This window comes from Sphingomonas sp. M6A6_1c, from assembly GCF_053345135.1.
The window spans coordinates 57672-114578 of sequence record NZ_JBKEZO010000007.1; the positions used below are offsets into that span (position 1 = coordinate 57672).

Below are 56907 nucleotides of genomic sequence, written 5' to 3' on the forward strand. Positions count from 1 at the left end.
CGGAGAAATGGGAAAGCCGCGAGCTTCCCAAAGCAGCAAGTTTCGGGAAAGCGACGGGCACTGGGAACGGCCAAGATGGGCCGTGCGGCGGTCAGCCGCTCCGCGGCTGAGGAGACCCAATCGAAGACGATCGACGCGTGGTCGCCGACTCCACTTAGCTGCCGTTTGTTCAGGGTGCGATTGCCCGTGCCTCCAGCAAGTGCGACACTGGTGACGTGGATCACCAGAAGCGCCAATCACTGAAGCAGCTGGCCGCGGCGGCGATCGTCGGCACGTCGCACTCGACACCCGTCGCGTCTCAGTCGGTCTCGCACGCTGCCGCGGTTCGCATGTCGGCCTATGATCCGGTTTGGACGACGAGGAGCCGGCATGCAGGCGACTCTATGCCGTGCGGTGCAGGCGACATCGGCTTAAACGTCTGGGTCGAAGGCGACGACCTCCTATTCTACGTTGCTCGCAGTGGCGCTTTTGACGAGACCAATAGCTACCTCAAACTCGGGCGCGTTCGACTGCGGCTTGATCCCTCGCCCTTTGGCGCAGATGTTCCCTTCGAGCAGCGGCTGAACCTCATCGACGGTGAAATCGCCGTGACGTGCGGGAAGGTGACCATAACGATCTGGGCGGATGTCGATACGCCGCTCGTCAACATAATGGTGCAGAGCGGCACGCCTGTAGGTGTGATCGCGACGTGGGAGACGTGGCGGACACGGGACCGTGACTATCTGCCGGCCGAAGTGTCGATGCACCGCTCATACGACGGCGCGCCTGTTACGCCGCGCCAACACGCCGACGAAGTGACCTTTGCAGATGGCGGTGTCATCAGCATGCATCGCAACAGCACACCCACCGTATTCGACCTTTTGGTCGAGCAGCAGGGTTTGACGAGTGTCAAGGATAAGCTCTGGAACCCGCTGGCCGGGCTAGGATTTGGTGTGCTGCTGCACGGATACGGGTTTGTTCCGGCCGGCACAACGCAAGGCCGCTACGCGAGCACCGACTTCACCGGCTGGCGCCTGACGAGCCAACGCCCGCGGCAACGCCATGCCCTTCGCCTCCACTGCCACGTTGCCCAGACCGACACGCGGGACGATTGGATGCTCGGCCTGCGCCGCCTTGCCAAGAACGCGCCCGGTTCGGCAGCGTCCCGCACGCGGAGCAGGCGTTGGTGGCGCGCCTTTTGGGAACGCAGTTGGATCGTCCTTCGACCCGGCCCTGCCCGACCGGAGGATCTGGCCTGGCGGATCGGACGCAACTATCAGCTTTTTCGCCATCAGCTTGGCACTAATGCGCGCGCGCACTGGCCCACCAAATTCAATGGCGGCAATTTCACCGTCGACCCCGAATATACTGATCCCAAGCTGCGCCTGTCACCCGATTACCGCGCGTGGGGCGGCGGCGAGTTTACTGCCCAGAACCAGCGGCTGGTTCATTGGCCAATGCTGAAGAGTGGCGATGCCGATATGATGCGCCCGCAACTTGATTTCTACCGTCGCCTCCAACGGACGGCCGAGTTGCGGACCAAGAGTTATTGGGGTCACAAGGGAGCCTGCTTTGTCGAGCAAATCGAAAATTTCGGCCTCTGCTGCGGCCAAGAATGGGGTTGGCACCGTAGTTGGAACACTCCAGCGGCGCGCATGCCGGGCGTGGAGGATAGTGCGTTTGTCGATCATCTTTGGGATACGGTGCTCGAATTTTGCCTGATGATGCTGGAGGTCGGCCGCTTTAACGGTGCAGATACGTCCGGCGATCTTCCCTTCATCGACAGCTGCCTCGTGTTTTTTGACGAGCATTACCGGCGCGAGCATGCCCGTGTGTCCGGACGCGAGGTGGACGAAGACAGCAAGCTGGTGCTTTTCCCGGGAACGGCGTGCGAGACGTATAAGAACGCGACGAACTCGGCCGTGACCATCGCTGGGCTCGACGCGGTACTGGCGGCTCTGCTTGCGTTGCCGGATCGAATGATCGGTGCGCCTCTGCGCGATCGCTATCGCGCAATGCGCGCCACGCTGCCGCCCCTGCCCGTGCGCGTGATCGGCAACCGGCGAGTCCTTGCACCCGCCCAAGCATGGGACCGCATCCAGAATGTCGAGATCCCGCAGCTCTATCCTGTTTTCCCCTACAATCAATATGGCGTCGGCCTGCCAAATCTTCAGCTTGCCGTCGACACATGGCGTTACGGCGTCGATACGCCTGCTCAAAAAGACGTCAAAAGCTGGCATCAGGACGCAATCTTCTGCGCTCGCCTTGGGCTGACCGACGAGGCGGCGAGACTCACCGAGCGCAAGATGGAAGACAGCGGGCGGCGGTATCCAACTTTCTGGGGCCCCGGCCACGACTGGGCGCCGGACCACAATTGGGGTGGGTCTGGTATGATTGGGCTGCAGGAGATGCTGATGCAGACACCCGGCAACGCAATTCATCTCTTTCCGGCATGGCCCCGTGATTGGGATGTCGACTTCAGCCTCTGCGCGCCGCATTCAACACGGGTCAGTGCCGTCCTTCGCAACGGTAAACTTGTCGAGATGACGGTCGATCCCGCCTCCTCGATCAGTCGCATCGTACTGCCACCCTGGCTGGCGAAGGAGACGGTGATGACCAAGAACTAAAGACCCAATTGCAGACATTCGGCGCGACATTAACGCGTCCTGATTTCTGCCATTCGTTCACCTTGGGAAAGGTGCCTCTTCCACCGCAAAATTGAATGACCGAACGTTCGCCTTTTGTGGAGAGCGGAACAACCACTTAGGGGAACGCCGGTGGCAGTAGCCGACATAGCGCGGCACCGTCTGTCCCGAAAACAATCGAGAAAAGAGAAAACGTCAGCGTTCTCGCAACCCGCCCAGCCTCGTATTTCGAGAACTATAGCGCCTGCGCCTGTCCACCTCGATCACCCATTGACGTTGTCGGTGAAGCGGGGCTGATAGTCGTGTGAACATCGGTCCCATGTCCCTCATCCTCGGTCTGTTCGAGGCACAGATGCTGGTGCTGGCGGCCGCCATCATCGGGCGGGGCGGGATGGCGCGACGCTCTCTCGGAGCGTTGCTGATCGTCCTGTGTGGTGTGCTGACGCCGTTCACTATCGGCTATGCAGGTTTGTATGATCGATGGCCGTGGCTTTCGTTCGCGCCGTTCGCCGTTCCTCTGGCGATGGGGCCATTGCTCTATGCGCACCTGAACGCCCTGATCTTCGATCGCCCGATACCCCGTTGGCACGCCGCGTTGCCGGTGGCCCAGTTTGCCTATCAGGCCATCGCCTTCTGCCTGCCGCTCGATCTGCGGGGAGAGTTCGACCGAGAGGTTCAACGCCCCTGGCTCGACCCGATCCTGGCGGCGCTGCTAATCGCATCGATGATCGGATATGCTGCCGCTGGGCTCCGCGCCTTGCGCCGCCATCGAGGCTGGTTGCTGGCGCGCCGATCGGACCTCGCTGCGGCAAGGCGCGCGCAAGCCGTGCTGATCGCCTATGCCGCGATCGTGACGGTGCGGACGGGATACCTGATCGCGGATGCGTTGATTGCGCCGCTCTCTTACTTCGATATGTTCGGTTTCTACGTCGTGCTGGCGGTCGTCGGCAATTACCTGGCGATCGAGGGCTGGCGACAGGCGGACGCCCGACCGCAGCCGATCGTGGAGCCGATCGAGCGCGACTGGCGGCCGATCGCGGCCGGGTGGATGGACCGGATCGAAACGCATGGATGGTGGCGCGATCCGGCACTCGATCTCGCCGAGCTGGCTCGCAGGCTGGGGACCAACACCGCCTATCTGTCCCGCGGCCTCAATGACGGGCTGGGGCTGGGGTTCGCCGAGGCGATCAACGGGCTGCGCGTCGAGCATGTCGCCGCCCGCCTGCGGGACGGCGCCGATGGCGATATCCTGACGCTCGCGATCGATGCCGGCTTCGGATCGAAGGCGACCTTCAACCGCGTCTTCAAGGAGCGGTTCGGCGTCACGCCTTCGGTCTATCGTCGCGTCTCAACCGACAAGAATGATGCGGAACGCCCGGATTTGCAGCGCACCAACTGACCGGAATCGGCACCGGCTCTGGGCACATCCGCTCGGAGCAAGACCATGATACACCTTGATCGGCGGCACCTTCTGACGGGAGCGTCGGGCTTGGTCGCAACCGCCTTCCTGCCCGCTCCCGCCACGGCGAACGATACGCTGCTGTCACCCGCGGCGATGCGATCAGATATCGCCATCCTGTGCGACGCCTATGTCAGCCTGCATCCTGGCCTCTATCGCTATCTGATCCCGGCGAACTTCCAGCGCGAGCGCCAGCGCCTCGATCGCTTCGCCGCGACGCCTCATACGCTGGGAGACTTCTACTTGGCGCTGTCGGCGTTTACCGCAAGCGTCCGGTGCGGTCACAGCTTTCCCAATCCCGCCAACCAGACGCCGGCCGTCACATCGGCGCTGTTCGGCAAGCCCGACCGGCTACCTTTTGCCTTCGCATGGCTGGACCGACGCATGATCGTCACCGCCGATCTCGGCAGCGGACGTCATCTACCGATCGGAAGCGAGGTCGTCGCGATCGACGGTATCCGCGCACGCGATATGCTGGCGAAGATGCTCCCTTATGCCCGCACCGATGGCAGCAACGATGCGCGCAAGGTCGCCGACCTCGGCATACCCGGCGATTCCGATCAGCCGACCTTCGACGTGCTACGGACGCTGCTGTTCCCATCGTCCGATCCCTCAGCCCGTGTCGTGGTGCGGATCGCCGGCAGAGCCGAGACGATCGCTTGCCCCTTGATGACGGCCGCAGCGCGCGATGCGGCGTTGCGCCATCCCTCCAAGGATTCTCCCTATGGCTGGACGTTCGAGGTGCGCGGCCAAGTCGGCATCCTGACCATGCCGACCTGGGCTGTCTTCCATGAGAAATGGGATTGGCAGGGCTTCATCGACACCAGCCTGGACACCGCGGTCGATCGCCAGCTCTCGGGCATCGTCATCGACGTGCGCAACAACGGCGGAGGGCTCGATTGTGGGGCCGCGATCGTCGCCCGCCTGATCGAAGCGCCCCTGACCGCCGACAGCTATTCCCGCCATGTGTGTTATCGCAAGATACCCGACCGGCTGGCTCCCTACCTCAAGACCTGGGACCGCAGCTTCAAGGATTGGGGATCGTCGGCGATCGGCCCAGACGCGAGCGGCTTCTATACTCTGACCCGTCCCGGCGACGCTTCCGACACCGACACTATCCAACCCAACGGTCGCCGGTTCGCCGGCAGGGTCGCCGTTCTCGTCGGCCCGAAGAACGCTTCGGCCACGTTCGGCTTCGCAGGCCTCATGCAGCGTCAGCGGCTGGGAACGCTGGTTGGTGAGCAGACCGGCGGCAACCGCCGTGGCATCAACGGCGGTGCCTTCTTCTTCGTCGGGTTGCCGGCATCAGGCGTCGAGGTCGATCTGCCGCTGATCGCCTATTGGCCTGGGACACCGCAGCCGGATGCTGGAATCATGCCCGATATCACCGTGCCGGCCCGGATTGCCGATAATCAAGCCGAACGGGATACCGCGCTGATGCGGGCGGTCGTCGTGGTAAGTTGAACGATCAGCCTTCCCGATTGGGAAGGTTCAGGGGGACAGTACCGTCAGGCCCACGTTCCGGCTGCCTCCTAATACAGCCGTTTTCCCAAAACCTGTTTCCAATTGCATATTCCCGAAACTGCCCGCCGGACACGGAGAAACGGGACTGCCGCGAGTAGTTAGATTGGTGGTTTTGGGATGCCGCGTCGAATGCTAAATCGGCGAACAGCGATCGACTTTTGCTCGCTAGGCTGAGATGACCCAGCTTCGGACATTCTGCGCCCCCGGCGCGCTCCCCAACTTCGAACGGTCGTTCATGGCGATGAAGAGGTTGCTGGCATGATCGAAGTACAAGCACGGCGAGACGATCAGATGCGGTAGGGTAGAGTAGATCGCCAGACATTAAGGCCGTAGCTGGCGAAATAGGCTCCCTGCGTGGCGGCGTCGGAAATGCTCATCGTCGGACCAAGTCCAGCGCTGACGATCGCGCTCGATCCGTCTTCGTGGCTCAGCGGCAAGGCGATGTAGCGTGTTTCGCCATAAGCGCCGGTCCTCGTGCCGACCGGCAGTACCGGTGCTTTACCGCAATCGGTTCGATTTCCTCCGACATCTTCGAAGCTGCCGTCGCCTTGGCGGATCAGCATGCGCGCGATCCGGACCTCGCGTTCATCTGCAAAGCCGGGATGCTTGATGTTGAACAAATCGGCGACGAGGCGATGCGCAAAGTCCATCAGTTCGTTTAGGTCGCTGGGCGCTTCCTCAGCCTGAGCCTGCACGACCTCGAGAGCGGTGCGTAGCATCTTGTCGACTAGAGCTTCCTCATACAGCACCATGCGGATCGCGACGCCTGCTTCGTGCTCGAGATAACGGGCATCGATGCCGAGCACACAACCTGCACCGTTATTGGAATAGCTGCGCCACTGACCGAGATCGTCCCGCCGTGCCGTGAGAGATCCTAACATCAAACCGGTGTTTGCGGTGAGGCCCTCGAGTGCGAAAACGACACATGTGCGCGCAAGCGTTTCGACGTAAACTTCGCCATTTGTGAGCAGGGCGACGAGCCTATCGCGGGCGTACGCGAATTCCGAAGCATCGTTCATCGCGGTAAATTCGGACATCCAGATCGTGCGCGTCTCGACCATCGCCCTGGCCGCGGTGACCGAGGTATAATGATAAACGGTCGGCGTGTCGTCCGAGCTGAAGTGCCACGGCAGGTCCATGCTCGGTTGGTACGGCAGCCCGAACTGCTTGGAAAGCTGGCACAGCTACTCGTCACCTGCTTGAAGCGGCGTGCGAATCTCGTTGATGCAGTCAAAGGGACTGTTCAGGTCAGCGCTCGCAACTGAACGTGCTTTGGGAAGTCATTCAGGGCGACCTTAATCAGGCCCGCCATGTCAAGGTCGCCCCCACCGCCATTAGCAAGCAGTCGGAGCGCCTCGAACCACTGGCTGCGACCTGGCCTGCCGAGGGTCAGCTCCCAGACGTGTCCTCCCGCACGCTCCCATACGTCCCGGTCCGTAGGCCCGCCGGGGTAAAGTGTCGGCAATATGGCGTAGAGGAGGTCGCGTAGCTCTCCGGGGTCAGGGGAGCTGGACGGCGGCGACGATGCAAGCGCGAAGTTCGTCTCGAGCTTCGTACGGAGCAGCGGATGCTGGCGGCCACCTGTGAGGGAGGGCACGCGTTCCGCAACGTACTCGAAGAGGCTGAACAGCCTGATGGAGCCGCTTCGGCCTGTGTCGGCGGCCCCGCTGAGTCCTTCCAGCAGTGCGGTCGTGAAGGCGCTGTTCCGCGCGCCGGGCATGATCAGCGACTTTTCGTCTGGCCGGGAAGATGCGATAATCGCCCGTCCAGCGCCCGAAGCGAGCAATTCGATCGCGCTGCTGGACAGGGCAAGCTCGGCTGAAGATCCCTCGAACGGCTCCTTGAGCTCGCCCGCGCCACCGGCATGGCAAGCGTCTAGGATCACCACCAGTCGTCCTGCGTCGATCCTCGAAAGATGTTCGGAGAACAGCGAAGCCGCGATTCCGGTCCTTTCCATAGCCGCTCGCGAAGCCTCGACTGGCAGTAAGAAGCTGTTCTCGCTGTCCTTCGCCCGCCAGCCATGGCCTGAGAAGTAGATGCAAACCGTGTCACGGGCCCTCGCCACGGCCGCGATCTCGTCGAGCGCAGCAAGGATTGCTGTCCTAGTCGCTGCGCCATCAAGCAGCACATGGACCCGATCCGGATCATAGGCGCAACGCCGCGGGTCGCGCAGCAGCGCGACGAGATCTTCCGCATCGTTCAGCACTGCCGCCGACAGCGGGTTGGCGAATTGATAGTCAGAGATTCCCACGACGAGTGCATGCGCGTCAATGAAGGCGCCGTCGTTCATGAGGCTACCATCCGACGACATCCCGGTCGTGAGCTATGAACCGGAGGTCGGGATTGTTACGGAAGTCCTTCTGCATCTCGCCTATCAGTTTCGAGGAACGCGGCCCGTCTCCTCTCTGCACGAGGCGCAGGGCGTACCGCCAGGCATGAGCGCCCGTGGCGGAGACGAGGAGCTCGGAAGGACGTCCGCCAGCCCGTTCCCACACGTCGCGATCACCGGGACCGCTTGGATACAGGTCGGCAGCTACCGTGGCGAACCCCTCCCACTTCTCCTCCCGACTGAGATTGCTTATCCCCAGCCCCCAGCGGGTAAGTACCGAAAGCATCGCGCTGCAGGTTCGAAGTGTCGCACGAAGTTCCGCGTAGCGATGAACTTGTCCGACAACGCGGCCAAGTAGCAACGACCAGCGCCTGTCGAGTATGATGTTGCCCAGCCGAGCCGCCTGCTGCTGATCGAGCCGTCCAAGTCGTGGGAGCTGGCGGTCGAACCACCGCGTCACGCGATCTTCGTCAAGGCCGTTGAGCAGTGCGATCAAGTTGAGCGCGGTCGACCAGCTGTGCTCAAGCGACGCCTCGAGACTCGGCGAGGAGAGAACGGCGTTTTCGAGGAACCGATCGAGAGGGTAGCTCTTTCCCGCGGCAGCCAAGTCGATCCACGATCCGGCTGTCGCGTCGAGGAGGCCTGAAGGGCTCTTGGGATGGACCCAGACCTCGCTGCGGCGCTCGTAGGGGGACAAGTCTGCCAGCGGCGTGGCCGCGAGCGCCTGCAGCAGTGGCAGGAACACGTCTTCTTCATCGAGAAGCATGTCCAAGGCGGCATGCATGGCCGCCTGGGGGTTACCGGGCACGTGCCAGCTGTCTGGGTCTGCCGCAAGCGCCGCCGCCCACACGCGCTGAGTGGCGGGCACTGCGTAGTCGAGGTCACGGCCGAGCGCATGGTCTGCCGCCATGAGCGCTCCCCCTAGTCGGTCTAGCCTCTCGTCCGTCTGATGCAGCGCGAGTTGTATCACCTCTGTCGGCTTCGCTCGGCTAAGCGCGGCCATCAGGCCGTCTTCGAAGGTAGGATCGGTGTCTATGGCAAGCTGTTTGACCACCGCCGTGGCGGCGTCGGTATGTGCGCACAGGGTGGCACCGTGGAGCGTCAGCCAGCCGCGACGCGACCAAGCGGCGAGCAGGACGGGCGCCTCTGGGCCTATGCTGCGGGGCATGGCGCTTAGGAGAAGCGCTTCGGCTCGTTGAGCGGACATCGGCGCCAGCAACTGCTCGATGCTCGTTGCATCACCGTGCAGTCCGGTCCACACGGCCGCGGCGAAGGGTTTCGCGCGGCTTCTCGCAAGTTCGCGCGCGCCCGAGGCGACGGCGGCCCGCCACTGGGCAACCGCCTGCCGCTCGTCCTGGCTGGCGAGGATCATCTGTAGCAGGTCGGGTATCTCGCCTGCACGGAGTTCCCGTTTCGCCATCCAGCCAGTGATCGCCGTCCACACGGGCGTGAGATCCGCAAACCCGTCAAGCGAGAGGTTGCGGAACTGCATGATCCCGGCTGCGTCCGCGTCGGCGATGGCGGTGACCGTCGCTGCGACGATCCTACCTTTCGAGGAGCGGCCTTCGACCGGGTCGGAGGACAGTAGGTTCACGAGCCGCATAGCCGCGGCCAGCGCGTCGAGCCTCGCAGGTCCTGCTAGAAGCGTCTGCGCATGCACGAGATGCGCAAACGAGGCCAGATTGGCCGAGTGGTGCCCGATGTCGGTGGCAAGACGCATTACGGCCTCGCCTCCCTCCTCGCCGCTCAGGATGCGGGCGGCCGCGCTGGCCGGCGCTGCCGCCTGACCCAGGATGGGAAACCCGCGCCAGCGCGCCGTCAGCGAGGACGGCGTGTAGACGACAGTGGGGATCGGGCTCTCGAAAAGGTCTTCCGGGCCGAAGCTCAGGCGGAATGCGAAACCCCGTCGCATGGATGGCCAGAGCTTTTGCCATAGCGCAGCTACCAGACCCAATACGTCGCTGTCGTCGAGCAGAACGACCGGCTTCCGCCCTCTGTCCACCACCAGTGCTGCGAGCGCGGCGAGTTCGGTGGCGCTCACCTGCTCTTCACTGTCTTCGACTTCTAGCGAAGTGACCGCGGGGATTCGGTCGGCAGTCGCTGCCAAGCGGCCGATCAAGGTCGCCAAAGAACCGAAGTTCTGCATGTCGTCCAGTGAGCCGAACAGCGCGTGCGCGAGCACCATGTTCCCCCGCGGCGCCTTCGTGTCGAGGAACGTCCGCGCCAGGACATAGCGGCCGTGCGCCGGAAAGCCGCTGATCGCGGGCGACCATCTGACGCCACCGGGCGGCGTCGATGGCAGATCGAAACGTCCCGAGATGCTTCTGGCGAAGTCGATGTCCGCGCTGGCAGCGCGAAGCGCATGGCCGCTGTTCACCTCGCCGAAGATGGCGGTCTCGATTTTCATGTGCGGATCATGCGTCCGTCAGCAGCTGCAAAACGGGCAGAGTAATGTCGGGATCGATGGTGCCGTCCGGACGGACGACATAACCGAACGTCTCGGGCCCCTGGATGGCGTAGTCTTGATCCGACCGGTCCTCGCGCAGAGGGCGCTCGAGAGCGGAAAGCCCCATGACGGTCGGCTCCTTCCAGACGCCTTCGACGAAGTCGACGAACATGGGCAAAGCCGCCCGCAGGGCGTCTCTCGGCATCCCGCCCGCCGGTTCGACCTCGTCCCAGCAGCTGAGAAGGACCGTCAGCGACGGTCGGAGGATGGTATCGTCCCGGCTGGCAGGCGCGATATGCAGCAGCATCTGCAGCAGCTCTATAAGCCGAGCCTGGTCGGACGGCCTGTAGGCAGGTACCTCGCTCTGCGATCCCCCGAGGTCGGAAAGCGGTCTCGAGAAGATGTCGGCCTCCGCACTGAGTGTGTTCAGCCGGATCAGCAGGATCCAGTCGGTCGCGCTCAGCACACGATCCCGCCACGCGGCGGCGATCCGATGCTCTGCGATGAGTGTCTTAATCTGCTCTCCGCCATAGTCGGGCCAGACGAGCTCGGCATCCTGACCGCCGTCGCTGGCGACCGGCCATATGCTCTCGACGTACGTTTCGGATGGCGTATGTCCTGTCGCGCACCCGTCCGCGAGACTTTCCATCGCCTGCTCGAACGGACCGAGGTTCGTCGCCTGACCTCTCATCATCAGGGAGGAGCGCGCGACGATCAGTCGCTTTAAGAACTGCGCTCCGTAGTGCGTTTTGCCGACGTTCGACTCGCCGAGAAGCAGGATAGACCTTTCGTTCGCCATGAGGCTACCGCCGCCCGAAGAGGAAGAGGGGATCGCTTGCGGTGCCACGGTCGCGCCGTTCACTGCAGCCGGAGCGGCGCACCGCCAGCAGCCATGCGAAGAGCGCGGCGAAATCCGCGCCTGCGGTTTCCTCGCCGTCGGCTCCAGGCACAACGCTGGTGACGAACTCGGCCGACATGGGCATGTCGTCAAGCACCGCCGCCCGTATGACCTTCTCCATCGCTGTCGGCACCTCGATGTCGCCCTTCGTCCACACGAGCGCCACCGGTCGTCCACGCCGCTCGGACGCGATGCGCTTGGCGAGAAGCTGGAAGGCGTTGCGGGCGGTGCCGAGCTTGGCGCCGGACAACGCCTGACGATCGGCAACGATGAGAAGGACGTCGGCGTGGCGCGCGAGCCAGCGTGCGCCTTCCGCATCGCTGTCCTCTGCATTAACTGCCCACTTCTGGAACCAGGCGCCAGGCGCATCCGCGAAGAGCAGGTCGCGTGTCCGGACCGATGACGTGCGTAGGGCCATATGGAGCAGCCCCGGCGTCCGTGCGTCCCGGCTGCTGGTGTGAGGAGGGAAGGCCGGAGGCTGCCCAGGCTTCCAGCGCAGCGAAGCCGCGATCGCCTCCCAGCCTGCAAGGGTGTACGAGCCGTTGAAGCTGACGCCGGGTCCGAGCAGGCAGCCGCGCCCCATCAGCAGGTACCAGCTCGCCAGCAGCGTCGTCTTGCCAGCGCTCTCTGGTCCGGCGATGGCCACGACCATCGGCTTCTCGCGTCCGGCGACGAACGCCACATCGGCAAGGCCCAGAGCACTGCCGGTCCACGGCAGCAGGATATGCTCGTCACCCTGCGTCTGCCCTGTCGGCGAATGCTCGCCGGCGTTCCAGCGAGGACATCTCTGCCGCTCTAGATGACCGAGCGCGCAGGACGTCTCGGGTGGGAAGCAGTTCGGTTCCGGACATTCGTCCATGACTCAGCCCCTGCCCCGTGGCCGTCTGAGGACCGTAAGCGCGCGCGCCGCCTGAAGCTCGCGGAACAGGTGCGCACCCCACACGTCCGGGCGCATGACCACTGTCCCGTCCAACCCCGTCGCGCGTCGGAAATCCGTGGCGGCCAGCGGGTTGGCCACATGTCCGATCACGGCCAGCACGGGCACGCGACCTTCCGACGTCGGCTCGAGCTTGCGAGCCCGATCGCGCAGGCTGGCGGTCAGGGGATCCTTTACGAGCTGATCGACGATCTCGGCCGCGCTCGCCGGCTCAGCCTGAGCCGCCCTCGGGACCAGGAGGATGGCTTCGTTGAGGAAAGCGGACACGCTGGCAGGGGAGAACACTGGCACCTGATCGAGCAGGTCGAACGCCATGAGGGAGGCGGCGGTGAATGGCTCCATCGCGCGATAGCTTCTCCGACTGCTCGCGGAGTAGAGCGCCTCCTTCCACCAGAGCAGGTTCGTCCGGCGCTGAAGGCCTGCAGTGGCGCCGCTAAATGCGGCGAGAGCATCGGCGACATAGCCGCTGACCGTCGTCGCCAGAGCTTCGAGCGGCGGTGACAGATCGACCGGCGCGATCCGGTTCGCGGTCGCGACCGCGTCGATCGCGTCGGCGACGGCATCACCCATGCGGTCGGCGAACTCCCGCCCCCATTGCTGCACGTTGTTCGACGCATAGTAGGGATTTGTGTTCGTCTCGCCGGACTGCGGCCCGGTTGCAGCATATACCGACTTCACGAGCACCTTGCGGTTGGTCACCTTGTTGGGGCTGCTAATCGAGATGTCGCCAGGAGCCTCGTAGACCATCGGACCAATCTCGATCTGCTCAGGCGTCCGCCACTCCGCTTCGGCACGGACGTCCACCCTGTCCTCGACCTGTGCCACCGCATCTTCCCAGACCGGCGCCTCGTCGCCGAGCGGCATGTGAGGCAGCATGTTGCGCGCGCTGTTCGCGAACGCGACGGCGACCGTCTCGTCCTTCGCCGCGGTCTGCACCAGAGCATCGAGCAGCGCGGCTCGCAGCAACGCCACCGGCACCGACTGGTACGTGTTCGAGACCGTCGGCCAGTTCTTCCTTAGCGCTGTCCAAGCCTCGACGATTACCGGATCGTCCGCCGGCACTTCCGGATCGGTGGCGACGAGCGTCCATCGGACGGTCTGTGCCGGGACCTTGCGCAGCGCGTTCGCGAGATCGCCCGCGCTCGCGATCAGCTTCTCGAGCTTGCTGTCGTCCGAACCGACGTTCACTAGGCCAGCCTCAAGAAACTGCAGAATCATGCTATTGCTGCTCATCGTTGCCTTCGTCTCGTCGTTCTGATTGTGAGGGTCCGCAGAAGCGCCGGGGTAATGCCGCCGATCCTGATGCGGTTACGGCAAGGTAAGAAGGGTTCATCTTAGCGCTGCGGCAAGGGGACCGATAAGAGCAGCATCGTCGAGGTAGCCGGCTATGCTGTGGCCGTTGCGTGTATTGTTCTCGACAACTGTATCGACGATGCCTTTCGCAAACGATCCGCCGAGCGGACGACCGAGAGTGACGGGATCGCCCTTATCATAGAAGTTCATCCAGCGCATCACGTTCGCCGGAATCGCAAAGTCGCCGCCTAGCCAGCGCTGAACCTCCCCGATCGCAAGCGGCGATCCGAGCGTGACGAACAGGGGTACATGCAAGGCCGTTCCACTGGCAGCGAGTTCCCGGAGTATGCTGAACGCCACGACTGTTCCCAGGGAGTGGGATACGACGACCGTCTGATCCTCCGCTTCCAGCCTCGGTCGGACGACATCGTTGATGTCAGCCCGGACATGGCGGTCGGCCAGATAGGCATATGCCTGCCGGACCACCTTAGCGGCGAACCGTCCCCGCAGCGGCGAGATTCGCTCAAGCAGGCTCACGATCGCGACCGCTCGGCGGCCCGCCCAAGTGCTCTGCGAGATCGCGTTCGCGCCTTCCGCGATCGCCGCCTCCGTGGCGGCCGTCTCCACTTCGGCGTTGTCAATGCCGCAGGCGGCCGCGATCTGGTCGAGCGCGGCCGACACGAAGGCCGTCTCGTCGCCGCTCGTTTCCGGCCCCATCGCCACTGCGCCTTTCCTCCCGCCTTGGGTGAGCGCGTGCAGATGGTCGCCATAGTAGGCCATCTCCGGCCGTGCCCTCCGAAGAAGATCGGGGTCGAGGCCGTGGTCGAGAAGGTGATCGGTCCATATGCCGAGGAGCTGCTGCTCAGTGTAGTCCTGCTGCGCAATTCCATGCACCAGCAGAAGCCTCATTCCCATCGAGTCATCCCCCAGTGTTCGGTGATCATCCTTCCCCCCTTGCTGTTGAATGCGGTGAAGGTCGCAGGCAGCAGATGGCGTCGCACATCGGGAAGTCCGCGCGGTGCCGGCGCGTATCTGTCCGACGAGACGTCCACGAAGTCCCATCCCTGACGAAGCCAGGGACACAGACCACCGACGAAGCCGCTCGCTCCCCCAGTCGCTCTCGTGACGAAGCGAGGCGGATCCGGAACGTGGGCGTGCACCGAGTGCCTGCGCTCCTCGACCGCTGGCACTTCGGCGATAAGCCCTCCTTCCGTTGGCCGGGTGATGAGCTCCCCTACCATAGCGACGTCGTATGGGATGGGCTGCGCCCGCTCGGCGTAGAACCATGCCATGCGACGAATGCTCTCGAGGTCGCCTACGTAGTCGTACAGGTAGGAGCAGATGGCGCCCAGCGCAGGATTGCCGTGCTTGCTTCGCCGCAGGAGGGTCGCGACCTCATCCACCTGCCGGGGCGCAAGTTCGTTCGCCTGAGTGCGTATCAGGACCTCGACGGCGGCCGCGAGATCCAGCGCCTCCTCGTGGAAGGATCGGAAGAGCCATCCGCCAGGCAGATGCCGATCCCGGGACGCTATGGTGAGGAGGCCCGGACAAACGAGCAGCGGAACGAACATTCCGTCGGAATGCTCAACCACGAGCTGGCACGACGGCGCGTCAACCTCCACTTTCCACTCGCGAGGTCCACGTCGTTCGACCGGTACGCAGGACCATATCGCGGACGAAGTGCGACCTTTTCCGCCGAGCAGCAGATTGGAAGACGGATCGATCGGCGAGGCGTTCGTCACGAGTGTGGAGAACGTTTTCTCTGCTCTGTGCGACCGACGCTCCTCGGCCAGGCTTCGCTCCACCTCACCACGAGCCTTCGCCCGGACCCAGTCTATCTCGGTTTCCGATGGCGCATCGTCGAGGCCGAAGGCATCCTTCTGCTCGATCCCGGCCGGAGCGACGGACCTGCTGCCGACAGCGACGGGTGCCGGCCATTCCGGAGGCGGAGGGATAGAACCTGCGTCGACCGCGTTCGCGTCGAAGTAGATCAGATGGTCCGCCGGGCGGCCTGGATAGCTCTGCGGCGTGCAGTCGAGACGATACGTCCTGCAGAGTTCGCCCACCCGCAAGTCTAGGTAATCCGTGAGCGACCCGGGGGTCACCTTGCCAGGAAAGTGGCGATCTCGCGCCTTCTCCGCCCCCCAGAGCCCCTCGATGAGCGCCCCCGAGAAAAGGCATCTCGACCGTTCGGGCGTCGGTCCGGGGACCATGAAGGCGGATTCGACGTCATGGACGGCATCGAAGCGATCGAAGATCGGCCTTGTACCCGCACTGATGCCGGCGCCGAGCACACCATCCGGGGTCAGGTCCGATGTCGCGCGATCGCTTGAAAGTCCTTTGCACGCATCGGAGATGATCGTGACGTTGGCAACGCCAAAGTCCGAGAGCCTGTTCTTCAGGCGCTCGACGGCGACAGCTCGCAGGGATGTACGCCAGTCCGTTGGAAGCCAAAGGGTGCGCGTGTTGTCCTCGCGAAGGCCATGACCGGCGAAATGCAGCAGTAGCGTATCGGTGGCGGTCCCCAGCGGAAGCAGCCGCAGGAGTGCGCCTGCGATCCTTGCGATCGTGACTGGCTCGTCCAGATCGGTAAGCACCTCGACGTCCTCGGGCTTGGCGAAGCCGGAAAGTGTCGCCCAGCTGCCGATCTCTTCCGCAGCCGTCGCAGCGGCTCTCAACGGCGCAAGTCCGTCGGCTTGCGACACCCCAATTGCGACGCAGACCCGTCTCACAGGACCATCGCCTGGCCAACCGGCGCCGAATCTCGATCAGACCGTGCAAATCTCCCCATTCGACAAAGCGTACCGGTCACTCTCTCGAGCGTCGACCTCAAAACGAAGCGACGGCATCTCCGAACGCGACGCCGCGTACGAGTGTCTAAGTTCTCGCCATACAGACACTGTCAATTTTCTCACCGATCTGAAGGTCAGCGCCGGCACGCCCAATTCGCATTGCTCGGTTTGAAAGCACTAGACATCTTTCGCCGTTGCCGCGTCGGGGCGCCCTAGGAACGTCGCGAACTGCCCACCGTCCCGGGTATAGTTGTGCTGCGTTTTAGGGCCAAACCGGCGTATGTTTATCTCGTCGATGAGCCGCTGGCGTAGCGAGCTGCCGGCAACGACTGGGATGGCGTAGTCATGACAGGGCTCCTTATCGTGGAACCCCAATGCTCTGCCTGCTTCCCACAACGCTCAACCGACGCGCCACGCCTGCGATGTCACCTCAACTATGCCTTAAGCCCCCTGCCGCGAAGCGGGTTCGTGCCACCACCAGAAAGCGGCCGTTTGGCCCTCTATCCCGTTGCCTGAACGAGTGGCAGCTTACCACGATCTGCCGCCCGGAAGCAGACAGGCGGCTTTCCTCCCAGTTTCAGACATCAGGCTCGATCCGAGGTGGATTATGCAGGCCGGGAAGATGCTGGGCATGATCGCCGCACAGAAAAGTTCTAGCTGTCACGGCGTCATATTTGCCCTCCGCATTTGGACCGCAACCGGCACGACACGCTGTAGAATAGCTCTTTTGAAAAGAGCCAGAGGTTCCCTTAGCGCTCCACCTGTTTAGTCGTTGAGCTCCGTAGCTTTGCCCTTACGAGCAGGCTTGGCGTCGGCCTTTAGAGGGGTTGCCTGCCTTGGTTTACGACCGAGGCCGATTGTCTTTGCCATTGCGCTACGGCTCTCGCTGTAAGCTGGGGCCACCATCGGATAATCCGATTTGAGGCCATAGCGCGTGCGGTATTCGTCCGGGGTCATGCCGTTGGTCGCAAGGTGACGGCGCAGAGTCTTGTAAGGCTTGCCATCAATCATCGAGATGATGTGGTCGCGCGAGGCAAGCGACTTACGTACTGAAACGGCAGCGGTGTATTCTTGCGCCGGGACGGCTTCTTCAGCGGTCGCATTGCCTGCAGACAGGCTTACAACCGTATCATGCATCCGCTGTAGAAATGCAGGTATGTCATCAGCATTGACACGATTGTTCGAGTTACTCAGCCAAGCCACAGTGAGTTCAGTCGCAAGCTCGACCGCACTCAAGCCCGTGTCGAAATTTTCTTGATCAGCCATTGTGTGCTCCTTTGGCGGTGATCCACCTCCTTTAGTAGGCGCGCCATCGTAGACAAGCATATTAGATCGTGAGGACGCACTACCCTCGGCACTAAAAGCGGCTATGTTGCAATTTACCGCCGATTTGGACTGATAAAACTCAGGTGCTTACATCAGAGTTTCACGACCAAACCGCTTTGAGCCATCGTGGGCTTGACCTCACCCTTCGCTCAGGCTCGCCTCACCCCCGGTGGGAACCTGGAACAACGATGCTCATCATCTCGCTGGATCGACCTGATGAAACTGACCTTGTCGGCGACCATGATCGCACCGACACGAGCGGTGTTGCTGCTGATGTTTGCGCCTCGAATACCAGGAATTCGTTGTCTTCGAGCGTAACGGCTGCTTGGCTCCGCAATGCTGCCACTGATCATCCATCCGGACGCAAGACCCCTTCCAGCTCTGCCGTCGCGAGATGAGCATCCCCAACAGCCTGCCGAGCTGTTCGCGCCGCCTCGCGACGGCGCCACTGCCTACCGAAAACAAATTAGCTTTTGCTCATCGCATAACGGAGGCAGGTGACGTTCGGCTGGCGCCTCGACGAGGCAAGCCGCCATCCACCGCTCAACTTAACGACGTGAACCCGTCGAAATCGACACTGACGAACACTATCGTATCGATCGGCACGCGCAGTGACAATAGAGGTTCCCTGACCGATATGGCAGCGTTTCTTCCGCCGCCGGATCTAACGGCCACTCCTGTCTCGCCGAGCATAGACCACCACCGGGTGCGTTCGCGCTAAAAACGCCGTGGAGAGGCTTATCCATCATTGGTGACATCTCAAGCCCACCGGCATCTCTTAGTGCCTACATGACGCTTTCACGCAAAACGCACGCAAGCACCAGAAGCGTCACATGGATCCCAGAAACCAAAAACCCCGCTAGGCCATTGGCCTAACGGGGCTTTCGGTGGTGGGCGTGGCAAGGATTGAACTTGCGACCCCTGCGATGTCAACACAGTGCTCTACCACTGAGCTACACGCCCGCCGGAGGTGCGCCATTAGCCGGGGTTTTCCGGCCTGGCAAGCGGTCAATTCAATCCGGTGGCACTTCCCGTCTCGAAAACGCGATCCACCTCCGCGACGAGGTCGCGCAGGTGGAAGGGCTTGGACAGGACCCGCGCATTGGGCATCTCGCGCCCCGCCTTCAGCGTCACCGCGGCGAAGCCGGTGATGAACATCACGCGCAGTCCCGGCACCATCTCGGCGGCGCGGCGGGCAAGCTCGATGCCGTCCATCTCGGGCATGACGATGTCGGTGAGCAGCAGGTCGAACGACTCGCTCTCCAGCAGCGGGATCGCCGCCGTGCCGCGGTCCACCGCCGCCACCGCATAGCCCGCGCGCTCCAGCGCGCGGGTGAGATATTCGCGCATGACTTGATCGTCTTCGGCCAGCAGGATTCGGATCATCGCCTTGTCGGTCTCCATTCGCGCGCCGTCCTATGATCCGCAGTTGTGAAGATTTCCAGCGCGCCGAACGCGGGAACGCGATAGGACGTGCCATAGATGGACGCATCGTTCGATACGATCGGCGGGCTCGACCGCGACGGTGCGCCGCTCAGCCCGGTGGTCCTGTCGGTGCCGCACGCCGGTCGCGACTATCCGACGGCGCTGCTCGGCGCGCTGCGGCTGCCGGCGAACGCGCTGACGATCCTCGAAGATCGCTTCGTCGATGAGGTCGCGCACGGCGCGCGGACGCAGGAGACGATGCTGGTCCAGCGTCGCGCGCGCGCGTGGATCGACCTCAACCGCGGCGAGGGCGAACGCGACCCGCGCGTCGACGAGGGCGTACGCCCGCACGGCCAGCCGGCCCCTTCCGCCAAGGTGCGCAGCGGACTGGGCCTGGTGCCGCGCCGCGCCGGGGCGGCGGGCGATCTGTGGCGGCGGCGGTTCAGCGCGGTCGAGGTCGCCGCGCGGATCGCGCAGGACTATCGCCCCTATCATGCCACGCTCGCCGCCGCGCTCGCTGCCGCGCAGGCGCGGTTCGGCGTCGCGGTGCTGCTCGACGTGCATTCGATGCCGCCGCTCGGCGATCACGCCCGTATCGTGCTCGGCGACCGCTTCGGCCATGCCGCGGCGCAGCGCTTCGTCGCGCGGCTGGAGGCGGAGGCGGCGCACGCCGGCGTCCGCACCGCGCTCAACACGCCGTATGCGGGCGGCCATATCCTCGAACGCCATGCCGCCCCGGCGCGCGGCATCCACGCCATCCAGATCGAATTCGACCGCACGCTCTATCTCGATGCCGCCCTCGATCGTCCCGGCACCGGCCTGCCCGCGATCGTCGCGCTGCTCCGGCGGATGATCGCCGCGGCGGCGGACGAAGCGCTCACCGGCGACCGGTTCGCGCTGGCGGCGGAATGACATAAAAAAACCACCCCGTGCAAAAGCACGGAGTGGCCAAGGTTCAGGGAGGAGACACACTGAAAGTGTGTCATACGGGCCCGCGAAAGGGGGGACACGAGCGCCGTACTTTCATAAAATAGTCGAGCGCCCGATTGGTTCAACCCCCGGCCCGCCAGCCGTTCTTTTTTTCCGTTCGGTTCTTTTACTTACCCAGCACGGGCGCGATTCGTACGAGCACCGAATCGCGCAGCAGCAGATGGTGGCGCAGCGCCGCGGCGACGTGCAGCACGACCAGCGCCAGCATCAGCCAGCCGAGCAGCCCGTGCGCATCATGGCCCAGATCTGAGGCGCGGCTGCCGACCGGCAACAGCGGCACGTCGAACAGCCCGAACCAGCTCAGCGGTCGCTGCGGCCCAGGGCCGGGGCCCGAGACCATCATCCAGCCGGTCAGCGGCATCGCGACCATCAGCAGATACAGCGTCCAATGCGTGGCATGCGCGACGCCCTTCTCCCACGCCGGCGTTCCCGCGGGCAGCGCCGGCGGACGGTGCGTCAGCCGCCAGGCGACGCGGCCGGCGGTCAGCGCCAGTACGGTGATGCCGATCGCCTTGTGCGCCCCCATCAGCGCGCGCAGCGCCGGACTATAGTCGTGGCCGATGCCGATGATCAGATTGGCGACGACCAGCACCGCGATCGTCCAATGGAAGGCGATCGCCACCCGCGAATACCGTTCGCCGCCGGTCCGGTTCGTCATAGCGTGCAAACCCTTGCTAACCTGCGGCAACACTCGACCGGCGCGAACGACGGGTCAAGCCATGGCGGTGCCCGGACACGACACGGGCGGGAATCGCGTCACGCGACCCCGCCCGTGCGATCGATAGCGGTCGAAGGATCAGCCGAACTGCGGCTGCGGCACCTTGTTCTGCTGCGCCTGGCGGCCGAAGATCTCGCGCATCAGCGACAGCGAGAACAGATGCGCGTAGAGCAGCGGCAGCATGCCCGACTGCGACATCTTGCGCAGCTGGTCGCCGCGCAGTCCGGCGAGCTTCTCTTCGTTGATCATCTGGAAGCCGCGATAGACGAACGGCTGCTGGTTCTCGTCGATCTGGATGGTGACCTCGCCGTCCATCAGCAATTCCTGCTCGCGCAGCTCGTTCATGAACGCCTGCGTGCGGGCGCCGGCCTGCTCGAACTGCTCGGCGAAGTCGAGGATCGCCTTGGTCACCTGGCTCGGCTGGCCGTTCTCGAACAAGGGCTCGCCGTCGTCATAGGCGCCGAGCGCCTCCGAGGTCGGGTCGAAGCACAGCGACAGCTCCTCGGCGTCGGGACGCAGCCGCGCGAGCATATAGGGGTAGCGGCGGACATAGGCCGGGACGTAGAAATTGGTCTCGGTCAGCTTGCCGTCGTCGCCCATGAAGACGTTGACGCCCTCGTTGAGGCCCATCAGCGCGAGCGGGATCGCATCGTCGCCGACCGAGAAGACGATCGGCATGTGACGCTGCACCAGCGGAAATTCGTCGGTGGTGATCGGAATCGCATGCTGGCCGACGAGGAACGGCGCGCTGTCCTGCTGGCGGACACGCCAATCGGCATGCGTCTCGCTCGAGAGCGGCTCGAGGCCGTTGTAGAACAAAGGAAGCGGCGCACTGGCCATGGGAACTCTCTCCGTGGTGGATAGTTTGCGGCGCAGCCGCTCGCTGGGCGCTGCTCTATTGGGCCGCAGCCGAGGGTGCAAGCGCCACGAGCTTGCCGGGGTTGAGGATGCCGAGCGGGTCCATCGCCGCCTTCACTGCGCGCAACGCCATCAGCCGCGCGGGCGACGACAGCCGTTCCAGCTCGTCGCGTTTCATCTGACCGATGCCGTGTTCGGCGGCGATCGAGCCCCCCGCCGCGATCACCAGATCGTCGACGAAGCGCGTCACCACCGGCACCTGCTCGGCATACCAATGCGCGGGATCGGTGCCCGGCGCGGCGCGCACGTGGAAATGGACGTTGCCGTCGCCGAGGTGACCGAAGCCGCTCGCATGGCAACCGGGGAAGCGCGCGTCGCACGCCGCCGCCGCCTCGATCATGAAGGCGGGCATCGCATCGACCGGCACCGACAGATCGTGTTGCGACGCAGGCCCGAGCGCGCGCTCCGAATCGGAGATCGATTCGCGGATACGCCAGAAATCCGCCGCCTGCGCCGCGCTCGCGGCCAGCGTCGCATCCGCGATCAGCCCGTCGGCGAGCGCATCGCCCAGCACCCGCTCCATGAGCGCGTCGCCCGCCGGATCGGTATGTTCGATCAGCAGATGCCACGCCGCCTCCCCCGCCACCGGCGCGCGCAGGCCGGGTACATAAGCGAGCACCGCGGCGAGCGATTCGCGCGGCAGGATCTCGAAACTCTCCAGCGCCTCGGTCGCCGCCTGGAAGCGGCGGAGCAGCGCCAGCGCCGCGGCCGGATCGCGCACCGCCGCCCAGGCGGTGCTGCGCGTCGCCGGCACCGCCACCAGGCGCAGCGTCGCCGCGGTGACCACGCCCAACGTCCCCTCCGCGCCGACCAGCAATTGCGTCAGATCATAACCGCGATTGTCCTTCTTGAGCGGCGCCAGCCCGTCGTGGACGCTGCCGTCGGCGAGCACCACCTCGACCCCCGCGACCAGCCCGCGCATCGAGCCGAAGCGCAGCACCTGCGTGCCCCCGGCGTTGGTCGAGACGAGCCCGCCGATCGTCGCATTGCCCTTGGCGCCGAGCGTCAGCGGAAAGCGCCGGTCGACGGCGAGCGCGGCGTCGTGCAGGTCGGACAAGATCACCCCCGCCTCCGCCACCGCCAGCCCCGCGGCGGCATCGATGCGGCGGATCGCGGTCATCCGCCGCAGCGACAGGATCAGCGCCGAGCCGTCGGCGGGCGGCGTCGCGCCGCCGACCATCGAGCTGTTGCCGCCCTGCGGCACCAGCGCCACCAGATGCCGCGCCGCGGCGGCGACTACCGCGGCGACCTCCGCGGTAGAGGCGGGGGCGAGGATCGCCGGCGCTGCGCCGTGGAAGCGCCGCCGCCAGTCGACCAGCCACGGCGCGATCGCGGCGGGATCGGTGACGATCCCCTTTCGTCCCAATACGGGAGCGAGCGCGTCGAGCATGGCGGTCTGCGCAGGTGTCATGCCGCGTCCGCTAGGCCAAGTTCATCGCGCGTTCAACGATCCGGGCTAAGGGGCGAGGTCTGACATGCTGCATCCCGCGCTTCCCATCCTGCTGATCGCCGTCGCGGCGCCCGCCGTCGCGGCGCTCGGCGACGGCGCGGGCCAGCGTGACGGCACGCTTTTCGCGCAGATGACGATCCACGAGCGCGTCATCATCCGCCTGCCGCGCATGGGCCCGGCGGCGCGCGCGCCGATCCCCGCGCCGATCCGCTACAAGGAGAAGAAGGGGCCGAAATGCGTCGCCGCCGCCAATCTCGGCGGTGCGCTGATCCAGGAACCCGGCGCGGTCGATCTGGTGATGAGCGGCGGCAAGCGGCTGCGCGCCCGGCTCGACAAGGATTGCGGCCCGCTCGATTATTACGGCGGCTTCTACCTGCGCCCCGCCGCCGACGGCCAGGTCTGCGCCGGCCGCGACGTGATCCGCATGCGCTCCGGCGCGAGCTGCGGCATCGCGACGTTCAAGACGCTGGTCCCCGCGAAATAGCCAAAGCCGCCGGTTTGAGCGGAGTAAATAAGTCCTCCCCCGCCAGGGGGAGGTGGCACGGCAAAGCCGTGACGGAGGGGGAGGACAGGGCGAGAGCCTCGTTGTCGAACTCCCGCCCTGTCCTCCCCCTCCACCATCCCCCTGCCGGGGAAAGACTTGGCGCACCAATTCTTGACTTTTGCGACCAAATCCGCAAGCGCCGGCGACAATGGTCTCGCACGCGCGCGAGGTCGTGCTTATCCGGACCTTTGCATGAGCCTTATGGCATGAGCTTCGCCGACCTCGGCCTCTCCGACGAACTGCTGAAGGCGGTCACCGACGCCGGCTATACCGAGCCGACGCCGATCCAGGCGTCGGCGATCCCGTCGGTGCTGATGATGCGCGACCTGATCGGCATCGCGCAGACGGGGACGGGCAAGACCGCCGCCTTCGTCCTGCCGATGATCGACATCCTGTCGCACGGCCGCAGCCGCGCGCGCATGCCGCGCTCGCTGATCCTCGAGCCGACGCGCGAACTCGCCGCGCAGGTCGCCGAGAATTTCGAGAAATACGGCGCCGGCACCAAGCTGTCGATGGCGCTGCTGATCGGCGGCGTGTCGATGGGCGACCAGATCAAGGCGCTCGAAAAGGGCGTCGACGTGCTGATCGCGACGCCGGGGCGCCTCATGGACCTGTTCGGCCGCGGCAACATCCTGCTCACCGGCTGTTCGATGCTGGTCATCGACGAGGCGGACCGGATGCTCGACATGGGGTTCATCCCCGACATCGAGGAAATCTGCACCAAGCTGCCGAAACAGCGCCAGACTTTGCTCTTCTCGGCGACGATGCCGGCGCCGATCAAGCGGCTCGCCGACAAGTTCCTCGACAATCCCAAGATGATCGAGGTGTCGCGCCCCGCCTCGACCAACCTCAACATCAAGCAGTTCCTCGTCCCCGTTTCCGGCAATGCGATGAAGAAGCGCGAGGGGCTGCGCCAGTTGCTCGGGCAGGACGAGGTGCGCAACGCGATCATCTTCTGCAACCGCAAGACGACGGTGCGTGAGCTCAACAAGAGCCTCAAGAAGCACGGCTTCAAGTCGGGCGAGATCCATGGCGACATGGAACAGGCGCAGCGTATCGCCGAGCTCGACCTGTTCAAGGACGGCAAGATCAATATCCTCGTCGCCTCCGACGTCGCCGCGCGCGGGCTCGACATCAAGGGCGTCAGCCACGTCTTCAACTTCGACGCGCCGTGGCATCCCGACGATTACGTCCACCGCATCGGCCGCACGGGGCGCGGCGGCGCGACCGGCATCGCCTATACGCTGATCACCAGCGAGGATGCCGAGAACATCCAAAATATCGAAAAGCTGACCGGCCAGAAGATCGACCGGCTCGATCTCGGCGCCGCGCCCGAGGCGGAGGCGCCCGCCGCCGCCGCCGCACCCGCCGGCGAGGAACCACGCCGCGGTCGCCGCGACCGCACGACGCGCGGCGAAGGCCGCCGCGACCGCCCCGCACGCGCGCCGGTGGTGGCGGAAGCCGCGCCCGAGCCTGTCGAGGCGCCCGCCGCCGTCGAAGAACCGCGCCGCCAGCCCCGTCAGGAGCGCCGCCCGGAACCGGAATTCGCTCCCCCGCCCCGCCGCGACATCCGCCCCGACGGCGGCCGTCGTCCGCGCCGCGACGAGCGCGACGACGGCCCCGACGACGGCTGGAACGGCCCGATCCCGGAGTTCCTGAAGGCTGTGATCGGGGGCTAGCTCTTAAGTCCTCCCTCGCTTCAGCGGGAGCGCAAGGTTGGATTGCCCCCGGCAATCCAAGATCATGCCGGGGGCATGATCGACCTTGCGCTGGGGACCGCCCGCGTCAGCGGGTGGTGGAGGGGGCGTCTCCGCATACGGCGCATTCACCGTATCCTCCCCCTCCGTCAGTGCTTCGCACTGCCACCTCCCCCTGGCGGGGGAGGAATAGAATGTCCTCGGCTCTTGAACGTGCGCTTTCGCGCCCCCCTCAAGCCGCCGCCGCGATCGCCGCGTCATCCAGCGCCGCCGCACGCCGATACCCCTCGCGCGCCGTCAACCGCGCGACATAGTCCTCGAACGCCCCGCGCTTCGGCAGCGAGCCGAACTGCTGCCCGAACATCACCTGCGATCCGACATAGACGTCCGCCGCGGTGAAGCGGTCGCCCGCGATGAAGTCGTGCGCCGCCACCGCCTGCTCCAGCACATCGACGACCCGATCGTAATCGCCATAGCCGACCATCCGCTGCTGCGCCTCGCTCGGCACCACGCCCAGCGAGCGGTTGGTCACCGCCGCCTCGATCGGACCCGCCGCGAAGAACAGCCAGCGATAATAGTCCGCCCGCTCCTCGTCGCGCGGCGCCAGCTCCGCCGCGGGGAACGCCTCGGCGCAATAGGCGCAGATCGCCGCGCATTCCGTAACGGTCCGGCCGCGGTGGACGATCGCCGGCACCTTCGCCATCGGGTTGATCGACAGATACGGCTCCTGCTTCATCGTCGAGGCGTAATCGAGCACGATCGTGTCATATTCGACCCCCGCCTCCTCGAGCATCCAGCGTGCGATCCGCCCGCGCGACCGCGGGTTGGTGTAGAAGGTCAGTTCGGCCATCACGCGGTTCCCGTCACAGGTTCTTGGCGAACAGGTCGAGCATCCGCGCCCAGGCGCGTTCGGCCTGCGGCGGATTGTAGACCTTGCTGTCGATCACGCACCAACCGTGCATCGCATCGGCATAGACCTCGATCTCCGCCGGCCGCTTCGCCGCGGCGAACGCCTCGCGCAATGCCACTTTGTCGTTGGGGCTGCGCGCATCGTCGTTGCTGGCGATCGCGATGAGATAGCCGCCCTTGAGATGCGGCACGAGTTTGTGCGGGCTGTCGGGGGCATCGCTCACCAGCCCCGCGCCGTGGAAGGACGCACCGGCATGCACCCGCGCCGGCAGCGCCGCCGCGGTGCGCAGCACCATCGGCCCGCCCATGCAATAACCCGCGCTGGCGATGCCGCGCTTGGTGTCGACCTCCTTCTGCAGGTCGAGGAAGGCGAGGAAGACCCTGGCGTCGCTGGTCGTCGCCGCCGCGGTCAGCGCGGCGCGCCACGGCATGATCCGGTCGCGTACCGCGGGCTGGTCGAACGATTCGCCGGCCGCGATGATCGGCGACTTGGCCGAGCGGTAGAATTGGTTGACGACGAGCACCGCATAGCCCGTCTGCGCGAGCCGGTCGGCCATTTTGCGGAACGCCGGCCGCAGCCCCATGATGTCGGGCCACATCAGCACCGCGGGATGCCGGCCCGCACTCGGCGCGGTGAAATAGGCGTCGCACTGCCCATCGGGCGTGGTGATGACGACGTCGCGCCCCGCGATCGGCTTGGCGTCGGCCGCGGTCGGCAGCACCAGCGTCGCGCCGACCGCCCCCGCCGCCAGCCCGAGCTGCCGCCGCGTCAGCGCGTTGTCCTCGACGGTGAGTTCGTCGCACATGCCTGCTCTCCCAATGCTTTAGGAGAAGCTAGCGCAGCGCGTGACGGGGCACCAGTGGGAAGCCATATTCCCTGCCACCACCCCACCGTCATGCCGGACCTGATCCGGCGTGACGCTTTTCGTCGGCGGGCTCATCGGACATCCGACAGCGGGACCCCGGCGCAAGGCCGGGTGACGAACTTCGACGGATGGACGGGAGCGCCCGCCCCCGGTTTCAGCGCTTGAACGGGTCCTGGAACAGCGCCGCCGCGGCCGAGGCCGGGTCTTGGTCCGCCACGTCGACGCCGCGCGCCGCCGCGTCGCGCTCGGCGCGCAGGCTGGCGATCAGCGCCTCGCGGTCGCCCTCCAGCCGGGTATCGGTCGGCGCGGCTTCGTTGCCCGACGCCTTCGACGCCTTGGCCACCGCCGCGTCGAGCTCGCGCTGCGTCGTCAGGCCGAGCGTCACCGGGTCCTTCGGCGTGATGTTGCCGATGTTCCAATGGCTGCGGTCGCGGATCGCGGCGATCGTCGTGCGGGTGGTGCCGATCAGGTTGCTGATCGCGCCGTCGGTGATCTCGGGATGGTTGCGGATGATCCAGGCGATGCCGTCGGGCTTGTCCTGCCGCTTCGACACCGGCGTGTAGCGCGGGCCCTTGGTGCGGCGGACCTGCTCGGGGCCCTTGATCATCTTGAGGCGATAGGCGGGATCGGCCTGGCCCTTGTCGATCTCGTCCTGCGTCAGCTCGTGCGCGCGCACCGGATCGCGGCCGGTCAGCTTGGAGGCGGCGGTGTCGTCGGCGATCGCCTGGATCTCGAGGATATGGAGGCCGCAGAAATCGGCGATCTGGTCGAACGACAGCGACGTATTGTCGACCATCCAGGACGCGGTCGCATGGGGCATAAGGGGCTGGGCCACGGGTGAACTCCGTCGGAACTTTTGGGTCGGAAACAAATAGGGCCGCCCCTTACCGGAGCGGCCACGCCATAACCCCCCGTGTACCCCGCACCGCTGCGAAGGGCAACCCGATCGTTCGGGCCGCCCCCCGCCCTCTATTTGGGCAAGGCGTATGCGATGACGTGATCGCCCAGCTTCGTGCCGAGCGAGCCATGCCCGCCCGCGACCACCACGACGAACTGCCGCCCGCTCGCCGCCGAGCGATACGACATCGGCGTCGCCTGCCCGCCGGCGGGCAGCCGCGCCCGCCACAGCACCTTGCCGGTCGCGGTGTCATAGGCACGCACGTAATCGTCGATCGCCGCCGCCATGAATGCGACACCGCCCGCGGTGGTGATCGGCCCGCCGAGCGAGGGCACGCCGAGCTTGAACGGCATAGGCAGGATCGTCTCGTCGCGGATCGTGCCGTTCTTATGCTCCCACACTTTCTTGCCGGTGGTGAGGTCGATCCCGGCGACATAGCCCCATGGCGGCTGCTGGCACGGCAGGCCGGCGAACGACAGGAACGGGTTCATGTCGACCGCGAACGGCGCGCCGGTGTTGGGGTTGTAGCCCGATTCATCCGATCCGCGCCGGTCTGATCCGCCCGCGGGCCCCTGCCCGGTGCCGGTGTCGTCGACGCGTGGCACCAGCCGGTCGACGAAGGCGACGTAATTGGGATGCGCGAAGATCACCTGGCGGATCGGATCGATCGACAGCCCGCCCCAGTCCATCACCCCGAAATTGCCCGGGAAGACCAGCGACCCGCGCAGCGACGGCGGCGTGAACGCGCCCTTGTAGTCGAGCGACTTGAAGCGGATGCGACACCATAATTGGTCGATCATCGTCATCCCCCACATGTCCTTCTCGCGCGCCGGGGCGGGCATCAGCGAGATCGCGGAGAGCGGCTGCGTCGGCGAGGTCCGGTCGCCCGGCGCCGCGCCGGCCGGCACCGGCGTCTCCGGCGCGGGGAAGACCGGCCGGCCGGTGCGCCGGTCGAGCACGAACAGATTGCCGGTCTTGGTCGACTGGACCAGCGCCGGCACCCGCCCGCGCCCCGGCAGGTCGAGGTCGACAAGCGCCGGCTGCGCGGGCACGTCCATGTCCCACAGATCGTGATGCACCGTCTGATAGACCCAGCGCGGCTTGCCGGTCGCGATGTCGAGCGCCAGCACCGAGGTGGCGAACCGCTCGGTCGTCGCCGGGCGACGCCCGCCCCATTGGTCGACCGCGCCCATCCCCATCGGCAGATAGACGAGCCCCAGCGCCTCGTCGGCGGCGGGCGTGCTCCAGCTGTTGGGCGACGACGGCGTATATTGCTTGCCCGCGCCCAAAGGTGCGGTGTCGTCGGGATTGCCCGGATCGAAATTCCACACGAGCTTGCCCGACACCGCGTCATAGCCCCGGATCACGCCAGAGGGCACCTTGGTGGCGATATTGTCGAACACCGCGCCGCCGGTGATCACCAGCCCGCGCGCGACGAGCGGCGCCGAGGTCACCTGATACCAGCCTTGGTTGTAATGCGGCTGGCCGGGCAGCAGGCTGACCGTGCCGCCCTGCCCGAAGCTGCGGCACAGCGCGCCCGTCTTCGGATCGAGCGCGATCAGCCGGCTGTCGTTGGTCGCGAGGAAGATCCGCTGCGGACAGTCCCCGACGCCGGCACCGACGCTGGCGCCCGCCCGCGCACCATCCCAATAGGACACGCCGCGACAGGTGAGATGCTGCATGTTCTTGGCCGAGGTGGCGATTTTGGGATCGAACCGCCAGCGCTCCTTGCCCGTCTCGGCGTCGACCGCGATCACCCAATTGTGCGGCGTGCACAGGAAGACGGTGTCGCCGACCTTGATCGGCGTCATCTCGTACGTCGTCTCGCCGGGATCGCCGTCGCGCTTCATGTCGCCGGTCCGCAACTGCCATGCGACCTTGAGATTGCCGACGTTGGCCGGAGTGAGCTGCGTCAGCGGCGAGAATTTGTCGCCATACCAGCTGCGCGCATAAGCCTGCCAATCGTCGTCGGGCACGCCGTGCAGATTGGCGGCGAGCGCCTTGCGCGGCCCCGGCAGCGTCCCGTCGAGATTGTGCACGTCGCGGGTCAGCGCCACCGCGCCGAACACCGCCGCGACGCCGAGCGCCGCCGCCAGCGGCCCCGCCGCGCGCAGCCAGTTGCTGCGCGGCACCAGCCGCTTCACCGTCCACGGCAGCACCAGCAACGCGCCGAAGATGAAGATCAGGTCGCCGCGCGGCACCAGCGGCCACCAGTCCGCGCCAATCTCCGCCCATGCCCAGATCACCGTGCCGATCACCAGCGCCGCGAACAGATGCAGCGCCGCCGCATGCCGCCGCCACAACAAGACGGCGGTCGCCAGCATCGCCAGCCCGGCGACGCCATAGAATAGGCTGCCGTGCAGCCCCGCCAGCCACACGCCCCCGGCCAGATTGATCGCCCCCACCGTGCCGATGATCACGGCAAGGATATGGGGCCACCGGGCGGGATGGCGGACATGGGTCATGCGGCAACTCCGGTTCGTTCCCGACAATACCGCCGTCCCGCAGCAATGTTCCGTTACAATAACGATTTCGCGCGGCGCGTTCGGGAGGCCCTCCACTAGGTGTTTGAAAGAAGGGAATTCGAGCGAAGACGCACATGCGGGCGGCGATGCCCTTTCGGAAAAAAACCGTCATCCCGGCGAAAGCCGGGTCCCATGGTTGCGGAACATCTCGTCGGCGCCGGATCGCCGGCGACCGCCCGGTCGAGCAGCCGCCGACATCGAAAGAGAATGATCCACGCGAAGCCGCGAAGACGCGAAGAAGAAGAGATCACGCGGAGGCACGGAGGCGCGGAGATAACCCGCCCGAGGCTCGCGCCCCTCCCACAAGCGCGCCCCTACTCACTCTTCGCGTCTTCGCGTCTTCGCGTGAACATATTTGCACGCAGAGGCGCAGAGGACGCAGAGATAGGGCGCGCAACAGCCGAACGGGCATCGCCCAAGTCGATTAAAAAGGTTCGCCTTCGGCGACGAAAACGACACCCCTCTGCGCCCTCTGCGCCCTCTGCGCCTCTGCGCGCAAACCCCTTCTTCTCTCCGCGCCTCCGCGCCTCCGCGTGATCCTATTTCCCGAGCCAACCCTCACGGAACGCGAGTTGCGCCGGCGTCACCGCCACCCCGGCGGTTTCGCCACGCACCACCTCGAACGACGGATCGACGCCCAGCCGCAACGAAGCCTCCCGCTCCACCCCACGCTGGCGGAAGCGCAAGGCGATCCGATCCCCCGGCTTATGCCCCGCGAGCACCGCCTGCGCCGCCGCCGCATCGCGCACCGGCGCCCCGTCGAGCGACAGGATCACGTCCCCCCGCTCCAGCCCCGCAGCATAAGCCGGCGCATCCGGCCGCGGCGCATCGCCGACCGCGACGACGCCATCCTCCGCGCCGACGAAGCTCACCCCCGCCCAGCCGCGCGTCGCATCGACGGGCCGCACCACCAGCCCCGCCTGCCGCAGCAACGGCGCATAATCGGGCAATCCGCTCGCATGCACGCTGCCGTCGAAGAACGCCTTGGCGAACGCAGGATCGCGCGTCACCTCGGCCAGCCCGCGCTCCAGATCGGCGGGCGTGTACTTCAGCTCGGTATCGCCGCGCGTCGTCCACAGATGCCGCATATAGGCATCCAGCGACAGCCCCGGATACCGCTGCCGCAACTGCAGATCGAGCGCCAGCGCCACCACCGCGCCATACGGATAATACGACACGAAGATGCTGGGATTGACCTGATCGATCGCCTTCGCGGCATCGACGAACGGCGCGCGCAGGCTCATCTCCTCCGGCCCGCCGTAGCGCCGCGCCGGGCTGTTGACGACGCCGCTCAGCGTGCCGCCCAGCCCGCGCAGGAAATCGTCGACGCTCATCTCGCCGGCGCGGCGGATCAGCAGCGGCCCGTAATATTGCGTGAACCCCTCCGCGAACCACAAGGACGGGGTCGGATTGGCGCGGGTGAAGTCGAACGGCTCCAGCTCCGCCGGCCGCAGCCGCTCGACGTTCCAGCTATGCACGAATTCGTGGCTCAACGTGTTGAGCTGCGCGAACTTCGCCTCGGCCAGCCCGCGCTTGTCGGTGATGATCGTCGAGTTGCGATGCTCCATGCCGTCGCCGGTGATCTGCGGCATGTAATCGGCGATGAACGTATAGGTGCCATAATCGTAGCGCGGCGCCCGCCCGAACAGCGCATAATGCTGCGCGATCACCCGCTTCACCTTGGCAGTATAGGTATCGAGATCGGCCTCGCTGCCGGCATGATGCACCGCCAGCCGCACGACATAGCTCTTGCCCAGCGCATCGGTAACCGGCCATTCGCGATAGCCGAAGTCGCTGATCTCGGTCGGGCTATCCATGAAATATTGCAGGTTGGGCGCCCAGAACGTGTCGGTGCCCCTGGCGGCGGGAAGCTGCGTCGCGATCCGCCATTTGGGATCGAACGGCCGGAAGCGCACGCGGATCGGCTGCGCGTCATAGCCCTCCGCCCACAGGAACGTCGCCGGCATGTTGAGGTGCGCGTGGCTGGCGTCGATCTGCGCATAGGTGCCGTCGCCCCAGTCGCCGAACAGCGTGTAGGTGACGACGACGGTGCCGTCGTGCCCGGCGACCGTCCAGCCATAGGGATCGCTGCGGATCACCTGCAACGGCCGGCCGGCGCCGTCCTTCGCCGTCACCGAATAGACGTTCTTGGCGAATTCGTGGATCGCATAGCGGCCCGGCGACGACCGCGCCATCCGCACCTTGAGCGGCCCCGCCGGCACCCGCGCGAAGGTCGCGGTCACCTGCGCCTCGTGATGCACCGCATTGGGAAAGGCGACGTCATACTGCACCCCCGCCCGCGCCCCCGGATCCTGCGCCTGCTGCGCGACGACCGCCTGCGCTGCGGTCTGCGCCTGCGCCGGCGCCGCCCCGATCGCGATCGCCAGCACCGCTGCGGCCCGTATCATCGATGTCATCCCTGCTTCCCCAATCCTGCCCGACCCATCCTGCCCGCGACGCGGCTGCGCATCTATAATCATGCCGCTCCGATCGGGTCCATCGTCCGGCGGGCGGGAAACTCTGTCCGGCGCGGTCCCGAATACCGCATCGATGAAGACGAAGGGCCGAAATCGCGATGATGCGGCCACCCCGATATTTGGCGGCCCGGCGATAATTGCTGCCCCGCGCCTCTATAATTGAGCGGGCGGAAACGTCGTTCCGCCAGCATCAAGGATAGACACTTGCCGCACCGTCGTTTCAACGTCCGCGTCATCGCGCCGCTCATCGGTGCGATCTTGTTGCTGTGGCTGCTGGCGGGCGTGACGTATCGCGACGATCGCGCGGTCGAGGTCGCCAATGTCGAGGCACTGGAAGCGCAGGAGCGGGTCCTCGCCGTATCCGAAGTCCGTTCGATCAGCCGGTCGCTGCAACGCGACGCGCTCAACCTCATCACCGAGAGCGATCCCGCCGAACGCGACGTCATCGTCAAGAAGTTCGACGAACGGACGCGGCGGATGCGCGAGATGCTGAGTCATCTCGAAGATGCCAAGACGGTCCACGCGCTGCCCGAAAACTATTTCCGCCTTTCCCACACCGTCATCGCCGCGCTCGGCGAGGTCGCCGCAAAGGCGAACGCCGGCGACCGCAAGGCGGCGCTGGACTATCTGCGCAAGGTCGTGCGCCCCGCCGAACGCGCCGCGTCGAAGGTGGCCGATGCGCAGATCGACGCGATGACCGACGAGGTCGCCGCATTGCGCCACACCGCCGCGGTGGCGCAGCGCGCGGCGAACCGCATGCTGCTCGTCGCCGTGATCTTCCTCAGCCTGCTCGCCGTCGCGGTCGGCGCGCTGACCGAGATGATCCGCCGCGAACAGGCCAGGCTGATCGTCCGCAACATCGGCAGTTCGCTGCACAAACTCGCGGGCGGCGATCTCACCACGCGTATCGAGGCCGCGCTGATCGGCGAATTCTCGAAGCTCAAGAGCGATTTCAATCACGCGGTCGACGCCTTGGGCAACGCGCTCGCCTCGGTGCGGATCAGCGCCAAGGACATCGCCGCCGGCGCGGAGGAATTGATGCAATCCTCCGGCAACCTCTCGGAACGGACCGAGCGGCAGGCGGCCAGCCTGGAAGAAACCGCCGGCGCCCTCCAGCAGCTCAGCGGCGCGCTCTCCGAATCCGCCAACAGCGCGGTCGAGGTGCGCCGCGTGGTCGGCGAGGCGCATCAGGATGCCGAACATTCCGGCGTCCTGCTCAAGGACGCCATCACCGCGATCGGCCGTCTCGAGCAGACGTCCAACGAGATCGCCGAAATCCTCCTCGTGATCGATCGCATCGCCTTCCAGACCAATCTGCTGGCGCTCAACGCCGGCGTCGAGGCGGCACGCGCCGGCGAGGCGGGCAAGGGCTTCGCGGTCGTCGCGCAGGAGGTGCGGGCGCTCGCCGGACGGTCGGCGGAGGCGGCGAGCGACGTCAAGAAGCGGATCGGCCGCTCGGCCGAGCAGATCGGGCTGGGCGTCCGGTCGGTCGGCCATGTCGAGGTCGCGCTCGGCCGGATGATCGACCGCGTCGGCAGCGTCGCGACGCTGACCGCGGGGATCGCGGAGAATGTCGAACAGCAGTCGCTGGCATTGCAACAGATCACCGCCGCGGTCGCCGAACTCGACAACGTCACCCAGCAGAATGCCGCGGTCGCCGAGGAAGAGACCGCCGCCGCGCGCAAGCTGGTCAGCGAAACGCAGATGATGACCGGGCAGATCGAACAATTCCGCTTCGCCGAATGGGAACCGGCCAACGACATGCACGCGGACAACGATCGGCCGGCGCGGGTGGTATGGCCGCAACGCGCCATGGTCACCGCCCTCAAGCAGCGGTTGTCCTAACCCCGATCCTTACCGGAAGCGTCGCGGCGGCGACGCCTCCCTACCCCTTCTTCCCCCCGAACAACCGCCCGAGCAGTGCCTCCGCCGCCTGGCCGACCGCCTCGGCGATCACCTGCGGATCGGGGTGCGTCTGCGTGCCCTGTGGCGGCTTGGGCGGCTCCGGCGTCTCGCCCGGCGTCGACGCCGCGGTGGGCGGCGTCGGCGGCGTCGGGGGCACCGGCCGGTCCGCGGCCGCCTCGCGCTTCGTCCGGCCCTTCGCCACCGCCGCGGTCGCCGCGGCCGCCGCCATCGTCAGCCCCGCCGCGAGCATCTCGCGCCCCTGCGGACTGTTCGCCCGCTCCAGCAACGCGCCGCCCGCCTCGCGCAGCTCCTTGGGCAATCGGATGCCGAGCACCTCCTTGGGGAGCTTCGCCTTCTTCGTCTTCTTGCCCATGCGCGGCCTCTCTCGTCTGTGTATCGCCGAGATAAGACACGCGATGCGCGTTTCAACGTGGTGCTGGCGAAGCCTCCCGCGCGTTCCTACTTCTCGCTCTAGCCTCCCGAACAGAACAGAAGTAGAACCCGCCACATGCTGACCAAAATCACCGTCCGCGGCGCGCGCGAGCACAACCTCAAGGACGTCGACGTCGACATCCCCCGCGATACGCTGACGGTGATCACCGGCCTGTCGGGTTCGGGCAAGTCGAGCCTCGCCTTCGACACCATCTATGCCGAGGGCCAGCGCCGTTACGTCGAGTCGCTCTCGGCCTATGCGCGCCAGTTCCTCGAACTGATGCAGAAGCCCGACGTCGATCATATCGAGGGCCTCAGCCCGGCGATCTCGATCGAGCAGAAGACGACCAGCCGCAACCCGCGCTCGACCGTGGCGACCGTCACCGAGATCTACGATTACATGCGCCTGCTGTGGGCGCGCGTCGGCGTTCCCTACAGCCCCGCGACCGGCGAGCCGATCGCCGCGCAGACCGTCAGCCAGATGGTCGACCGCGTCCTCGCATTGCCCGAGGGCACGCGCCTCTATCTGCTCGCCCCCGTCGTCCGCGGCCGCAAGGGCGAATATCGCAAGGAGCTGGCCGAATGGCAGAAGGCGGGCTTCACCCGCGTCCGCGTCGACGGCGAGATCCATGAGATCGACGAAGCGCCCGCGCTCGACAAGAAGTTCAAGCACGACATCGAGGTCGTCGTCGACCGCCTCGTCGTCGGCGGCGACATCGCCACCCGCCTCGCCGAGAGTTTCGAGACCGCGCTGAAGCTCGCCGACGGCCTTGCCTACGTCGATCCCGCCGATCCCGTCGAAGCGCATACGCCGAAATCGGAAGTGCTCGGCGACAACGCGCCCGCCGGCCGCATCGTCTTCTCGGAAAAGTTCGCCTGCCCGATCAGCGGCTTCACCATCGCCGAGATCGAGCCGCGGCTGTTCTCGTTCAACGCGCCGCAGGGCGCCTGCCCGGCCTGTGACGGCCTCGGCGAGAAACTGCTGTTCGACGAGGATCTCGTCGTCCCCAATCACGGGCTCAGCATCAAGAAGGGCGCGGTCGTCCCCTGGGCCAAGTCCAACCCGCCCAGCCCTTATTACATGCAGGTGCTCGGCAGCCTCGCGCGCGAATTCGACTTCAGCCTCGACACGCCCTGGGCCGATCTGCCCGAGGCGATCCACGCGCTGATCCTGCACGGCAGCAAGGGCAAGCCCGTCACGCTGACCTTCGTCGACGGCAAGAAGGCCTATGACGTCAAGAAGCCGTTCGAGGGCGTCGTCGGCAACCTCAACCGCCGCCTGCTCCAGACCGAGAGCGCGTGGATGCGCGAGGAATTGTCCAAATACCAGAGCTCGCGCCCGTGCGAGGTGTGCCACGGCGCGCGCCTCAAGCCGGAGGCGCTGGCGGTCAAGATCGCGATGCGCGACATCGCCTATGCCACGCATCTTTCGGTGGTCGACGCGCTCGCCTTCTTCACCGATCTGCCCAGCCATCTCGGCGACCAGCAGCGCGCGATCGCCGAGCGTATCCTGAAGGAGATCGTCGAGCGCCTGGGCTTCCTCAACAACGTCGGCCTCGACTATCTCAACCTCGATCGCACCAGCGGCACGCTGTCGGGCGGCGAGAGCCAGCGCATCCGCCTCGCCAGCCAGATCGGCAGCGGCCTGTCGGGCGTGCTCTACGTGCTCGACGAACCCTCGATCGGCCTGCACCAGCGCGACAACGACATGCTGCTCGCGACGCTGCGCCGCCTGCGCGACCTCGGCAACACCGTGCTGGTGGTCGAGCACGACGAGGACGCCATCCGCACCGCCGATTACGTCATCGACATGGGGCCGGGCGCCGGCGTCCACGGCGGCCAGATCGTCGCGCAGGGCACGCTCAAGCAGATCCTCAAGAGCAAGACGAGCATCACCGCCGACTATCTCAACGGCACCCGCCAGGTCCCCGTGCCGGCCAAGCGCCGCAAGGGCAACGGCAAGCAGCTCACCGTCCACAATGCGCGCGCCAACAACCTCACCGGCGTCACCGCGAGCATCCCGCTCGGCACCTTCACCTGCATCACCGGCGTGTCGGGCTCGGGCAAGTCGAGCTTCACGATCGACACGCTCTATGCCGCCGCGGCGCGCGCGCTCAACGGCGCGCGTATCCTCGCCGGCAAGCACGACAAGGTCAGCGGCCTCCAGCATCTCGACAAGGTGATCGACATCGATCAGTCGCCGATCGGCCGCACCCCGCGCTCGAACCCGGCGACGTACACGGGCAGCTTCACGCAGATTCGCGACTGGTTCGCCGGCCTGCCCGAGAGCCAGGCGCGCGGCTACAAGCCCGGCCGGTTCAGCTTCAACGTCAAGGGCGGCCGCTGCGAGGCGTGCCAGGGCGACGGCGTGCTCAAGATCGAGATGCACTTCCTCCCCGACGTCTACGTCACCTGCGACGTCTGCCACGGCGCGCGCTACAATCGCGAGACGCTGGAGGTGAAGTTCAAGGGCAAGAGCATCGCCGACGTGCTCGACATGACGGTCGAGGATGCCGCCGAATTCTTCAAGGCGGTGCCGCCGATCCGCGACAAGATGGAGATGCTGGTCGAGGTCGGCCTCGGCTACGTCAAGGTCGGCCAGCAGGCGACGACGCTGTCGGGCGGCGAGGCGCAGCGCGTCAAGCTCGCCAAGGAACTCGCCCGCCGCGCGACCGGCAACACTTTGTATATCCTCGACGAGCCGACCACCGGCCTGCATTTCGAGGACGTCCGCAAATTGCTCGAAGTGCTCCATGCCCTGGTCGAGCAGGGCAATACGGTGGTGGTGATCGAGCACAATCTCGACGTCATCAAGACCGCCGACTGGGTGGTCGATCTGGGTCCCGAAGGCGGCGTCAAGGGCGGCGAGATCGTCGCGGTCGGCACGCCCGAAGTGGTCGCGAAGGAACCGCGGAGCTTTACGGGGAAGTATTTGGCGCCGTTGTTGAAGCCGCGTGGCGGGGAGGCGGTGGCGGCGGAGTGATACCGCAGAAATTTATCAGAGCTGATACTGGAAGGGTGCACTGGTGCTAGCCGGCGCACCCTTTCAACGATTAGCTAGTAACTTCCAGATCGACGTCTTTGACGCAGGTTTGAGCCTTTGAATGATTGGTAGAAGTTCGCCAAGGTCCATCACGAACCGTGATGCCTTCCAGTTTCGCAACCTCCATACAGCGCCACCGTTGCTCGTCGCTCTGCGGCGGGTTGTTGTTCTCACCCGCGAACTGATACCCGAGGATCATTTCCTTACCACCCGACATACCGATCGTATGAACACAAATTTCTCGATGATAGCCGTTGTATGAGCAAATGACCTGTCGGCGTGCCAGCATGGCGGCACGAATGATGTTATAAGATTCGCTCTTAATTCACCTCTCCATTTTTCTAGTTTGAGGTGAATAACTTACACTCAAGCAGTAAGTGCGACAGATAGTCATACGTCTCAGAATGTCCTATTTTGGAACACGAAGACGCCTCTTCCTGTAATCCGCACCTCACATGAAAGCGCAGCGCGTCAACCCGGAATAATCGTTAAAGGCTTTTTCTGTTTCTCTCATGAAGACGCAGCTCGCCCCGGCCATCATGACTAACACGGCTCGACAACTTTGGTGCTTCGAGGCAGGCTTCTCTTTAACCCGCCTTAATAGGCAACGAATCGTCAGCCGAACCGAAAGCCCCGCCGCCTTGCGCAGCGCCGTATTCATTCGCCCCTGCCAGTCCTGCCCATCCACACAGAACCACTCGATCACATCAGGGTCGAGCCGCAGGCTTTATCCTCCCTTTTGTGGGCCACCACGATGCGCTACATTTCCCTGATGACGGCCCTCACCCCCATCGAGTCGGAATTCGCATCGACCGAAGAGGCTGCCGCCTACGACGCTTGGTTCCGCGCCAAGGTCGAAAAGGCGATGGCGTCCACCGCCCCCCGCATCCCGCACGATCAGGTGATGGCCGAGGCGCGCAGGATCATCGATCGGCACCGCGCGAAATGACGCTCGCCGTCGTCTGGACCGACGACGCGACTACCGACTTCCTCGAGATTCTCGATTACATCGCCGAACGCAACATCGCCGCTGCCGACCGGCTCGAGGCACTGATCCAGCACGCCGCCGACCGGCTGCCCGATCACCCCCACATCCACCGTCCCGGCCGCATCGCCGGCACGCGCGAGGCGATCGTCCACCCCAATTACATCCTAGTCTACCGCGTCGACGCGAACGCGATCGACATCCTCGCGGTGCTCCACGCCCGGCAGCACTATCCTTAAAGCCCCGCCGCCTTCCGCAGCGCTGCGTTCATCCGCCCCTGCCACCCCGGCCCATCGGCACGGAAGCGGTCGATCACATCCGGGTCGAGCCGCAACGTCACCTGCCGCTTGGCATGGTCGCGCAGCGGCGGACGGCCGCGCACGACGCCGTTCGGACCTAGATACCCCGTCGCCGGGCGAACGACCTCGCCACCCACGCGCAGTTCGGCGATCTCGAACATTTCCTCCGTCCACTCCGGCGCATCGTCGGCCGGATCAAGCGAGCTTGCGACGGAATTTGACTTGTTCTCGCTCATTGGCCTTTCTCATCGATATGACTCGACGGCCGCCTTCGGCCTCGGTCCAGATCACCACGACCATCCGCCCATCCAGCAGCCCGATCGTCGACCACCCCGGCTCCAGATAGGTGAACCGCCGATCCTCGAACTCGAACACCGGCCCGCGGAACACGCGAGCGGCATCGGCGAAATCGAGTCCTCGCTCGGCCAAAGTCGCCGCGCGCTTCTCGGGATCGAAGCTGATCTCCATATCCGCTCCTTAATGTAGTTACATAAACAGCCACGTCAACAGGCCGTGGACGCAAGGCACCGATTCGCCCCCACCCCCGCACAATGCCGCACCGCTGTTGGATCGCCACGGAGACAAACTGTCCTACACCCCCGCATCCGGCATAGGTCTTCCGTCCCTCTATCCGCGGCAAAGGGACGACGATGGCCAAGCAACCCCCACGGTCTAGGAAGGAAGAGAATGATCGCCGCCTCGCGCGCGAAGCGGCGTTGCGTGCGCGAACCGATCGGGTCGTCCTCGCGGGGATCGCCGCGATCGAACGGGGCGAGCATCCCGCCGCGGCGATGGCTGCGGCGGATGCCGAGACGAAGCCGGCGGCACCGGCGGCGGCGACACCCGATCTCACACCGCTGCTCGAACCCCGCAAGGCGCGCGCCGATGGCTGGACGGCGGCGATGCAGCGCGACTTCATTCGGGCGCTCGCCGAAACGGGGTGCGTCAGCCATGCGGCGAAGGCGGTCGGCGTGGCGCGCAACACCGCTTATGCCATGCGCCAACGCGCCACTTACGCGACCTTCGCGCTCGCCTGGGACGTCGCGATCCAGATGGGGCGCAAGCGGCTGCTCGATATCGCGATGGAGCGCGCGATCGAAGGGCAGGAGGTGGCCGTCTGGTATCGCGGCGAACAGGTCGGCACGCGCACGGTGCACAACGACCGGCTGCTCACCTTCCTCATCGCGCACACGCCGGCGCCGGCGCATCCGACGCTGACGCCCGACGAACTCGCCGCCATGTTCCCGCGGATGCTCGACGCGATCGACACGCTGCCGCCGCATCCGCTCGCGGTGCGCCTCGCCGCCGACGCCGCCGACGCTGCGCGGGCCGCGGACGAATATGACGAATAGTGAAACGATCGGGGCGGATCGTTTCCATTAAGGTGTCCAACTTGTCCATGTTGCCCCCCGCCCCCGCCCCTGTCCTGCCGCGGCGATCCATGGCATTCTCCTCGCAACGACATGAGATCGAGAGGATAATGCCATGGCCACCGCGCTCCAGCGTCCCGCCGCGTCCGGCGTTCGCGAATCCGTCAGCCCGGAGGAATGGGCGCTGCGCGTCGACCTCGCCGCCGCCTATCGGCTGGTCGCTCATTATGGCTGGGACGATCTGATCTTCACCCACCTCTCGGCGCGCGTGCCGGGGCCGGAGCATCATTTCCTCATCAACCCGTATAATATGATGTTCGAGGAGATCACCGCCTCGTCGCTGGTCAAGATCGACGTCGACGGCAATACGGTGTCGGACAGCCCGGCGCCGGTCAATCGCGCCGGCTTCGTCATCCATTCGGCGATCCATGCGGGTCGCGAGGATGCGGCGGCGGTGCTCCATCTCCACACGCCGCACGGCCAGGCGGTGTCGGCGATGGCGGAGGGGCTGCTGCCGCACACGCAGACCGCGATGATCGCCGGCCACGACGTCGCCTATCACGACTTCGAAGGCATCGCGACCGAGCTCGACGAGCGCGAGCGGCTGGTCGCCGACCTGGGGCCGCGGCACACGATGATCCTGCGCAACCACGGCACGCTCACCGTCGGCGCCAGCGTCGCCGAGGCGTTCCTGCGCATGTATTTCCTCGAACGCGCCTGCGAGGCGCAGATCCTGATGCTCAGCGCCGGCCGCGCCAATCTCAACAATCCCAACCAGGGTGTCGCCGAGAAGGTGGAGCAGCAATCGACCGGCCCCGGCATGGCGATGCTCGCCCGCGGCCTCGCCTGGCCCGCCTTGCTCCGCAAGCTCGACCGGATCGATCCGTCTTACCGGGAGTGACGATGGTTCGCGCGAAGACGCGAAGAGATCCCGAGCGGCGCAGCCTCTTGCATCGTGATGACGGCGGGACATCGCAGCACCCGCGACATCTTCGCGCCTTCGCGGCTTCGCGTGAATCCTGTTCTCCGCGCCGAGGCGCATCATCGAGGCGAGCCATGCCCCATTACGGCGACTATCAGAATGCGATCTACGGCGCCGGCCTCGCCGGGGTGTTGCCCAAGGTGCCGGTCGATTTCGCCACGCTCGAGGCGCGCGCGCTCGCCGCGCTGCCGCCGTCGGTGCGCGATTATGTCCAGGGCGGCTGCGGCGACGAACACACCCAGCGGACCAACGCCGCGGCATTCCGCCACTGGGGCATGACGCCGCGGATGATGGTCGATGCCGCGACGCGCGACCTGTCGGTGCGGCTGTTCGGCCTCACCCTCCCCAGCCCGGTGTTCATGGCGCCGATCGGCGTCACCGGCCTGTGCACGCCGGACGGCCACGGCGACCGCGCCGCCGCACGCGCCGCGGCGGACACGGGCGTGCCGCTGGTCGCCTCCACCCTGTCCAACGATCCGCTGGAAACGGTGGCGCGCGACTGCGGCGACACGCCCGGCCTCTTCCAGCTCTACACGCCCAAGGACCCCGACCTCGCCGCCAGCCTCGTCTCCCGCGCCGAAGCGGCGGGTTACAAGGCGATCGTCGTGACGCTCGACACCTGGGTCACCGGCTGGCGTCCGCGCGATCTCAACACCGGCAATTTCCCCCAACTCCGCGGCGCGGTGCTCGCCAATTATTTCAGCGACCCGGTCTTCCGCGCGCGGCTCGCCGCGCCACCCGAACAGGACCCCGCCGCCGCGATCCGCCAGTGGATGGGGGTGTTCGGCAAGGTCCTCACCTGGGCGGACATGCCGTGGCTGCGCTCGCTGACCAAATTGCCGCTGATCCTCAAGGGCATCTGCCACCCCGACGACGCACGCCGCGCGATCGATGCCGGCGCCGACGCCATCTATTGCTCGAATCACGGCGGCCGGCAGGCGAATGGCGGCATCGCCGCGATCGACCTGCTGCCCGACGTCGTCGCCGCGGCGGGCGCCACCCCGGTGCTGTTCGATTCGGGCATCCGTTCGGGCACCGACGTGGTCAAGGCATTGGCGCTCGGCGCCACCGCGGTCGGCATCGGCCGCCCCTATAGCTACGGTCTGGCGCTCGACGGCGCGGCGGGCTGCGCGCACGTCCTGCGCTGCATCCTCGCCGAGGCCGATCTGCTGATGGCGGTCAACGGCTGGCCGACGCTCGCCGCGGTCCGCGACGCCGGCGCGCGGCGGCTGGCATGACCTCTCCGTTCGCCCCGAGCCTGTCGATGGGCAGGTGGGCCTCATCCACCTCCGGGAAGCGCGGGACGAACGGGTCAGTCGACCACGATATGCGGCACGAAGCGCGCGGTGTTGCCGGTGATCAGCCCGTCCTCGCGGATGCCCATCCCGGCGGGCTCGCCGTCGACCACCCAGCTGCCGATCACCGGGAAGCAGCCCGGTGCCGGTTCGGGCAGGCGATAGATCGCCTGATAGACATAGCCCTCGTCGCCATAGTCCCCCGCCGCCTCGGCGACGATCCGCCCGCCGCGGCGGATCGAGACGTTGGCGCCCTCGCGCGCCAGCAACGGCTTGGCGACCGCATCGCCATCGGGGATGTCGAAGCCGGCGGCGAGCAGATTGGGATGCCCCGGAAACAGCTCCCACAGCACCGCCAGCACGCCCTTGTTGCTCCAGATCATCTTCCACACCGGCTCGATCCACAGCGTCCCGCCGCGCGCCAGATCCTCGACCAGCACGTCGGCGAACGCCTCGTTCGCCAGCCATTCCCACGGGTAGAGCTTGAACAGCGCCTCGATCGGCGCGGCCTCGTCGTCGACGAAGCAGCGGCGCTCCTCGTCCCAGCCGATCGTCTCGACCAGCATCGCCACCGTCTCGATCCCCGCCGCCGCCGCGGTGTCGCGCAGATAGGCGGTGGTGACGCCGTCCTCGCCCGCCTCGTCGGCGGCATGCGCGAAATGGACGCGCGGCGGCAGACAGGCGGCGAGGTCGCGCCATTTCGCCACCAGCCGTTCGTGCAGGCTGGTGAACTGGTCCGCGGCGGGGAAACACTCTTCCTTCCAATGCCACTGGATCACCGCCGCCTCGAGCAGCGCGGTCGGCGTGTCGCAGTTGAATTCGAACAGCTTGGGCGGCGACGCGCCGTCATAGCCGAGGTCGAAGCGGCCGAAGTTGAGCGCCGGCGGCTCGGCCTCCCAGGCGTCGCGGATCGGCTGGTGGAAGGCGCGCGGGATGCCGAACCGGTCGAGCAGGCGGGCGTCGGCGACGATCGCCTCGCCGACGGCGAGGAACAGGCGGTAGAGTTCGGCGGTCGCCGCCTCGATCTCGGCGATCTCAGCCGCAGAGAAGCGGTAATAGACCGATTCGTCCCAATAGGGCCGGCCGTCGGCGCTATGCCAGATCAGCCCGTCCGCCTCGACCTTCGCCTGCCAGTCGGCGCGCGGGGTCATCGTGGTGCGGATCACGACCGGCCGCTCCCGAAGCTGCGTGCCGAGGTGCCGAAGCCGCCGCGGCTGATCGCCCCGGCGCGCGTCACCTGCGTCGTCGCCGGAGCGAAGCGATACGCCCGGCCCGGCGCCCGCGCATACGATCCGCCGCCGACGCGCTCGCCGTATGGCGGGATCATCGCGTTGCGCGCGAGGAAGTACCAGAGGAACGGGCTGACCCCGCCGGCATGCGACTGGCGCGCGCACTGGCTGTCGGCGACGCGGTTGCCGCTGCGGTCGGTGCATACCGCGGTATCGGATTGCGCGACCCAGCCGTCGGCATCGTCGCGCGACTTGCCGCATCCCGCCGCCAGCAAGGCCGCCGCCAGCGCCGTCGTGAACTTCAGCTCGTGCCTCAACATGTCCTCCGTCCGGCCAATCTTGGCCGTTATTGGAGTATGACGCAGGAAATCGAATAGGGTGAGCGTCTTTTTACGGTGCAAAACGCTCATGACTGCGGATCATCCGCTTGACGGTTGCTTTCCCCGGCGTACGGCTGCCATTGGTCAAAGGAGCAAGCTATGACTGACGAAACTACCGATCTGAACGCCGTGGAACTAGCAACCGAGCTGACGATTGCTTGGCTCGGCAACCCCAACACCCGTACTTCCGCCGATGAGGTTCCGGCCTTTCTCGGAAAGATGCACGACACCGTCTCGGCACTGCTTGGCGCCAGCGGTGCGGCACCGGAAGCGCAGCCCGCCACTGAATATACCGCCGCGGTCTCGTCGCGGAAGTCGCTCGCATCGAAGGATCACATCATCTCGATGATCGACGGCAAGCCGTACAAGACCTTACGTCGTCATCTCGCGACGCACGGCATGACGCCGGCGGAATATCGCGAACGTTATGGCCTGAAGGCCGATTATCCGATGGTCGCCGAGAATTATTCGGAAAGCCGCCGCGCGATGGCCAAGAAGATCGGCCTCGGCCGCAAGCCCGGCGCGCGCAAGGCCGACAATGGCGTCGAGGGTGCCGCACCGGCGCGCCGTGGCCGCAAGCCAGCGGATGCCGTCGAGGCCTGATCCGCACCGCCGTCCGGCGAACGAGTGGCGCGCGACCGATCCGATCGGTCGCGCGCCGTTTCGCCCCGGGACCGGTTACTGCCCGAACGTTCCCTGGCGATAGAGCAAGGTGATCGCGACACGGCGATTGCGCGGGTCGCCGGGATCGCTGGTGATGATCGGCTCGCGGTCGGCGACGCCCTCGATCCGCTCGAACCGCGTCTCCGGGATGCCGCCGAGCGCCAGCCGCCGCCGCGTCGCCTCGGCCCGGCCGGAGGAGAGCATCCAATTGTTCATCGCGCGCGGGTCGCCATAAGGCACGCTGTCGGTATGGCCGCGGATCATGATCGTGTTGGGCGTCCCCGCGATCGTCCCGGCGATCATCCCGATCAGCTCGGACGCCTTGGAATCGAGCGCGGTGGTGCCGAGCGCGAACATCGAATAATCGGCATTGTCGACCAGATCGATGCGCAGCCCGTCCTGCGTCGGCACGAAGCGGATATGGTCGGCCATTTTGGCGAGGCGCGGCGAGGCCTTGATCTGCTTTTCGAGCTGGTTCTTGATCGCCTGGAACGCCTGCTTGTCCAATTGCATCGCGGCCGGGTTGCGCAGCGACCCCTTGTCGCCGGTGCCGCTCTTCTGCCCGCCCGACGTGCTCATCGGGATGCCGATCGACGCGATCGGCGCCGACGCCGCGCGCGGCCCGAGCTTGTTGTTGCTGAGGATCGATTCGCCGCCCAGCGGGCCGTTGCCGCCGAGCCCGGTCATCTTCTTGTCGAGCAGCGTCGGCGCGAAATAGTCGGCGATGCCCTTCCGCTGCTTTTCGGTCGTCGCACCGAGCAGCCAGAGCAGCAGGAAGAACGCCATCATCGCGGTCACGAAGTCGGCATAAGCGACCTTCCATGCGCCACCGTGGTGACCGGCGTGGCCACCTTCGATGATCTTCTTGACGATGATGATCTTGGGCGGCTGGTTGTTGCCATGCGGTGCGGCGCGGGCCATCGCTTACTTGCCCCGCAGGCCGTCGAAGACCTCGGCGAAGCCGGGCTGGTTCTTGTGCGCGATGCCCGACCGCGCCGCCTCGATCACCAGCGGCTGCGGATGGCCGTGGAGCGAGGCGATGATGATCTGCTTGACCACCATGTAGATCGCGGCATCCGCGTCGAGCACCTGCTTGAGCCGGCCGGCGAGCGGCGAGACGATGCCATAAGCGAGCAGCACGCCCATGAACGTGCCGACCAGCGCCGATCCGATCATCCCGCCGAGCACCGTCGGCGGCTTGTCGATCGAGCCCATCGTCTTCACGATGCCGAGCACCGCGGCGACGATGCCGAGCGCGGGCAGCGAATCGGCGAGGCTGTTGAGCGTCGTATGCGGCCCTTCGACCTCGTGGTGATGCGTCTTGATCGAATGATCCATCACCTCCTCGACCGCATGGACGTCGAGCGTGCCCGACGAGACGACGACGAGGCGCAGCGTATCGGCGATCAGATTGACCAGCGTATGGTCGGCGAGCAGCCGCGGATATTCGCTGAACACCGCCGACGACTTGGGGTCCTCGACATGCGGTTCGAGCGCGATCGGACCGTCCATGCGCAGCATCTTCATCAGCTTGCTGACGAGGAAGATGACGTCGAGATAATCCTGCTTCTTGTACTTCGGCCCCTTGAACACCTTGGCGAGGCCGCTGCCCACCGCCTTCAGCTCGGTGCCGGAATTGCCGATGATCAGCGCGCCGGCCGCGGCGCCGCCGATGATCAGCATCTCGTGCGGGATCGCCTCCATGACCGGCCCCAGCGCGCCGCCGGTGATGGCGAAGCCGCCGAACACCATGCCGAGAAGAACGACGAGACCGATGGCAGGAAACACTGTGGGAAACCCCCGTTGCGCCGGCCAGCCGGCAATCCGATACGACCGGATTAACCGCACTTCCTAGATAAGTGGTTACCGGCCGGGTGAGTTTGTTTGGTGGCCCGGACGCTTTCCCGAACCCTCGTCATCCCGGCGAACACCGGGCGCGCTGTTTCAAAGCCGCATAGCGGCGCAAGGACGCCGCGGATCGCGGCGCCCACCGGGAATGAAGCCCGCGCTTGCCGTCTACTTGATGTAGTCGAAGAGCGAGAGGCTCGACAGCTTGCTGAAGCTCGCCTGCGAGGCGGACAGCGCGGTCATCATCTGCTGGAGCTGGACGACCGCGTCCGTAATGTCGACCTGTTCGAGCTTGCCGCGCAATTCGCTGCGATCGGTGTTCGCGGTGACCAGCAATTGCTGTTGCAGATCGACGCGCGCGCCGCGCGCACCGACCGAAGCCGAGACGTCGGCGACCTGGTTGACCGCCTGCCCGATCTGGTCGAGCGAGCTGTTCACCGTCGTCGAGACGTCGCCGCCGGCATTGAGCGCGGTGGCGAGCTTGCTCAGCATCGCCAGCGTATTGTCGTTGCCGCCGGCGAGCGAGAAGATGCGCTTGGCGCTTTCGGTCGCCTGCACGGTCTGGCCGTCGGCGATCGGCACTTCCGATACCTGCACGTCGGGCGGGAAGGTGAACGTGCCGTCCTTGTTGTCGACCACCGCCAGACCGCCCGACGCCGAGCCGAACAGCGGCTGGCCGCGGACGTTCTTGGTATTGGCGAGGCCGACCAGCGACCCGACGATCGAGTTCAGCTCGGTGGCGATGATCTTGCGCGTCGCATCGGTCTGCGTGCCGTTCGCCGCCTGCGTCGCCAATTCGGTCGCGCGGGTGAGCTGGGTGCTGATCTGGGTAAGCACGCCATCGGCCTGATCGAGGAGCGAGCCGGCGAGCGTGATGTTGGTGCTGAACACCGCGGCATCGGCATCCTTGCGGTCGAATTCCGCGAGCTGCTGCGCCGCGGCGGGATCGTCCGACGGCTTGATGATCTTCTTGCCGGTCGAGATCTGCGTCTGCAACTCCGACGCACGCTCGTTCATCTTCGAGAAGCGGCTCGAAGCGTTGGCGTAGAAGAGGCTGGTGGAGATCTGCATGGCGCGCCCTAGCGGATATCGAGGATGGTTTGCATCGTCTCGCGCGCGACCTGGATCACGCGGCCGGACGCGGCATAGGCCTGCTGGAAGCGCATCAGATCGACTGCCTCGGCATCGAGGTTGACGCCGGTCGCCGCCGACAGCGTGGTCGCCGCGCCGTCGCGGATCGCCGCTTGTGCGTCGGCGATCGTGTTCTTCTGCTTGTAGGCGGTGGCGTTGCCCGTGACGAGCGCGGTGAGCGAGGTTTCGAACCCCTTGCTGACCCGCGTCGCCTCCAGCGCGGTGAGGTTGGACGAATCGCGCACCCCGCCGCCCTGCGCCGCGGCGATCTTGCCGGCGGCGATCTGGCTGCCAGCGGTGAATTGCGCCGAGATGCTGACGTCGGTCGGCTTGTCGCCGATGGCGAACATCGCGACGCCCTGCGCGCCGGTCTGGTCGAGCCCCGCCGTCTGATTGTCGTTGACCGCGCCGACGAAGCTCTTGGCGACCGCGTCGAGCTCCTGACGGATCGCCCCGACGCGCTCGGCACCGTCGACGATCCCGGCGATCGACCCGCCGGTGGCGCCGATCTGGTTCTTGACCGCACCGACGGTGACCGAGAAGGATATCTTGCCGTTGCTGTCACGATCGTAGGAGACCATGCCGCTGTTGACGCCCTGGACGAAGGCGGGGCCGGTCGATCCGGCGAAACTCACCGTCGCGCGGCCGATCGCGTCGGTCCGGCTGGTGATGTCGGCGATGCCGCTCATCTGCGACAGGACATTGTCGCGCTGGTCCATCAGCTGCGCGGCGGCGGTGCTGCCGAGCTGTGCGCGGCTGAGGCTCTCGTTGATCTTGGTCAGCGAATCGCCCAGCGAACTGAGCGTCTGCGCGGCCTGGTTGCCGGCGCTGTCGATATCGGCATCGACCTGGTCGAACGCCTTGCCGGTCGCGGTGAAGGCGATGCCGGCGGAGGCGGCGGCACTCATCATGCCGGTGCGCAGCGCGGTCGAATTGGGTTCGGCGGCAAGGCTTTGCGCCGAGGCGAAGAAGGAGGTGACGCGCGAGGTCAGCGCATTGCCGGTCAGCGCGCCCTGGATACGGTCGAGCCAGTCCGCGCCGCCGGTGGTGCGGGCGAGATCGCTGGTCGAAGCGCGCAACGCCGCGCTGGCATAAACGTTGGACGACCGGTTTATGCCGGTCATGACGACGCCGTTGCCGGCGCCATAAGGGTTGGTCGAGCCGCTGCCGCCCGCGACCTCGGCGATGCTCACCGTACGGCGGGTATAGCCGGGCGAGTTCACGTTGGCGATATTATCGCCGACCGTGGCCAATGCGCTCTGATATGCGCGGACGCCCGAAGCGCCGATCGACAGCAAGTCGCTCATTTCGGCGGATCTGCAACAGAAGCATTAAGATCGGATTGCGATTTGGCGAGAAAGGCGGTCATCGCCTTGCCGATGCCGAGCGGCGTCGTCTCCGCCATCGACTGCGAGATGCGCGCATCCTGCATCTCGCTGAACGTATCGATCGCCTTCGAATCGAACAGCGGATCGGCGAGCTTCGCCTGGCGCATGCTCTTGAGCATCATGCCGGTGAACACCGCCTCGAACTTCTCGCCCGCCTTCTTCAGGTTGTCGGCGGACTTGAGCCGCGACGTGTCGGTCGAGATGCCGCCGGTGGCGCCGGTGACCGGCGGCGTGCCGCCGATCGCGGCGGATGGAGGCGTGCCGATCGTCGTCATAGCACGATCAGCTCCGCCTTGAGGCTGCCGGCCTCCTTCAGCGCTTCGAGGATCGCGACGAGATCCGCGGGCGACGCACCGATGGCGTTCACCGCCTTGACGATGTCGGCCAGCTTCGGGCCGGGATTGATCAGAAACATGGGCTTCTTCTCCTCCTCGATCGACACGTTGGACTTCTTCTCCAACGCGGTCTGACCCTGGCTGAACGGCGCCGGCTGGCTGATCCGCTGGTTCTCGTCGATGCGCACGGTCAGCTTGCCGTGCGTCACCGCGGCAGGACCCACCCTGACCGCAGAATTGATAACGACCGTTCCGGTGCGCGCATTTACAATTACTTTTGCAGACGGCTCGGCGGAGGTCGCATCGAGGTTCTCGATCGTCGACATCAGCGTCGCGCGCACGTCGGCACCCTGCGGCGCGCGCACCGCGACCGAGACGCCGTCGATCGCCTGCGCGGTGCCGAAGCCGAACTTGGCGTTGATCGCCTGCGCGACGTTCTGCGCGGTGGTGAAATCGGACCGCGCAAGGTTGAAGGTCAGCATCGGCGAGGAATCGAACCCGGTGGCGACCGCGCGCTCGACCGTGGCGCCCTCGGGGATGCGGCCGGTCGAGGGGACGTTGACGACGATCTTCGAACCATCGGCGCCTTCCGCGCCGAGGCCACCGACCGCGAGATTGCCCTGCGCCATCGCATAGATCTGATTGTCGGCGCCGAGCAATGGGGTCAGCACCAGGCTGCCGCCGCGCAGCGACTTGGCCTTGCCCATCGAGGCGACGGTGATGTCGAGCCGCTGGCCGGGCTTGGCGAAGGGCGGCAGCTCGGCGGTGATCAGCACCACCGCGGCGTTCTTCATCCCCGGATTGGCGCCCGGCGGCAATTGCAGGCCGAAACGCGACGCGACGGCTTTCAGCGACTGGACGGTATATTCGAGATTGTCGTCGCCGGTCCCCGGCAAGCCGACCACCACGCCGTAACCGGTGAGCTGGTTCGAGCGGATGCCCTGGAAACCGCCGAGATCCTTGATCCGGTCGGCGGAAGCGGGCGCAGCGAACGCAAGGGTGGCGATCAGCGCGGCGAGGATAAGACGGATCATGGCGGACAATCTGCGCATCATAGGGTTAACCGGCCGTCAAAACGGGCTGACGACGGAGAAGAAGCGGCTGAGCCAGCCCTGCCGGCCGGCACGGGCGACGTCGCCCTTGCCGGTATAGGCGATCTGCGCATCGGCGACGCGGGTCGACAGGATGCGATTGTCCGCGCCGATATCGGCGGTGCGGACGATGCCCTTGATCTGGAGGAATTCGTCGCCGCGGTTGAGCGTGACGCGCTTCTGCCCCTGCACCAGCATCGTGCCGTTGGGATAGACTTCGGCGACGGTCACCGAGACCTCGCCCGACAGCGAATTGGCCTGGTCGGCCTGACCCGACCCGTCGAAGCCGCGGCTGCCGCTCGCGGCAACGTCGGTCGAGTTGAACAGCTTGAGCGGCCCGGTGGTCGGCGGGCTGATGCTGCCCGACCCCTTCGAATCGAGCTTGGAGCCCGACGATTTGGACGCGGCGGTGCGCTCGACGAGGATGATCGTCAGCGGATCGCCGACCCGGCGCGCGCGCCAGCCTTCGTACAGCGCGGCATAACCGTCGCTGGCCTGGAAGATCGAACCGTTGGCGGGCGCCGGCGCCGGCGCGACGGGCGCACGAACGACGGTGAAATCCTCCGCCGGCTTCTTCTTGCCGAGGATGCTGGCATCCGCCGTGGCGGGCGTGAGCGCGAAGAGCGCGGACAGCCCCGCGGCGACGAAGGCGGCCTGACGGACCTTATGCGATACGGAGGGGATCACAGGTTTTGGTTCACGTATTTGAGCATTTCATCCGACGAGGAGATCATCTTCGAATTGACCTCATAAGCGCGCTGCGTTTCGATCATATCGACGAGTTCCTCGACGACGTTGACGTTCGACGCTTCGAGGCTGCCCTGACGGATGTTGCCGCGCCCGTCCTGCCCGGCGATGCCGAGGTTGGCGGCGCCCGACGAGGCGGTCTCCTTGAGGTAATTGTCGCCGGTCGACTGCAGGCCGGTGGCGTTGGGGAAGCTCGCGACCTGGATCTGGCCGATGTTGGTGCCCTCGTTCTGGCCCGGCACCTGCGCGGTGACGGTGCCGTCGGTGCCGATCGAGACCGAGGTGGCGTTGGCCGGCACGGTGATGCCGGGCATCACCTGATAGCCTTCCGAGGTGACCAGCAGGCCTTCCGGGCTGCGGTTGAAATTGCCCGCGCGGGTGTAGCCGAGGTTGCCGCCGGGCAGCTGCACCTGGAAATAGCCGTCGCCGTCGAGCGCCATGTCGAAGCTGTTGCCGGTCTGCGTCAGCGAGCCCTGCGTATCGATCCGCGCCGTGCCCTGCACGCGCACGCCGGTGCCGAGGTTGAGGCCGGTCGCGTATTTTGTCTCGGCGGTCGACGCCGCGCCGGGCGCGGTGATCGTCTGATAGGCGAGCGTCTCGAACGCGGCGCGATCCTTCTTGAACCCCGTCGTGTTGACGTTGGCGAGGTTGTTCGAGATGACCCGCATGCGCGTATCCTGGGCGTCGAGCCCGGTGCGCGCGATGTGCATGGCGGAGGAGGACATCGTGTCTGTTCCTTAACTCGGGAGGCGCATCACGGAGGTGCTGCTCTCGTCCATATCCTTGGCCGACTTCATGAGGTTGGCCTGAACCTCGTAACTGCGCTGGTTCTCGATCATGTCGACCAGCGCCTGCGTCATGTTGACGTTGGAGCCTTCGAGCGCGCCGCCCTGCACCTTGGCGTCGAGATTGGCGGGCAGATTGCCGCCGCCCTTGACGCGGAGCAGATTGTCGAGCCCCTTCAGCGTCGTCGTCCCCTTGGTGTCGACCAGCTTGAGCCGGTCGAGCACCTGCGGGTTCTTCGCGTCGCCGCCCTGCGGCACGATGCTGATCGTGCCGTCGCTGGCGATCGACAGGCTGTCGTGCGGCGGCACGGTGATCGGCCCCGCCTGCCCCTGGACGATGAAGCCGTCGCCGGTCTGGAGCACGCCCGAGGGCGCGATCTCGAGATCGCCGCGGCGGGTATAGGCCTCGCTGCCGTCGCCCGCCTGCACCGCCAGCCAGTCGGTATTGCCGCTGATCGCGACGTCGAGCGCGCGCCCCGTAGCCTGGATCGCACCGGGGGCGCGATCGGCGTCGGTGACCTCTTCGCTGGTCGGCATGCGCGCTTCGAGTTGCGCGCCGCCGCCCTTCAGCTCGATCCGGTCGAAGACGACGCGGTCGGCGCGGAAGCCGGTGGTGGACGCATTCGCCATATTGTTGGCGATCGCCGCCTGCGCCTGCATATGCGCACGCAGCCCCGTCGCCGCCGTATAGACCAATTTGTCCATCTAAAGCCTCCGCGCCGCGTCGCTTAGTTGCGGATCTGGATGATGGTCTGCGAGACCTGGTTCGCGGTATCGAGCGCCTTCGAGTTCGCCTGGAAGTTGCGCTGTGCCGCGATCAGGTTGACCAGCTCCTCGGTGATGTCGACGTTCGAGCCTTCGATCGTGCCGCTCATCAGCGAGCCGAAGCCGTCGGCGCTCGCCGAGCCCAGCGTCGCCGCGCCCGACACGCCGGTCGCCGCCCAATAGCTGCTGCCGATCTGGCGCAGGCCGGTCGGCGTCGAGAATTTGGCGAGCGCGACCTTGCCGAGCGGCTTGATGTCGCCGTTCGAGAAGCTCGCCTGGATCAGGCCGGCGTCGGTCACCGTCACGCCGGCGAGCTGGCCGACCGCGATGCCGTCCTGCGTCTTGGCGTTGACCGCGAAGGCCGAGGAGAGCTGCGTCGAGTTGGTCAGGTCGAGCGACACGGTCTGCGCCGCGGCGCCCGAGGTCGGCGTGAAGGTGTTGAAGTTGAGCGGCATCGTCGTGCCGGTGGTGAGCGCGCCCTTGTCGTCGAAGGTCAGCGTGACCTTGTCGGTCTTGGCCGCACCGGTGCCGGTGGTCATCGCCTGGTCGCCGATGAAGGTATAGACGTCCCAGCTGCCGGTGGTCGCCGGCGGACCGGCGGTGCCGGCAGCGGTGCGGACGTAATAGCTGGTCATCGTCATCGGGTTGCCGTTGGCGTCATAGATGCGCGACGCGACCGAATTGTTGTAGCTCGTCGTGTCGGTACGATCGAACTTGTAGCCGGCGCCGCCGCCCTTGACGGTCGAGGTCGACGACATCTGCACTGCGGTGGCGACCTTGCTGGTCCCCTTGGGGGTGCCGCTGGTCTGCTGGATCTGCAGCGTGGTCAGGCCCTTCTCGCCGGTGGCGGTGACGTTGCCGTCACTGTCGACCGGATAGACCATCAGGTAGCTGCCCTGCGCATCGACGACGTTGTTGTTCGAATCGACCGAGAAGGCGCCGTTGCGCGTGTAGGTGGTCGAATCGCTGGTGCCGGTCGAGCGCATCGTGAAGAAGCCTTCGCCGACCATCGCCAGGTCGAGCGCGTTCGACGTGGTGGTGAGGTTGCCCTCCTTGAACTGCTGCGTGTTGCCCTTCACGACGACGCCCGAGCCGACCATCTTGCGCGGGTCGGTCGAGGTGCTCGACGCGATGATGTCGGCGAACTGGGTGCGGCTCTTCTTGAAGCCGGTGGTCGAGACGTTGGCGAGATTGTGGCTGATCGTCGCCATGTCGGTCTGCGACGCCTGGAGGCCGGAAAGCGAGGTATAGAAGGACATCGGGTTACTCCTTGGAAGCGTTGGGTCGGCGGATAAGGGTCAGGTGGCGGAACGGACGTCCGAGGGATCGACGTCGCCGACCCCCAGGACCTTGAGCTTGGGCGCGCCGCTGGACGGCAGCGAGACGGACTCGACCGGCGCCCAGACGAGCGTGCGGCTGGTGACCGTCTTGTCGCCGGCGGTGGCGAAGGCGGTGATCGTGAACGGGCCGGAACCGACGCTGTTGCCGGCGCCGTCCTTGCCGTCCCAGTCGAAGGTCGCGGTGCCCTTCTTCTGCGCGCCCAGCTGCAGATTGCGCAGCGTGCCGCCGTTGGCGTCGGAGATCGAGACGTTGACCTGCGTCGCGTCGTCGTCGAGCTCGACCGCACCGTCGAGGCTGCCGCTGGCGCGGGGATAAGCGGTCGATCCGGCGGTGAGCACCGTCTTGCCGACATAGCTCATCGCGTCCGACGCCGTGGTCGAGCCGAGCTTGGTGGCGACGCCGCTGAGCGTCTTGTTCATCTCGCTGATGCCGGCGACGGACGAGAATTGCGCCATCTGGGCGACCATCTGGGTGTTGTCCATCGGGCTGAGCGGGTCCTGGTTCTTGAGCTGCGTGGTGAGCAGCTTCAGGAAATCGTTCTGGTCCAGCGTCGTCTTGGTCGTGCCCGGGGTCGCCGAGGCGCCGGTCGCGGTCGTCGTCGCGGTATTGGCCGTCGAACGTTTGATGCCGAGCTTGTCGAGCGTCGCGTCGAACGTCGACTGGGTGGTCGAGGCGGTGGTCACCATGATTAGCGTCCCAGCTTGAGGGTATCGATGGTGAGCTGCTTGGCAGTGTTCATCACCTCGACGTTGTTCTGGTAGGAGCGCGCGGTCTCCATCATGTCGACGAGTTCACGGCTTTCGTCGACGGCGGCCTGGTAGATATTGCCGTCCTTGTCCGCGAGCGGGTTGTTCGGGTCGTAGACCTTGGTCGGCGATTCCCCGGCGGTGACGATCTTCTCGACGTCGACGGTGGCGAGGCCGCTGGCGGCGTCGAAGCTGGTGCGGAACACCGGCTTCATCGTCTTGTACGCGGTCTCCGCCGAACCGGTGGTGCCGCCGACGTTGGCGAGGTTGGACGCGGTCGTGTTCATGCGGATGAGCTGCGCGCTCATCGCACGGCCGGCGACCTGGAAGACGTTCATCGGATCGGCCACGGGCTTACTCCCCCTTCAACGCGCGGGTGATCTGGCCGATGCGCCCGTTCAGGAACGACAGCGTCGTCTGATACTGGACGGCGTTCTCGGCGAAGGCGGTCTGTTCCTCGTTGAGCTCGACGGTGTTGCCGTCCATCGAGGTCTGCAGAGGCACGCGGTACTTCGTCGCGGCGTCGAGGCTGCCGTTGCCGTCCTGCTCCATCGACGCGAGCGCCGACTTGAAGTCGATGTCCTTGGCCTTGAAGCCGGGGGTCGAGGCGTTGGCGATGTTCGACGCCAGGACGCCCATGCGCTGGCCGCGCACTTCGAGGGCGGCACCGTGCACTCCGAACAAACTCTCTGCGGCCATCGGCCCAAATCTCCGGCGCACCATTGCGCTGCCAGGACTTAAGCAACCGCCGTGCCAGTTTTCGATTCCGGGCGGGTGGCGGCGATTTTTTCGCGTCCGGCAGGGCGCCGACGAGGGAACGGCAAGGCAGCCGGCAAGCGCTTGCCGGGGATTGCCGGGGAGCGGCAAAGGCTGCCGGATGAAGGCGCGGATGGTGTCGCGCGGGTTTACCATTCTCCTCGTCATCCCGGCGAAAGCCGGGATCCATGGACACGGATCGCTGACGTCGCGAGCGCCATCGGCCGACCATAGCCATGGGTCCCGGCTTACGCCGGGATGACGGGAGGGTTATCGCCTATGGGCGCTTGTGTTCCAGACCGACGCCGTCACCCCGGCCTTGAGCCGGGGTCCCGCTTCTTCGAAG

General features: G+C 66.0%; 52 protein-coding genes and 1 tRNA gene. 14 read left to right on the forward strand and 39 right to left on the reverse strand.

Going from position 1 to position 56907, the window contains the following annotated elements:
* Positions 1–215 precede the first annotated feature (215 nt).
* The 3 genes from ACLBWH_RS15645 to ACLBWH_RS15655 all read left to right on the forward strand — a co-directional run bounded on the left by ACLBWH_RS15645 (position 216) and on the right by ACLBWH_RS15655 (position 5547).
* Positions 216–2606, forward strand: coding sequence for a DUF5703 domain-containing protein (locus ACLBWH_RS15645; protein ID WP_447799788.1), 2391 nt, complete (start codon positions 216–218; stop codon positions 2604–2606).
* Positions 2607–2943: 337 nt separating this feature from the next.
* On the forward strand, positions 2944–4023 hold the full coding sequence (locus ACLBWH_RS15650; RefSeq protein ID WP_447799789.1) for a helix-turn-helix domain-containing protein: 1080 nt from the start codon (positions 2944–2946) through the stop codon (positions 4021–4023).
* Positions 4024–4113: 90 nt separating this feature from the next.
* Positions 4114–5547, forward strand: coding sequence for a S41 family peptidase (locus tag ACLBWH_RS15655; RefSeq protein WP_447799790.1), 1434 nt, complete (start codon positions 4114–4116; stop codon positions 5545–5547).
* Positions 5548–5894: 347 nt separating this feature from the next.
* On the opposite strand, the gene ACLBWH_RS15660 is transcribed toward ACLBWH_RS15655, so the two are convergent.
* The 11 genes from ACLBWH_RS15660 to cpdR form a co-directional block, all read right to left on the reverse strand.
* Positions 5895–6746, reverse strand: coding sequence for a DUF2971 domain-containing protein (locus ACLBWH_RS15660; protein WP_447799791.1), 852 nt, complete (start codon positions 6744–6746; stop codon positions 5895–5897).
* Between the two features lie 104 nt (positions 6747–6850).
* Positions 6851–7897, reverse strand: a complete 1047-nt coding sequence (locus ACLBWH_RS15665; protein WP_447799792.1) for a caspase family protein — start codon at positions 7895–7897, stop codon at positions 6851–6853.
* A 4-nt stretch (positions 7898–7901) separates the two neighbouring features.
* Positions 7902–10343, reverse strand: a complete 2442-nt coding sequence (locus ACLBWH_RS15670) for a GAP1-N1 domain-containing protein (protein WP_447799793.1) — start codon at positions 10341–10343, stop codon at positions 7902–7904.
* A 7-nt stretch (positions 10344–10350) separates the two neighbouring features.
* Entirely contained in the window at positions 10351–11244 is an 894-nt protein-coding gene (locus ACLBWH_RS15675; RefSeq protein ID WP_447799794.1) for a TRAFAC clade GTPase domain-containing protein, read from the reverse strand.
* Entirely contained in the window at positions 11186–12139 is a 954-nt protein-coding gene (locus tag ACLBWH_RS15680) for a TRAFAC clade GTPase domain-containing protein (protein WP_447799795.1), read from the reverse strand. The genes ACLBWH_RS15675 and ACLBWH_RS15680 overlap by 59 nt, the downstream gene beginning before the upstream one ends.
* 3 nt (positions 12140–12142) lie before the next feature.
* A complete protein-coding gene (locus ACLBWH_RS15685; RefSeq protein WP_447799796.1) occupies positions 12143–13450 on the reverse strand; it encodes a GTPase-associated system all-helical protein GASH in 1308 nt (435 codons plus the stop codon).
* A 96-nt stretch (positions 13451–13546) separates the two neighbouring features.
* Positions 13547–14419, reverse strand: coding sequence for a hypothetical protein (locus ACLBWH_RS15690; protein WP_447799797.1), 873 nt, complete (start codon positions 14417–14419; stop codon positions 13547–13549).
* Positions 14416–16242 carry a caspase family protein gene (locus ACLBWH_RS15695; RefSeq protein ID WP_447799798.1) on the reverse strand — a complete coding sequence of 609 codons (1827 nt, stop codon included), beginning with the start codon at positions 16240–16242 and terminating at the stop codon, positions 14416–14418. The genes ACLBWH_RS15690 and ACLBWH_RS15695 overlap by 4 nt, the downstream gene beginning before the upstream one ends.
* 825 nt (positions 16243–17067) lie before the next feature.
* Positions 17068–17568: a MucR family transcriptional regulator gene (locus tag ACLBWH_RS15700; protein WP_447799799.1), complete on the reverse strand. Its 501-nt coding sequence runs from the start codon at positions 17566–17568 to the stop codon at positions 17068–17070.
* A gap of 948 nt (positions 17569–18516) precedes the next feature.
* Positions 18517–18591: transfer RNA gene (locus ACLBWH_RS15705), tRNA-Val, on the reverse strand.
* Between the two features lie 45 nt (positions 18592–18636).
* Positions 18637–19014, reverse strand: a complete 378-nt coding sequence (cpdR, locus tag ACLBWH_RS15710) for a cell cycle two-component system response regulator CpdR (RefSeq protein ID WP_322850280.1) — start codon at positions 19012–19014, stop codon at positions 18637–18639.
* Between the two features lie 96 nt (positions 19015–19110).
* On the opposite strand from cpdR, the gene ACLBWH_RS15715 reads away from it, so the two are divergent.
* Positions 19111–19965, forward strand: coding sequence for an N-formylglutamate amidohydrolase (locus tag ACLBWH_RS15715; protein WP_447799800.1), 855 nt, complete (start codon positions 19111–19113; stop codon positions 19963–19965).
* A gap of 184 nt (positions 19966–20149) precedes the next feature.
* Here ACLBWH_RS15715 and ACLBWH_RS15720 read toward each other — a convergent pair whose 3' ends face one another.
* The 3 genes from ACLBWH_RS15720 to ACLBWH_RS15730 all read right to left on the reverse strand — a co-directional run bounded on the left by ACLBWH_RS15720 (position 20150) and on the right by ACLBWH_RS15730 (position 23090).
* Positions 20150–20701: a cytochrome b gene (locus ACLBWH_RS15720; RefSeq protein WP_447799801.1), complete on the reverse strand. Its 552-nt coding sequence runs from the start codon at positions 20699–20701 to the stop codon at positions 20150–20152.
* 138 nt (positions 20702–20839) lie between these two features.
* Positions 20840–21601, reverse strand: a complete 762-nt coding sequence (locus tag ACLBWH_RS15725; protein WP_322850252.1) for a SapC family protein — start codon at positions 21599–21601, stop codon at positions 20840–20842.
* A gap of 55 nt (positions 21602–21656) precedes the next feature.
* Positions 21657–23090, reverse strand: coding sequence for an FAD-binding oxidoreductase (locus ACLBWH_RS15730; RefSeq protein ID WP_447799802.1), 1434 nt, complete (start codon positions 23088–23090; stop codon positions 21657–21659).
* 64 nt (positions 23091–23154) lie between these two features.
* On the opposite strand from ACLBWH_RS15730, the gene ACLBWH_RS15735 reads away from it, so the two are divergent.
* Together ACLBWH_RS15735 and ACLBWH_RS15740 are read left to right on the forward strand one after the other, a co-directional pair.
* Positions 23155–23613, forward strand: a complete 459-nt coding sequence (locus tag ACLBWH_RS15735; RefSeq protein ID WP_322850254.1) for a hypothetical protein — start codon at positions 23155–23157, stop codon at positions 23611–23613.
* Between the two features lie 266 nt (positions 23614–23879).
* Entirely contained in the window at positions 23880–25352 is a 1473-nt protein-coding gene (locus tag ACLBWH_RS15740) for a DEAD/DEAH box helicase (protein ID WP_322850255.1), read from the forward strand.
* A 250-nt stretch (positions 25353–25602) separates the two neighbouring features.
* On the opposite strand, the gene ACLBWH_RS15745 is transcribed toward ACLBWH_RS15740, so the two are convergent.
* From ACLBWH_RS15745 to ACLBWH_RS15765, 5 genes are all read right to left on the reverse strand, one after another.
* Positions 25603–26220 carry a glutathione S-transferase family protein gene (locus ACLBWH_RS15745; protein WP_322850256.1) on the reverse strand — a complete coding sequence of 206 codons (618 nt, stop codon included), beginning with the start codon at positions 26218–26220 and terminating at the stop codon, positions 25603–25605.
* Between the two features lie 13 nt (positions 26221–26233).
* Positions 26234–27085 carry a dienelactone hydrolase family protein gene (locus ACLBWH_RS15750; RefSeq protein WP_447799803.1) on the reverse strand — a complete coding sequence of 284 codons (852 nt, stop codon included), beginning with the start codon at positions 27083–27085 and terminating at the stop codon, positions 26234–26236.
* Positions 27086–27299: 214 nt separating this feature from the next.
* The gene (locus ACLBWH_RS15755; protein WP_322850258.1) at positions 27300–27980 is read right to left on the reverse strand and encodes a DUF1013 domain-containing protein; all 681 of its coding nucleotides are present in this window, start codon (positions 27978–27980) and stop codon (positions 27300–27302) included.
* Between the two features lie 134 nt (positions 27981–28114).
* Positions 28115–30463, reverse strand: coding sequence for a membrane-bound PQQ-dependent dehydrogenase, glucose/quinate/shikimate family (locus ACLBWH_RS15760; RefSeq protein ID WP_447799804.1), 2349 nt, complete (start codon positions 30461–30463; stop codon positions 28115–28117).
* Between the two features lie 644 nt (positions 30464–31107).
* Positions 31108–32976, reverse strand: a complete 1869-nt coding sequence (locus tag ACLBWH_RS15765) for a M61 family metallopeptidase (protein WP_447799805.1) — start codon at positions 32974–32976, stop codon at positions 31108–31110.
* A gap of 273 nt (positions 32977–33249) precedes the next feature.
* Here ACLBWH_RS15765 and ACLBWH_RS15770 point away from each other — a divergent pair, with 273 nt between their 5' ends.
* Positions 33250–34890: a methyl-accepting chemotaxis protein gene (locus ACLBWH_RS15770; RefSeq protein WP_447799806.1), complete on the forward strand. Its 1641-nt coding sequence runs from the start codon at positions 33250–33252 to the stop codon at positions 34888–34890.
* A gap of 40 nt (positions 34891–34930) precedes the next feature.
* Here ACLBWH_RS15770 and ACLBWH_RS15775 read toward each other — a convergent pair whose 3' ends face one another.
* Positions 34931–35323, reverse strand: a complete 393-nt coding sequence (locus tag ACLBWH_RS15775; RefSeq protein WP_447799807.1) for a hypothetical protein — start codon at positions 35321–35323, stop codon at positions 34931–34933.
* Positions 35324–35458: 135 nt separating this feature from the next.
* Between ACLBWH_RS15775 and uvrA the strand changes: the two genes are divergently transcribed.
* The gene (gene uvrA / locus ACLBWH_RS15780) at positions 35459–38365 is read left to right on the forward strand and encodes an excinuclease ABC subunit UvrA (RefSeq protein WP_322850264.1); all 2907 of its coding nucleotides are present in this window, start codon (positions 35459–35461) and stop codon (positions 38363–38365) included.
* A gap of 70 nt (positions 38366–38435) precedes the next feature.
* Here the strand turns inward: uvrA and ACLBWH_RS15785 are convergent, their stop codons facing one another.
* Positions 38436–38714 carry a hypothetical protein gene (locus tag ACLBWH_RS15785; protein WP_447799808.1) on the reverse strand — a complete coding sequence of 93 codons (279 nt, stop codon included), beginning with the start codon at positions 38712–38714 and terminating at the stop codon, positions 38436–38438.
* A gap of 162 nt (positions 38715–38876) precedes the next feature.
* Positions 38877–39149 (reverse strand): BrnA antitoxin family protein, encoded by a 273-nt coding sequence (locus ACLBWH_RS15790; protein ID WP_447800086.1) that lies wholly within the window; start codon positions 39147–39149, stop codon positions 38877–38879.
* Between the two features lie 48 nt (positions 39150–39197).
* Here ACLBWH_RS15790 and relB point away from each other — a divergent pair, with 48 nt between their 5' ends.
* A complete protein-coding gene (relB, locus tag ACLBWH_RS15795; protein ID WP_447799809.1) occupies positions 39198–39374 on the forward strand; it encodes a type II toxin-antitoxin system RelB family antitoxin in 177 nt (58 codons plus the stop codon).
* On the forward strand, positions 39371–39649 hold the full coding sequence (locus ACLBWH_RS15800) for a type II toxin-antitoxin system RelE/ParE family toxin (RefSeq protein ID WP_447799810.1): 279 nt from the start codon (positions 39371–39373) through the stop codon (positions 39647–39649). Before relB ends, ACLBWH_RS15800 begins: the two co-directional genes overlap by 4 nt.
* Here ACLBWH_RS15800 and ACLBWH_RS15805 read toward each other — a convergent pair.
* Both ACLBWH_RS15805 and ACLBWH_RS15810 read right to left on the reverse strand, forming a co-directional pair.
* Positions 39646–39945 carry a BrnA antitoxin family protein gene (locus ACLBWH_RS15805; protein WP_447799811.1) on the reverse strand — a complete coding sequence of 100 codons (300 nt, stop codon included), beginning with the start codon at positions 39943–39945 and terminating at the stop codon, positions 39646–39648. The genes ACLBWH_RS15800 and ACLBWH_RS15805 overlap by 4 nt on opposite strands.
* Positions 39905–40177 (reverse strand): BrnT family toxin, encoded by a 273-nt coding sequence (locus ACLBWH_RS15810; RefSeq protein ID WP_447799812.1) that lies wholly within the window; start codon positions 40175–40177, stop codon positions 39905–39907. The genes ACLBWH_RS15805 and ACLBWH_RS15810 overlap by 41 nt, the downstream gene beginning before the upstream one ends.
* Positions 40178–40359: 182 nt before the next feature.
* Between ACLBWH_RS15810 and ACLBWH_RS15815 the strand changes: the two genes are divergently transcribed.
* The 3 genes from ACLBWH_RS15815 (at position 40360) to ACLBWH_RS15825 (ending at position 43299) form a co-directional block, all read left to right on the forward strand.
* Positions 40360–41061 carry a hypothetical protein gene (locus ACLBWH_RS15815; protein ID WP_447799813.1) on the forward strand — a complete coding sequence of 234 codons (702 nt, stop codon included), beginning with the start codon at positions 40360–40362 and terminating at the stop codon, positions 41059–41061.
* A gap of 133 nt (positions 41062–41194) precedes the next feature.
* Positions 41195–41980 carry a class II aldolase/adducin family protein gene (locus ACLBWH_RS15820; protein WP_447799814.1) on the forward strand — a complete coding sequence of 262 codons (786 nt, stop codon included), beginning with the start codon at positions 41195–41197 and terminating at the stop codon, positions 41978–41980.
* Between the two features lie 155 nt (positions 41981–42135).
* A complete protein-coding gene (locus tag ACLBWH_RS15825; RefSeq protein WP_447799815.1) occupies positions 42136–43299 on the forward strand; it encodes an alpha-hydroxy-acid oxidizing protein in 1164 nt (387 codons plus the stop codon).
* A gap of 74 nt (positions 43300–43373) precedes the next feature.
* Here the strand turns inward: ACLBWH_RS15825 and ACLBWH_RS15830 are convergent, their stop codons facing one another.
* On the reverse strand, positions 43374–44522 hold the full coding sequence (locus ACLBWH_RS15830; RefSeq protein ID WP_447799816.1) for a glutathionylspermidine synthase family protein: 1149 nt from the start codon (positions 44520–44522) through the stop codon (positions 43374–43376).
* A complete protein-coding gene (locus ACLBWH_RS15835) occupies positions 44519–44902 on the reverse strand; it encodes a hypothetical protein (protein WP_447799817.1) in 384 nt (127 codons plus the stop codon). The genes ACLBWH_RS15830 and ACLBWH_RS15835 overlap by 4 nt, the downstream gene beginning before the upstream one ends.
* Before the next feature lie 162 nt (positions 44903–45064).
* Between ACLBWH_RS15835 and ACLBWH_RS15840 the strand changes: the two genes are divergently transcribed.
* Positions 45065–45568, forward strand: a complete 504-nt coding sequence (locus ACLBWH_RS15840) for a MucR family transcriptional regulator (protein ID WP_447799818.1) — start codon at positions 45065–45067, stop codon at positions 45566–45568.
* 75 nt (positions 45569–45643) lie between these two features.
* Here the strand turns inward: ACLBWH_RS15840 and ACLBWH_RS15845 are convergent, their stop codons facing one another.
* The 13 genes from ACLBWH_RS15845 to ACLBWH_RS15905 all read right to left on the reverse strand — a co-directional run bounded on the left by ACLBWH_RS15845 (position 45644) and on the right by ACLBWH_RS15905 (position 56504).
* On the reverse strand, positions 45644–46549 hold the full coding sequence (locus tag ACLBWH_RS15845) for a flagellar motor protein MotB (protein WP_447799819.1): 906 nt from the start codon (positions 46547–46549) through the stop codon (positions 45644–45646).
* 3 nt (positions 46550–46552) lie between these two features.
* A complete protein-coding gene (motA, locus tag ACLBWH_RS15850) occupies positions 46553–47416 on the reverse strand; it encodes a flagellar motor stator protein MotA (protein WP_322848616.1) in 864 nt (287 codons plus the stop codon).
* Between the two features lie 228 nt (positions 47417–47644).
* On the reverse strand, positions 47645–48547 hold the full coding sequence (flgL, locus tag ACLBWH_RS15855; RefSeq protein ID WP_322848615.1) for a flagellar hook-associated protein FlgL: 903 nt from the start codon (positions 48545–48547) through the stop codon (positions 47645–47647).
* Positions 48548–48555: 8 nt separating this feature from the next.
* Positions 48556–49914: a flagellar hook-associated protein FlgK gene (gene flgK, locus ACLBWH_RS15860; protein WP_322848614.1), complete on the reverse strand. Its 1359-nt coding sequence runs from the start codon at positions 49912–49914 to the stop codon at positions 48556–48558.
* Entirely contained in the window at positions 49911–50270 is a 360-nt protein-coding gene (locus ACLBWH_RS15865) for a rod-binding protein (RefSeq protein WP_322848613.1), read from the reverse strand. The genes flgK and ACLBWH_RS15865 overlap by 4 nt, the downstream gene beginning before the upstream one ends.
* Positions 50267–51364, reverse strand: coding sequence for a flagellar basal body P-ring protein FlgI (locus tag ACLBWH_RS15870; protein ID WP_322848612.1), 1098 nt, complete (start codon positions 51362–51364; stop codon positions 50267–50269). The genes ACLBWH_RS15865 and ACLBWH_RS15870 overlap by 4 nt, the downstream gene beginning before the upstream one ends.
* Positions 51365–51400: 36 nt before the next feature.
* Positions 51401–52054: a flagellar basal body L-ring protein FlgH gene (locus ACLBWH_RS15875; RefSeq protein ID WP_447800087.1), complete on the reverse strand. Its 654-nt coding sequence runs from the start codon at positions 52052–52054 to the stop codon at positions 51401–51403.
* A gap of 50 nt (positions 52055–52104) precedes the next feature.
* Positions 52105–52893, reverse strand: a complete 789-nt coding sequence (gene flgG / locus ACLBWH_RS15880; RefSeq protein WP_038663683.1) for a flagellar basal-body rod protein FlgG — start codon at positions 52891–52893, stop codon at positions 52105–52107.
* 12 nt (positions 52894–52905) lie between these two features.
* Positions 52906–53658 (reverse strand): flagellar basal-body rod protein FlgF, encoded by a 753-nt coding sequence (flgF, locus tag ACLBWH_RS15885; RefSeq protein WP_322848611.1) that lies wholly within the window; start codon positions 53656–53658, stop codon positions 52906–52908.
* Between the two features lie 23 nt (positions 53659–53681).
* Positions 53682–54977, reverse strand: a complete 1296-nt coding sequence (locus ACLBWH_RS15890; protein ID WP_447799820.1) for a flagellar hook protein FlgE — start codon at positions 54975–54977, stop codon at positions 53682–53684.
* A gap of 39 nt (positions 54978–55016) precedes the next feature.
* Positions 55017–55745 (reverse strand): flagellar hook assembly protein FlgD, encoded by a 729-nt coding sequence (locus ACLBWH_RS15895; RefSeq protein ID WP_322848609.1) that lies wholly within the window; start codon positions 55743–55745, stop codon positions 55017–55019.
* Between the two features lie 2 nt (positions 55746–55747).
* The gene (flgC, locus tag ACLBWH_RS15900; RefSeq protein WP_038663694.1) at positions 55748–56155 is read right to left on the reverse strand and encodes a flagellar basal body rod protein FlgC; all 408 of its coding nucleotides are present in this window, start codon (positions 56153–56155) and stop codon (positions 55748–55750) included.
* A gap of 4 nt (positions 56156–56159) precedes the next feature.
* Positions 56160–56504: a flagellar basal body rod protein FlgB gene (locus ACLBWH_RS15905; RefSeq protein WP_038663697.1), complete on the reverse strand. Its 345-nt coding sequence runs from the start codon at positions 56502–56504 to the stop codon at positions 56160–56162.
* Between the last annotated feature and the right edge of the window lie 403 nt (positions 56505–56907).

Bases quoted from the DNA above. Each gene is read 5' to 3' on its own strand.
- ACLBWH_RS15650 (WP_447799789.1), top strand. From the start codon at position 2,944: ATGTCCCTCATCCTCGGTCTGTTCGAGGCACAGATGCTGGTGCTGGCG.
- ACLBWH_RS15660 (WP_447799791.1), bottom strand. From the start codon at position 6,746: ATGGACCTGCCGTGGCACTTCAGCTCGGACGACACGCCGACCGTTTAT.
- ACLBWH_RS15665 (WP_447799792.1), bottom strand. From the start codon at position 7,897: ATGAACGACGGCGCCTTCATTGACGCGCATGCACTCGTCGTGGGAATC.
- ACLBWH_RS15670 (WP_447799793.1), bottom strand. From the start codon at position 10,343: ATGAAAATCGAGACCGCCATCTTCGGCGAGGTGAACAGCGGCCATGCG.
- ACLBWH_RS15680 (WP_447799795.1), bottom strand. From the start codon at position 12,139: ATGGACGAATGTCCGGAACCGAACTGCTTCCCACCCGAGACGTCCTGC.
- ACLBWH_RS15685 (WP_447799796.1), bottom strand. From the start codon at position 13,450: ATGAGCAGCAATAGCATGATTCTGCAGTTTCTTGAGGCTGGCCTAGTG.
- ACLBWH_RS15690 (WP_447799797.1), bottom strand. From the start codon at position 14,419: ATGAGGCTTCTGCTGGTGCATGGAATTGCGCAGCAGGACTACACTGAG.
- ACLBWH_RS15700 (WP_447799799.1), bottom strand. From the start codon at position 17,568: ATGGCTGATCAAGAAAATTTCGACACGGGCTTGAGTGCGGTCGAGCTT.
- cpdR (WP_322850280.1), bottom strand. From the start codon at position 19,014: ATGATCCGAATCCTGCTGGCCGAAGACGATCAAGTCATGCGCGAATAT.
- ACLBWH_RS15715 (WP_447799800.1), top strand. From the start codon at position 19,111: ATGGACGCATCGTTCGATACGATCGGCGGGCTCGACCGCGACGGTGCG.
- ACLBWH_RS15720 (WP_447799801.1), bottom strand. From the start codon at position 20,701: ATGACGAACCGGACCGGCGGCGAACGGTATTCGCGGGTGGCGATCGCC.
- ACLBWH_RS15725 (WP_322850252.1), bottom strand. From the start codon at position 21,601: ATGGCCAGTGCGCCGCTTCCTTTGTTCTACAACGGCCTCGAGCCGCTC.
- ACLBWH_RS15730 (WP_447799802.1), bottom strand. From the start codon at position 23,090: ATGACACCTGCGCAGACCGCCATGCTCGACGCGCTCGCTCCCGTATTG.
- ACLBWH_RS15735 (WP_322850254.1), top strand. From the start codon at position 23,155: ATGCTGCATCCCGCGCTTCCCATCCTGCTGATCGCCGTCGCGGCGCCC.
- ACLBWH_RS15740 (WP_322850255.1), top strand. From the start codon at position 23,880: ATGAGCTTCGCCGACCTCGGCCTCTCCGACGAACTGCTGAAGGCGGTC.
- ACLBWH_RS15745 (WP_322850256.1), bottom strand. From the start codon at position 26,220: ATGGCCGAACTGACCTTCTACACCAACCCGCGGTCGCGCGGGCGGATC.
- ACLBWH_RS15750 (WP_447799803.1), bottom strand. From the start codon at position 27,085: ATGTGCGACGAACTCACCGTCGAGGACAACGCGCTGACGCGGCGGCAG.
- ACLBWH_RS15765 (WP_447799805.1), bottom strand. From the start codon at position 32,976: ATGATACGGGCCGCAGCGGTGCTGGCGATCGCGATCGGGGCGGCGCCG.
- ACLBWH_RS15775 (WP_447799807.1), bottom strand. From the start codon at position 35,323: ATGGGCAAGAAGACGAAGAAGGCGAAGCTCCCCAAGGAGGTGCTCGGC.
- uvrA (WP_322850264.1), top strand. From the start codon at position 35,459: ATGCTGACCAAAATCACCGTCCGCGGCGCGCGCGAGCACAACCTCAAG.
- ACLBWH_RS15785 (WP_447799808.1), bottom strand. From the start codon at position 38,714: ATGCTGGCACGCCGACAGGTCATTTGCTCATACAACGGCTATCATCGA.
- relB (WP_447799809.1), top strand. From the start codon at position 39,198: ATGACGGCCCTCACCCCCATCGAGTCGGAATTCGCATCGACCGAAGAG.
- ACLBWH_RS15800 (WP_447799810.1), top strand. From the start codon at position 39,371: ATGACGCTCGCCGTCGTCTGGACCGACGACGCGACTACCGACTTCCTC.
- ACLBWH_RS15805 (WP_447799811.1), bottom strand. From the start codon at position 39,945: ATGAGCGAGAACAAGTCAAATTCCGTCGCAAGCTCGCTTGATCCGGCC.
- ACLBWH_RS15810 (WP_447799812.1), bottom strand. From the start codon at position 40,177: ATGGAGATCAGCTTCGATCCCGAGAAGCGCGCGGCGACTTTGGCCGAG.
- ACLBWH_RS15815 (WP_447799813.1), top strand. From the start codon at position 40,360: ATGGCCAAGCAACCCCCACGGTCTAGGAAGGAAGAGAATGATCGCCGC.
- ACLBWH_RS15820 (WP_447799814.1), top strand. From the start codon at position 41,195: ATGGCCACCGCGCTCCAGCGTCCCGCCGCGTCCGGCGTTCGCGAATCC.
- ACLBWH_RS15825 (WP_447799815.1), top strand. From the start codon at position 42,136: ATGCCCCATTACGGCGACTATCAGAATGCGATCTACGGCGCCGGCCTC.
- ACLBWH_RS15840 (WP_447799818.1), top strand. From the start codon at position 45,065: ATGACTGACGAAACTACCGATCTGAACGCCGTGGAACTAGCAACCGAG.
- ACLBWH_RS15845 (WP_447799819.1), bottom strand. From the start codon at position 46,549: ATGGCCCGCGCCGCACCGCATGGCAACAACCAGCCGCCCAAGATCATC.
- flgL (WP_322848615.1), bottom strand. From the start codon at position 48,547: ATGCAGATCTCCACCAGCCTCTTCTACGCCAACGCTTCGAGCCGCTTC.
- flgK (WP_322848614.1), bottom strand. From the start codon at position 49,914: ATGAGCGACTTGCTGTCGATCGGCGCTTCGGGCGTCCGCGCATATCAG.
- ACLBWH_RS15865 (WP_322848613.1), bottom strand. From the start codon at position 50,270: ATGACGACGATCGGCACGCCTCCATCCGCCGCGATCGGCGGCACGCCG.
- ACLBWH_RS15870 (WP_322848612.1), bottom strand. From the start codon at position 51,364: ATGATCCGTCTTATCCTCGCCGCGCTGATCGCCACCCTTGCGTTCGCT.
- flgG (WP_038663683.1), bottom strand. From the start codon at position 52,893: ATGTCCTCCTCCGCCATGCACATCGCGCGCACCGGGCTCGACGCCCAG.
- flgF (WP_322848611.1), bottom strand. From the start codon at position 53,658: ATGGACAAATTGGTCTATACGGCGGCGACGGGGCTGCGTGCGCATATG.
- ACLBWH_RS15890 (WP_447799820.1), bottom strand. From the start codon at position 54,977: ATGTCCTTCTATACCTCGCTTTCCGGCCTCCAGGCGTCGCAGACCGAC.
- ACLBWH_RS15895 (WP_322848609.1), bottom strand. From the start codon at position 55,745: ATGGTGACCACCGCCTCGACCACCCAGTCGACGTTCGACGCGACGCTC.
- ACLBWH_RS15905 (WP_038663697.1), bottom strand. From the start codon at position 56,504: ATGGCCGCAGAGAGTTTGTTCGGAGTGCACGGTGCCGCCCTCGAAGTG.